Below are 55,494 nucleotides of genomic sequence, written 5' to 3'. Positions count from 1 at the left end.
TGCCGGTGCTCGGTTGGGCCGGCGCGGGGCTCGGGATGGGGCTGCTCTACCCGTCGCTGTCGGCGCTCACGCTGGAGCTGTCCGCCCCGGGCGAGCAGGGCCGCAACAGCTCGTCCCTGCAACTGGGCGATTCGCTCTTCGCGGCGACCGTGCTGGCCCTGACCGGGGCGGTGCTCGCCGCGGGCGCCGCGCCCGGCCCGGGCAGCTTCGCCGGCACGCTGGCGGTCGCCGCCGGGCTGGCGCTGGTCGGTGCCCTGCTGGCCCGGCGCGTGGTGCCGTCGCCCTGATCCGCTGATCCGGCCCGGTGACGGGTTCCCGCGGCGAGGATGGCGGGGGATGGACTTCGTCGGCACGTTCCCGCTGGCGGTCGTGATGGTCGCCGGGACCCCTCTGGTCGCGGCGGTGTTCCTCGCGTCCGCCGACCGGCCCCGTGCCGCATCGGTGGGGTACCTCGGCGGGGCGGCCCTCGTGGTGGCCGGCGGGACGACGTTGAGCTGGCTGGTCACCCGCACGGTGAAGGTCAACCTGACCGCGGGTGGCCAAGCGGGGCGGCGCACCGTGGAGACCGGGATCGACTGGTTCGTGCTGGCCGTGCTGGTCGTCCTAGCGGTGGTGGTGTTCCGGCGCCGGCGGTCGGGACCCCCGTCCTGGCTGGGGAGGCTGCAGCGGGCCGGCCCGGCGTACGCGGCCCGGCTGGCGGCGCTGCTGCTGGGGGCCATGCCCACCGACGACCTCACCATGCTGAGCGTGGGCGCGAGCACCGCCCGGCATGACCTGCCGTGGTGGCACCTGCTGCCGTTCGTGCTGGTCACCGTGCTGCTGCTCGCGCTGCCGCTGCTGGCGCTGCTCCTGCTCGGGTCGCGGGCCGCCGCGGTCCTGCCCCGGATGCGGGACTGGGCCGACCGGCACTCGTGGGTGATCAGCGAGGCGGTGATCGCGTTGTTCCTGCTGCTGACCGTGCTCGACCTGCGGCGGTGACCTGGGTCTCGTCGCGTCACGGACGCCCGGGCGGCACCGTCGGTCGGGCATGGCGCATTCGAAGGAGGACGGCATGCGGGTCCTGGTGACCGGAGCGGGCGGACGGCTCGGGCGCGTGGTGGTGCCCCGGCTGCTCGACGAGGGGTGGACGGTGCGCGCCACGAGCCGGCACGCGCGCCACGAGCCACCGGTGGAGTGGGTGACGGCGGACCTGGCGACCGGCGACGGGCTGGCCGAGGCGGTCGCCGGCGTCGACGCGGTCCTGCACCTGGCGTCGCAGCCGAAGGGCCGGCAGACCTACCAGGTCGACGTGCTCGGCACCCGCCGGCTGGTCGTCGCCGCCGGACCGGCGGGCGTACGGCACCTGGTCCACGTCTCGATCGTCGGGGTGGACCGGGTGCCCATCCCGTACTACCGGCACAAGCTCGCCGCCGAGCAGGTGGTGGCCGCCGGTCCGGTGCCGTGGACGGTGCTGCGCGCCACCCAGTTCGGTGGGTTCCTTGACGAGTTGCTGCATGGCGCGAGCCGCCTCGGCCCCGTGATCGGGGACCCGGCGATCGTCGCCCAGCCGGTCGACCCGCGCGACGTCGCGGAGCGGCTGGTGCACAGGCTCACCGCCGGCCCGCTGCGCGGCATCGAGGAGTACGGCGGGCCGCAGGTGCTCCGCTTCGACGAGGCGGTGCGGGCGTGGAACACGGCCCGGGGAACCCGGCGGCGGCTGCTGCCGGTACGCGTACCGGGGCGGCTGGGCCGGGAACTGCGCGCCGGCGGGCTGGTCACCGACGCCGGCCCGCACGGGCTGCGCACCTGGTCGGAGTACCTGAGCGACACGTACGGGGGAAACCGCGCAAAGTGAACGTTCCACCGGTTCACGTCCGACCTACGGTGACGCCATGTTCACCCTGGTCACCACCGTGATTCTGTACGTCGGAGGCTTCGTCTTCCTCTACGGCGTGATCCGCCTCGCGATCCGGCACGCCCTGGAGGAGATGGAGGTGCGCCGGATCCAGGCCGAGCGAGCCGAGGAACTGGCCGCCCACCGCGACCGGACCCTGCTTCGCGAGAACGGCTTCCTCACCGGCAGCTGAGGTGCAAGGAAGGGCCCCTTGTTAACGCCTCCGGTAGAGGAAGGGTCCCTTGTTAACGCCTCGGGCAACGCCACCCACCGCCGGGTGCGAGGATCGCAACCGTGATGGGGACGCTGAAGACCGAACCGGCCCGTAGCCGGCCGGACCTGCTCGCCGCGCCGGTGGCCGCCGCCCTCGGGCAGTGGCCCGCCGAAGCGCCGGTTGACGTCGACGACGTGCTGGTGGCACCGATCGACGCCGACCTGGCCGACACGGCGGCGTTCTGCGCGGCGTACGAGGTGCGCCTCGACGAGTCGGCCAACTGTGTGGTGGTCGCCGGCAAACGCGAGGGCGTCGTCCGGTACGCGGCCTGCGTCGTGCTCGCCACCACCCGTGCCGACGTCAACGGCGTGGTCCGGCGGATGCTCGACGTACGCAAGGCGAGTTTCGCGCCGATGGCCGACGCGGTCGAGCTGACCGGCATGGAGTACGGCGGCATTACGCCCGTCGGCCTGCCGGCGCAGTGGCCGATCCTGGTCGACGCCCGGGTGGTCGCCACCCCGCACGTGATCATCGGTTCCGGCGTACGGCACAGCAAGATCGCGTTGCCCGGCCCGGCGGTCGGGGCGTTGCCGCACGCCGTCGTGCTGGAGGGCCTGGCGGTCTGACGGCGCAGCTATCGGAATCGATCTGGTTGCACGTGAAACATCGCCTCAGGCGGCCGCTTCGCGTTGCTCGACCTCGGTGAGCGCGCCGAGCAGGGTTTCCGGCTCCTGGGCGCCGACCACGGCGTACCGTCCAGCCAGCACGAACGTCGGGACGCTCGTGACGCCGAGCTGCCGCGCGGCGGCCAACGCGGCGCGGACGTCGGCGGCCCGCTCGTCGGAGTCGAGGAACGCGCGCGCCTCGGCGGCGTCCAGGCCGACCGCACCGGCGAGCGTGGCCAGTGCCGCGCGGGAACCGACGTCGACGCCGTCGCTGAAGTGCGCCCGGTACAGCGCCTCGACCGTCTCGCCGGCGCGTCCCCGTGCGGTCGCCCAGGCTACGAGCCGGTGTGCGTCGAAGGTGTTTGCGGCGATGGCGCGGTGGAAGTCGAGCTTGAGACCCGCCCCGGCGGCGACCTGGGTGACGTGCTCGGCCATCTGCGTCGCGCGCTCCCGGCCGCCGAACTTCGCGGCGAGGGCGTCGAGCAGCGGGAGCGGCTCGGGCGCCGGCGACGGGTCGAGCTGGAACGGCCGGTAGTGCACGGTCACGTCACCGTCGTACGACTCGAGTGCCTGCTCCAGCCGGCGTTTGCCGACGTAGCACCAGGGGCAGACGACGTCGGCGTAGATCTCGATCTCCATGCCTCGGGACAACTCCCCGGTCAACTGGTCTGTTCCCGGACCTGGCGCTTGAGCCGCGCCAGGATCGCGGTGCCGCCGCGTACGCGCAGTGGGCTGATCGCCTGGGCCAGCCCCATCCGCTGGTAGAGGTCGTCCGGCACGGCCAGCACCTGCTCCGGGGTCGCGCCGGCGAGCCCTTCGGCCAGGATGCCCGCGAACGCCCTCGTGGTGGGTGCCTCGGGCGGGCAGTCGAACAGCGTCTCGACGGTCTTCTCCGGGGTGACCCGCGCCCGCAGGAAGAACGCCGTCTGGCACTCCGGAACCTGCTCCATGCCCTCGCGGTCGGCGTGCTCGGGCGGCAGGGGCGGGATGACGTCGGCGTACTCCAGCATCATCTCCAGCACGACGTCGCGCGGCGCCGCGGCGAACTCGTCGACGATCTCGGCAAGCCGGGTGGGCATCTCGGGCATCCCGCCAGGCTACCGCCGCCGCCAAGCCGGGATCGGAGGTGTTAAGAAGGGGCCCCTCCTCTACCGGAGGCGTTAACAAGGGGCCCCTCCTTTCACACGGTCGGGGCTTGTTCGCTGATCTGGCTCAGCGCCGACTGCGGGTCCAGTTGCATGGCGAGGTCGCCCAGGGAGACGATGCCGACCAGCTTCCGGTCGCTGTCGCAGACCAGCACCCGCCGTACGCCCCGCTCCCGCATCAGCGCCGCCGCCTCGCCCGCAGTGCAGTTCTGCTCGATCATCACCACCTCGCGGGTGATGACGGACCCGATGGTCGTGGTGGCCGGGTCGCTGCGCTCGGCGACCGCCCGGATGACGATGTCGCGGTCGGTGAGCATTCCGGCGAGCGTGGCGCCCTCGGTGACGACGACGTCGCCGATGTCCGCCTCCTTCATCACCTTCGCCGCCTCGTCCAGGGTGGTTTCCGCCGGCAGGTAGATGACCTGCTTCGTCATCACGTCGCCGACCTTGTAACCGGTCATGAGAGCCCTCCAGACACGTTTCCACCCGATCGGAATGCGGTACCCCGTGCCACCCTGACTACACCCCACGCACGTCGGTGACCAGACGTTCGACGAGACCGTCCAGCGGCAGTTCGGCGCGCTCGCCGGTGGACCGGTCGCGCAGCTCGGCGTACCCCTCGACCAGACGGCGCCCGACCACGACGGTGCGCGGGATGCCGACCAGCTCAGCGTCGGTGAACTTCACCCCGGCGGAGACGTGCGTCCGGTCGTCCACCAGTACCCGCAGGCCGGCGGCGGCGAGGCGTTCGCCGAGGTGCAGCGCCGCCTCCAGCTGCGGCCCCTTGCCGGCCGCCACCAGATGTACGTCGCCCGGCGCGACTGCCGTCGGCCAGACCAGACCCCGCTCGTCGTGGTGCTGCTCGGCGATCGCCGCGACCGCCCGGGACACGCCGATGCCGTAGCAGCCCATCGTCGGGCGGACCGGCTTGCCCGCCGGACCGAGCACGTCGAGCGCGAACGCGTCCGTGTAGCGGCGGCCGAGCTGGAAGATGTGGCCGATCTCGATGCCCCGGCGCAGCGTCAGCTCGCCTGTCTCGCAGCGCGGGCAGGGGTCGCCCGGCCGGACCTCGGCGGCCTCGACCGTGCCGTCGGGTACGAAGTCCCGGCCGCACACGACGTTTGTGGCGTGCCGGCCGGGTTCGTTGGCACCGGTCAGCCACGTGGTGCCCGGCACCACCCGGGGGTCGACCAGGTACCGGAGCCCGAGCTTCGCCAGCACCTGCGGCCCGAGGTAGCCGCGTACCAGCTCCGGGTGCTCGTCCCAGGCGTCGAAGACCGCGACGGTGGCCGGGGCGAGCGCCGCGTCGACCCGTTTCAAGTCCACCTCCCGGTCGCCGGGCACCCCGATCACGAGCAGGTCCGTCCCGTCGACGCCCGGCCGGCGCACCGTGAGCACGACGTTCTTCAGGGTGTCGGCGGCCGTCCAGTCGGTCCGGCCGGCGAGCCGGCGGTCGTTGGCCAACTCGACCAGGCTCGCGATGGTCGGCGTCTCCGGCGTGTCGTGCACCTCCGACGCCGGCTGCGCCTCCGGGTCGCCCGCGGGCGGCGCGGGCGTGGTGACCGCCTCGGTGTTCGCGGCGTAGTCGCAGGTTGTGCAGCCGACGTAGGTGTCCTCGCCGACCTCGGCCGTCGCCAGGAACTCCTCTGACGCGGAGCCGCCCATCGCCCCCGACATCGCGTGCACGACCGTGTAGTCCAGGCCGAGCCGGTCGAAGATCCGCCGGTACGCGGCCCGGTGCCGCTCGTACGCCGCCCGCAGGCCCGCCTCGTCGAGGTCGAACGAGTACGCGTCCTTCATCAGGAACTCGCGCCCGCGCAGCAGGCCGGCGCGGGGCCGGGCCTCGTCCCGGAACTTCGTCTGCACCTGGAAGACCGTCACCGGGAAGTCCCGGTACGAGGTGAACAGGTCCTTGACCAGCAGCGTCGCCAGCTCCTCGTGGGTCGGGGCGAGCAGGTGCCCGGCACCCCGCCGGTCGGCGAGCGTGAAGATGTCGTCGCCGTACTCCGTCCACCGCCCGCTGACCTGGTACGGCTCCGCCGGCAACAGGGCCGGGAAGTGCACCTCCTGGTCGCCGATGGCCAGCATTTCCGCCCGGATCACCTCGGTGACCCGGTCGAGCACGAGCTTGCCCAGCGGCAGCCAGGTGTACCCACCCGGGGCGGCGCGGCGGATGTAGCCGGCCCGCAGCAGGAGCCGATGGCTCGGCACCTCCGCGTCCGCCGGGTCCTCGCGCAGGGTCCGGAGCAGCAGGGTGGACATCCGTAGCAGCATTGCCGCAGCGTACGACCGAGCCGCCGGGGGCGGCGATCCGATTCCGCCGGCCGGCGTCGGATCAGCCCGGTGGGGCGCCGGGGTCGCTCAGCCCGGCCCGGTGCGCGATGACGGCAAGCGCGGTGCGGTCGCGGGCGTCGAGTTTCGTCAGCAGCCGGCTCACATAGGTGCGTGCCGTCGCGGGGCTGATGAACAGTGCCCGCCCGATCTCGTCGTTCGTCTCGCCCATCCCGACGCGGGCCAGGACGGCTCGCTCCCGCTCGGTGAGCTGCGCCAGCCGTGGGTCCGGCCGGGGCCGGTGACCGGTGGCGGCGAGGTGCTCCATGACCCGGCGTGCGACCGTCGGGGAGAGCAGATTCCCGCCCGCGGCGGCGGTGTGCACGGCGCGGCGCAGGTCGTCCGACGGGGTGTCCTTCAGCAGGTACCCGGCGGCGCCCAGGGTGACCGCCTCGATGATGTCGTCATCGTCGTCGAAGGTGGTGAGGATCAGCACCCGGCACCCCGCGAGGGCGGGATCGGCGCGGATCGCCGCGGTTGCCCGCAGGCCGTCCATCCCGGGCATGCGCACATCCATGAGTACGACGTCCGGCCGGAACTCCCGGGCCAGGCGGACCGCCTCGTGCCCGTCGATCGCCTCGCCGACCACGGTGATCTCCGGGTCGGCCCGCAGCAGCGTACGGATGCCGGCCCGGACCAGGTCCTGGTCGTCGACGACCAGCACGCTGATCACGACTGGACCGCCAGGGGCAGGGCGGCCCGAACGACGAACCCGGGGTCCCGGTGCCCGGCGTTGAACGTGCCGCCCAGCGCCTCGGCCCGCTCCCGCATGCCGGCGATACCGTGCCCGGCCCGGGCGGCGGTGCCGTCACCGGTGCCGTCGTCGGCGACGGCGAGCGTCAGGTGGTCGGCGTCCTGCCGTACCTGGATCTGCACGCGGCTGCCGGTCGAGTGCTTGACGACGTTGGTGACCGCCTCCTGCACGATCCGGAAGGCGGCGGCCTCCACCGGGGACGGCAGGTCGGTGTCGACGCGTACCTCGACGTCCACGTCGAAGCCGGCGGCGGTGGCCGCCTCCGTCACCGTCTCCAGGTTCGACAGCGACACCACGGTCCGGCGCGCGTCCTCCCGGGAGCGCAGCAGCGCCACGGTCCGGCGCAGGTCGGCCATGCTGCTGGTGGCGGTGGACCGGATCAGGTCCAGAGCCGACCGTACGGCCGCGTCGTCGCGGCCGAGGGCCTCCCGGGCGACGTCGGCGTGCAGGGCGATGACCGAGGTGGTGTGGCCGAGGGAGTCGTGCAGGTCCCGGGCGATCGCCATCCGCTCGGACTGGAGGCGGGCGTCCGCCTCGTGCCGGTACCGCTCGGCGGTGAGTTCGGCGATCCGCCGAGCGTCCGCCTGCGCGGCCCGCCGGGCCCGCACACTGTCCCCGAGCGCGATCGCCGCACCCATCAGCAGGACGTGCCCGGCCAGCTCGTACCCGACGACGAGCGAGAAGTCCTGCCCCTCGGCCAGGCGGAAGACGACCGACACCACGGTCACCACGACGGCGGCGACGGTCGCGGCGGCGAGCCGGCCGAGTTCGGCGGCGGAGAACAGGGCGGCGGCCACCGGTACGGCCAGGCCGACCGCCGGGTACCCGGCGGCGTAGTAGGCGAAAAGTCCCAGCACGCTGACGGCGAGCACGATCACCGGGTAGCGGCGGCGGGCGAGCATCAGCGCGCCCAGCCCGACCGCCCACAGGTAGGCGACCGGGTCCGGCTCCTGTCGGCCGCCCTGATTGGCGGTGATCACGACGGACACGGTGACCGCGACGCCGGCGCCGATCAGGACATCGATGATCCAGGGGCGGATCCCGCGTCGTCCCTCCCGCTCGCTGCGCTGGCCAACCACCAGGTCAGCGTACGGCGCTGCGGGGCCGTGCCGGAGTCGTCGAGAGGCGATGCCGGTGTCGCTCTCCGACGTACCGACGACGCGATCGCAGGCCGATGTCACCCGGCTCGCCCGTTCTTAGCTTTGTCGTCATGACCTCACCGAACGTGACTTCACCGTCCCGCCCGACCCTCGGGCTGCCGTTGCTCACCCTGCTCGGGCTCGCGTTGCTCGGCCTGCCCCGGGTGGTGCTCCACGACCTGGGCGTCGTGCACGAGCGCACCTTCGTGAACCTGCTGCTGGTCGTCGTACCCCCGGTGGTGTGGATCGCGGTCGTCCTGGCCCGGCGGGTGCCCAACCCGTTCCTGACCCTGCTCGTCGTCGGCCTGTTCTACGGAGTCCTGCTGGGGGTGACCCACCAGCTGCTGTGGGACGTCGCCTTCGGCGACGAGCCGCCCCGCCTCGGCGGCAACCTGACCGATCTCGCCCCGGGCGCGCAGGAGACGATCCTCCGGGCGGGTGCCGCCATCAGCAGCCTCTTCACCGGGGTGATCGTGGGCGCGGTCGCCGGCCTGATCGCCTGGGGGCTCACCAGGATCTCGCCGCCCCGGTCCTGACGCCGCCAGTCACCGGGCATCCGGTGCCGTCGTTTGGTGGCACCGGCTTTCCGGCGTAACGGCAACTCCTTGCCTGCCCGGAGAAGTCCCGGATCGGAGCCGTCGCGTCACCGAGCGCAACGGCTCCGAGTGTGATGGCACCGCCACTGTCTGGGTGCGTCAGGTCCGCTGAAAGAGTTTTGCCGGGCCGGTGCGTGCGATAATGAGAACCGACGTGGGCGGAAAAGGTGAGCGCTGATGACGAGCAACGCTGAGCGGATGTCCGAGTGGCCGAGCCCCGAACACGTACCGGCGGAAGAGTTGGCCCGCCGGCAGGGTGTTCGACCGGTGACCTCCATCGACGAGCTCGCCCGGCCCGACCTGTTCGAGTCTGACGACGAGTTGGACGACTTTCTCGCCGACCTGTGCGCCTCCCGCCGGGCCAGCGCCGCGTGAGTCTGGTCGTCCTGGACACCGACGTCGCGTCCGCAATCCTACGGGGCCGGCTGCCCGACCGCTTCGTGCCCGACTGGCTGGTAAGACCCTGTGCATCACGTTCGTCACGCTTGGTGAGTTGACCAAGTGACCGCATTGCGAAGTTGGGGACCGCGCAAATTGGCTGATCTCGCGCAGTGGCGGTCGGGCGTGGTGCTGCTTCCCTTTGACGAAGCGGTGGCTACGGCCTGGGGCCAACTTCAGGCGCGGGCGCAGCATCGTGGGCGGCCCCGTCCAGCGAACGACTCGTGGATCGCGGCCTGCTGTCTGGTTGACCGGCTGCCGCTGGCGACCTTCAACGGCAAGGACTATGCCGATTTCGCCGAGTACGACGGCTTGCGTCTCTTCGACGTCTCGTAGACATCGGCAGTCGACCCGCTCCGAGCCTGACGACGGCGGTCAGCGGTGCTTGGCGTGGGCGATGAAGGCGCGCCAGGTGTGCGGGGTGAAGGTGAGGACCGGGCCCGCCGGGTCTTTGCTGTCGCGTACGCCGACGACGCCGGGCAGGTTGTCGGCCACCTCGACGCACTCGCTGTTGCCACTGCGGGTGGCCGTGCGCCAGATCGCGCCGGTCAGCTCCATGACAGCATCACTTCCTTCATCAGCTCGACCGACTGCCGGTGGGGCAGCGCCTCGCTGCGGACTTCCTCCCACCTCGCGTGAAGAGTAGCCAAGTCCTCATCTTTGTCGACCGGGGTGCCGTCGAGTTGGTTCTCCAGATAGCCGGCCCAGCCGCCGTCGGCACCTCGGGCGAGGGTGAACGGACCGGAGAGCCCAACGTGGATGCTGATCTCCGCCGGGATGAGGTGCACCCCGATGTGCGGCTGCTCGGCGCGGTCGACGAGGTGAGCTATCTGCTGGACCATCAGGCCCCGGAAACTCTCATCGGCCCGGCGCAGCACGTTCTCCTCGAGCACCGCGATGAGCTGGGGCGGCTCCGGCCGGTCGAGGATGGCCTGCCGATCCATCCGGATCGCCAGTCGCCTCTCCACCTCGCCGTCGCTCAGCATGCCGTCCGCCCGGATGACGGCCCGGCCGTAGTTCTCGGTCTGAAGCAGACCGGGAACCAGCGTCGGGTGGTAGCAGCGGAGTTGCCGGGCGTCGCGCTCGGCCTCCAGCCACGGGCGGAACCAACTCGGTTGGCCGGCCCGCTCCACCATCTTGAGAAGTGACGTCAGCAGGCCATCCGTGTTCAGCACCTCGTCGGCGCGCTTGAGGAACAGCCGGTCCAGCGGGCGCTGACCCAACTCGACCGCCGACACCTGTGAGCCGGAGTAGTGGACCAGCTTCCCGAACTCCTCCTGACTCAGCCCGGCGTTCATCCGCGCCCGGCGTAGCTGTGCCCGGATCAGCTCCGAGGTGGGCTCACCTTCCACAGTTCCTCCACAGTCGTCGGGAAACGTCAGCGGGCGTCGGCCGCGCGGCGCACCCGCTCCCCGAGCCGCGCCACGGCCACCGTCGATGCCTTCCGACCGTAGTCCTGTCCTCACCAGACTGTCACGCAGCGGTCCCGCTCCAGCCGACCCGAGGGGACGGGGCGGGACCGACGCGGGGCCGCCCGCGCACGTTCCGGGCGGCCCCGTTTCACGTCGTCGAGGAGGCCGCGATGCGAAACCCGTTCCGCCGGTGGCGAGCCGGGCGACCGGCGTACCGGTGCCCGGTGTCGGTGCCACCACCCCCGCTGCCGCGCCGAGCCCGTGGCGCCAACCTGCCCGACTGGATGCGCGAACCGACCCGGGTCCTCCCGACCATGGGTCCCGGCCGTCCCGGACGACTCACCCGGGCCCAGGAGTGGCGGGCGAACGGGGGCCGGTGGTGATCGGCGGCGGTCTCCCCGTACCCCGGCTGGGGCCGCACCCGGACCGGCCCCGCGCCTATCCCGCGGACCGGCCGCCGCACCTGCCGCTGCGCCCGCTGTGGGTGTGCCGGGCGTGCGGCGGGCCGTGGCCGTGCGCGGAGGCCCGGCTGCTGCTCAAGATCGAGTACGCGGACCGCCCGGTGGATCTCGCCATATACCTGTCGGGGCTCTACCACGAGGCGACGCACGACCTGTTCCGGCTGAACCCGCACGACGGGCCCACGCCGCGTGAGCTGTTCGAGCGCTTCGTGGCCTGGGGACCGTACCGCCGGCCGGCGGTCGACGGCCCGCGATGACCTCCGCCACGTTCCGGCACCGGCGGGCACCGCGCGCGGCGGGTGCGGTGCGAAACTACCGCTGTTAAGAAGGGGCCCTTCCTCTACCGGAGGCGTTAATAGGGGGCCCTTCCTTAGGAGGTTTTCAGTGAGCTGGCGCAGTTACGTCGCGGTCGGGGACAGCTTCACCGAGGGCATGGACGACGCGTACCCGGACGGGACCTACCGCGGCTGGGCCGACCTCGTCGCCACCCGGCTGGCCGCCGAGGTCGGGCCCGACTTCCGGTACGCGAACCTCGCCATCCGGGGCCGGCTCTTCCCTCGGGTGGTGGACGAGCAGGTGCCCGCCGCCGTAGGCATGAAGCCCGACCTGATCAGCTTCGCCGCCGGCGGCAACGACGTGCTGCGCCGGACCTTCGACCCGGACGCCCTGGTCGCCCGCTTCGACGACGTGGTCGGGCGACTCCGCTCCGGCGGCGCCGACGTGATCCTGTTCCGGTTCGCCGACGTGATGGCCCGGCTGCCGGGTCAGCGACTCGTCGCACCCCGGGTGCAACTGCTCAACCGGGCGGTGGGCGAGACCGCCGAGCGGCACGGCGCGATCCTGGTCGACCTGTACGCCGACGACACGTACCTCAACCCGATGCTGTGGAGCACCGACCGGCTGCACCTCTCCGCCGCCGGGCACCGGCGGGTGGCCGCCCAGGTGCTGGCCGCCCTCGGGGTGGGCTGCGACGAGGACTGGCTGTTGATCCCCGAGCGCCCGCTGCCGAAGCCGTGGCTGACCGCCCGCGCCGACGACCTCCGCTGGGCCGCCCAGCACATGGCCCCCTGGATCAAGCGCCGCCTGACCGGCCGCAGCTCCGGCGACACGGTAACCGCCAAACGCCCCACCCTGACCCCCCTCACGGACTGACCGAGCGCGAGCCGGTTCACCAACCCGTGCCTGGTGAACCGGCTCGCGCGGTGCTCAGGAGAACTCGGTCCAGGTTCGGGTCTTCAGAGAGCCGAGGATCCAGGTCGCGCCCTGGGTGAAGGTGATGGTGCCGTCGCGGGCCACCTCGACCGTGGCCGGGGTGGCGAAGCCCTCCTCCACTTCCAGCGCGTCGCTCAGCTCGGGAAGGTCGGCGTAGCGGCCGTCCCGCCACACACCCGCCCCGCCGTTCGCACCGGTGACCACGAGCTGGCCTTCGCCGGCCGCCGCCACCGAGTAGGCGTCGGCAGGCAGGGTGCCCCGCTTCTGCCAGCGGCCGTCGATCAACTGCCAGACCGGCTGGGGTGCCGTCGACCCGACCAGCCAGGCGTCGCCGCCGTCCGGCGAGAGCAGCAGGGCACCGGCTCCCTTGACCGCCGGCAGCCGCCGCCAGGACGCCGTCCCGTCGGCGCTGACCGCGGCGACGACACGATCGGAATCGACGACCGCCACCCAGACGCGCCCGTCCCCGCCCTCGAGCACATGGACCGAACCGGCGCCGTCGCCGGCGGCCAGCGGCGGTTGACCCACCTTCCCTCCGCCGACCCGTCCGATCCGGACACCCTCGCAGCTCCCGTCCGGCGACGGGCAGACCAGCCGGTACCCGCTGGCCGTGGCCCATGCCCGTTGCGCGTCGCGCGACGGCGAACGCAGCGTGCTGCTCGCGACGGAGGCGCCGCCGTCGCTGGTGGTCACGTACTCGTCGCCGGAGATGACGATCGCGGTCCGGTCGTCGGCCGCGTACAGCTGGGACGAGCTCTTCGCCGAGGGCAGCTCCCGCCCCTGCCAGGTCATCCCTCCGTCGGTCGTCCGCGCGAGCGTCCGCCGGCACCCCTGGGTCACCTGGTCGGGTCGGTCGCAGGTGTCGAACAGCGCCCAGCCGTGCCGGGCGTCCACGAACCGCAGCCGCCGCAGCCCGCCGGCCGCCTCCGCGACAGTGACCTTCTGCTCGGTCAGGGCCGGGCCGGCGGTCACGGTGGGTGCCGGCGGCACGGGCGGGACGGGAGTGGGGTCGTGATCGGCCACGGCGAGCGCCCCGGCCGGGCCGCCGACGAGCAGGGCGGTGATTCCGGCGAGCAGGCCGCGGCGGCGTCGCCGCCGATCGCGTACCCGCCGCTGAGCGGCGGCCACACCCGGCGGGCGGAAGGTGGGCACCGCCTGCGCCTCGAACCGGGCGAACATCTCGTCCAGGAACTGCTCACGCACGGTGGGCCTCCTCCCGGTCGGTGAGGTGACGGGCCAGTGCCGTCCGCCCCCGGGACAGCCAGGACTTCACGGTCCCCTCGGGTACGCCGGCCTGGTCGGCGATCTCGGCCACGGTCAGGTGGGCCAGGTGGTGCAGGACGACGGCTCTGCGCTGCGCCTCCGGAAGCTTGGCGAGCGCCGCCAGCAACACGACCCGGTCCGGCTCCGGGCCGGGCACGTGCTCCTCCCGCTGCCGGGCCAGGTGGCGTACGGCGGTGCGGATCCGGCGCAGCCGGCTGGTGGCGAGGTTCCAGGCCACCCGCCGGACGAACGCGGACGGATCGTCGTACGTGCCGATCCGCTCCCAGCGCTCCAGCGTCCGGCAAAACGCCTCCTGGGTCAGGTCCTGCGCCTCGGCGTGGTCACCGAGGTACGCGTAGAGCTGCACCGCCAGGCGGTGGAAGTGCGCCTGGTAGAAGTCGGTGAAATCAACCGGCGGTGGGGCGGGTCCCGGTCCCCGTACGGTCATGTCGGTCCTCGCTGTCGGCGGGTTTCGCCACTGTCACGTGTCACACACCGCATTCGCTGCATCCGATCTGGGATGCCGGGTCTGCGGGACCGTATCCGGCGTACCTTGGGGATCATGTCTGTGCCGAGCGATCCTGATCCCCGACTCCAGTCCTACGCGGACCCGCAGCGGCTGGTCACCACCGGGTGGCTGGCGGAGCACCTGGGCGACGAGGGCCTCGTCGTCGTCGAGTGCGACGAGGACGTGCTGCTCTACGACACCGGGCACATCCCGGGCGCCATCAAGGTGGACTGGCACACCGAGCTGAACGACCAGGTGACCCGCGACTACCTGGACGCGAAGAGCTTCGCCGAGCTGTGCGCCGCCAAGGGCATCGGCCGGGCCGACACGGTCGTCTTCTACGGCGACAACTTCAACTGGTGGGCCGCATACGCCCTCTGGGTCTTCACCCTCTTCGACCACCCGGACGTGCGGCTGCTCGACGGCGGCCGGCAGAAGTGGATCGCCGAGGGGCGGGAACTGACCCGGGACAAGCCGACCCGCCCGCGTGCCGAGTACCCGGTGCCGCACCGCGACGACGCGCCGATCCGCGCGTACCGCGAGCACGTGATGGACCACGTCGCCGCCGGCCGGCCGCTGGTGGACGTGCGGTCGCCGGGTGAGTACACGGGCGAGATGCTGCACATGCCGGACTACCCGCAGGAGGGCGCGCTGCGCGGCGGCCACATTCCGGGCGCGGTGAACAAGCCGTGGAAGTCGGCGGCGAACGACGACGGCACGTTCAAGTCGCCGGAGGAGCTGCGGTCGATCTACGCCGACCAGCTCGGGCTCAGCCCGGACGACGACATCGTGGCGTACTGCCGGATCGGGGAGCGGTCCAGCCACACCTGGTTCGTCCTGCGCCACCTGCTCGGCTACCCGAAGGTACGCAACTACGACGGCTCGTGGACCGAGTGGGGCAACCTGGTCCGCGCTCCCGTCGTGAAGGGCGACCAGCCCGGCGGCCTGGCGAGCTGAGCGGTTGTTAACAGGGGTCCCCTGTACAACGCGAGGCGTTAACAGGGGGCCCTTCCTTTCACCTGGCCGCTAGGGAGAGCTCGCCGTACAGGTCGCGGAGGACGCCGGTGACCTCGCCGGTGTCCGGGTGCCAGCGCAGCAGGCCGCCGGGGTCGTAGCGGAGCAGTATCGCGCCGTCGCGGTCCCAGCCGAGTACCTCGCAGCAGCCCTTCCAGCGGTCCCGGCCCAGGTCGAGCAGGCGCGTCACCAGGCCGGTCTCGACGTTCAGCACGGCGATCCCCTCCAGCCCGCTCATGCTGCCGGTGGTGAGCCAGCCGGCCCGGGCCACCTGGTCGCCGCGCTGCCAGCCGCGTCCGTAGAACTCGTCGACCTGGTTGCCGCTCGGGAGTGCACGGGTGTCGAGTGGCTGGCTGCCCAGCTCGGTGACGCCGCCACGCCGGGTCCACCGGCTCAGCGCCAGGCCTCCCGGCACGCCACCCACCGCCAGCAGGGCGTCCGTCCGGACGGCCGGGTCGGGCGTGACCAGATCCCACGGCGACAGCGACACCTTCTGCGCGATGCCGGTCGTCCGGTCCACCTCGTACGTGGTGTCGTCGTCGCCGACGAACAGCCGGTCGCCGGCCCACAGCGCGTGCTCCAGGTAGCCGCCGAGCGGGTAGCGGCGGACCTGCGCGGTGGTCAGGTCGACCACGATCACCTCGTCGGTCTGCGCGAAGGCGGCCAGCCGCCCGTCCGGGGACAGGCTGCCGGTCTTCAGCGGGACGGCCTCGTTCCCTTCGGCGTCGCGGGTCCGGGCCGGGGTGACCACGTCGAGGTCGCGGACGATCCCGTCGTCGCCGAGCACCCGGATGCGGCCCTCGACGCCGGTCTCCGGGTTCACCGGCTGATAGAGCGCCAGCGCCTGGCGTACCGGTCGGGCGGAGAGCTTCGCGGCCACCGGGTCACCGAGGCGGCTGAGCGGGTCACCCGGGTAGGTCAGCTGGTCCGGCGGCCGCTGCACGGGTGGTGCGCTGGGGACCGGGCTCGCCGTTGCTGGGGCGGGCGTGGCCGGGAGCAGCCGGTCGGCGGGGCCCAGGGCGAGCGCCGTACCGCCGGTGAGCAGGACCACCGCCAGCCCGGCGGCTGCGGCCGCTCGGCGGTTCCGGCGGACGCGCCGGGCCCGCTCCCAGCCCGTCAACGCCGGGTGCGCCGGCCGGACGTCCTCGGCGGCGACGGTCAGCAGCCGGTGCAGTTCGTCGTCTCTCACGGGGTCACCTCCGTCCCGCTCGTCCGGTCGCGGTCGAGCCCGGGGCCTCCCAGGTCCGGCGCCACCTCGCGGAGCCGGCGCAGCGCCGCGTGGCACTGGCTCTTGACGGTGCCGACGCTCACCCCGAGCGCCTCGGCGGTGGCCGCCTCGGTCATGTCCTCGAAGTACCGCAGCACCAGCACCGCACGCTGGCGGGGTGGCAGTTGGCCGAGCGCGCGGTGCAGTACCAGCCGCAGGTCGCCGTCACCGTCGCGGGCCACCTGCTCCGGTGGGTACGCGGCGAGCCACTCGCGCCGCCGGCGCCGCCACCAGGACACGGCGTCCCGGTAGAGGATGGTCCGCACGTACGCGGCCGGGTCGCCCTCGCGGACGCTCGACCAGCGCAGCGCCAGCTTCAGCAGCGCGTCCTGGAGCAGGTCCTCGGCCTGGTGCCGGTTGCCGCAGACCAGGTACGCGGCGCGCAGCAGGCGGTGCTGGTGGTTCTCGACGAAGGACACGTAACCCTCGCGCCCGTCGTCCGCCCGCCCGCCCATCGACCAACTCCCTCGATCCCGTCATGCGGAAGACGCAGCAGGGGCGCAAAAGGTTGGGGTCAGCCGCGCAGGTAGTGCTGGATCGTCGGCCCGACCCAGGCCACCACCTCCGCCGGGCCCATCTCGACCACCGGCGGCAGACGGACGATGTAGCGGGTGAGGGCGAGGCCGAGCATCTGGCTGGCCACCAGGCCGGCTCGGCGGGCGGTGGTGACCGGGTCGGTGCCGAACGTGGCGACGGCGGCGGTGAGCTGGTCGGTGAAGATGCGGCGGATCCGCTCGGCGGCGCCCGGGTTGGCGCTGGCGGCCCGGAGCAGCGCCGCGAGGGTGTCGTCGCCCTCCCAGCGGTCGAGGAAGTGGCGTACCAGCACCTCCCCGAGGCGGTCCGGTGCCACTTCGGTCAGGTCCGGCAGGCGCAGGTCGAATTCCGCCGCCGCGGCGAACAGGCCTTCCTTGCTGCCGTAGTAGCGCATCACCATCGACGGGTCGATGCGGGCGTCGGCGGCGATGGCCCGGATGGTCGCCCGGTCGTACCCGTCGGCGGCGAAACGTGCCCGCGCGGCCCGCAGGATGGTCGCCCGGGTGGCGTCGGAGCGGCGGGGACGGGTGGCGGACTCGGTCATGCCCACAACCGTATGCCAACGCCCGTTGACACTCAAAGGCGGTCCGTCCTATTGTTGCCAACAACAGTTGGCCAACATCTGTTGGCATAGGAGGTCCCGATGCTGCCGACCGAGACGGACGTGCTTGTGGTGGGCGCCGGGCCGACCGGCCTGACCGCCGCGCTCACGCTGGCCCGGCGCGGGGTGCCGGTGACCCTTGTCGACCGGCTGCCCCGCCCGCCGATCACCTCCCGGGCGGCGGTCGTGCACGCGTACACCCTGGAGGAGCTGGACCGGATCGGGGCCGGCGGCCCGCTCGTGGCGCGCGGGGTGCGGGCGCCGGAGTTCACCGTCCAGGACCGCGACCGGGTGCTGCTCCGCGTCCCGTTCGGTGACCTGCCGTCCCGCCACCCGTACGCGCTTATGGTCTCCCAGGCGGACACCGAGGGAGTGCTCACCGCGCAGCTCGCCGACCTGGGCGTGCGGGTGCGGCGCCCGTACGAGCTGACCGGTCTGGACCTCGGCGGGCCCGGCGCCGTCGCCACGTTCGCCGACGGCGCCACCGTCCGCGCCCGGTACGTGGTCGGCGCGGACGGGATGCGCAGCAGCGTTCGCGGGTTGGCCGGGATCGGCTTCGCCGGTCCGGCGCACGGGGTGGAGTCGTTCGTGCTCGCCGACATGCGCGCGACAAGTGCCCTGCCGCGCGACCGGGCGACCCTGTTCCTCGCCCGGGGCGGCCCGCTGATCTGGGCGCCGCTGCCCGACGGGGTGGTCCGGCTCGTCGCCTCGGTCCCCGAGGCGCCGGCCGACCCCGACGTGGCGTACCTCCAGGGACTGCTCGACGCCCGCGGGCCGGCCCGCCGCCCGGGCCGGGTCGACGAGGTGCTCTGGTCGTCCCGGTTCCGGCTGCACGAGCGGATCGCCGACACGTTCCGGGCCGGTCCGGTGCTGCTCGCCGGGGACGCCGGGCACGTGCACAGCCCCGCCGGCGGTCAGGGCATGAACCTCGGCATCGTCGACGCCGTGGACCTCGGCGCGACCCTCGCCGACGTGCTCGCCGGCGGCCCCGACACGCTGCTCGACGGGTACGCGGCGCGGCGCCGCCCGATGGCCGAGGACGTGGTCTCCTTCGCCGCCGGCCTGACCCGGCTGGCCACCCTGCCGCCCGCCGCCCGGCCGGCGCGCAACCTGCTGCTGCGCCTGCTCTCCGCGCTGCCGCCGGCCCGCCGCGGGATCGCGTTGCGCCTCTCCGGCCTCGTCCACCGCCCGCAGGCGGCCGGCTAGGCTGCGCCGATGGCGCAGGTGTGGCGGGACTGGGGTCCGGTCCTGACCGCCACCGCGGTCGGTCTGCCGCTGGTGGTGGGGTTCGTCGCCGTGCTGGTCCGCCTCCGGCGGGACGCGGCGACACCCCGCGAGGCGTGGTGGCGCAGCGCCGCCGAGGTCGGTGCCGTCGCCGGAACGCTGCCCTGGGTGTGGATGATCCTCACGCCGCGCGACGCGGCTGGCGGGGTCGACCTGGTGCCCCTGCGCGACCTGACCGAACTCTTCACCGGCACCGCGGCCACCGTCGTGGTCCAGGTGGTCGGCAACCTGCTGGTCTTCGCCGCGCTGGGCTTCTTCGCCCCGGTACGCTTCGCCGCGCTCGCCGGCCCCGGCCGGCTCTTCCTGCTCGGCGCGGTGTGTTCGGTGCTCGTCGAGTCGGCGCAGTACCTGCTCGATCTCGGGCGGGTGACCTCGGCCGACGACGTGCTGCTCAACGCGACCGGGGCGCTCCTGGCCGGGCTGCTGTCCCGGCGGTGGTGGGCGGGACGCCGGGCCGGGGCGGGGCGGCCGGTCGCAGCGCCCGCCACGCCGCGAGGGTGACCAGTGCGAAGACCCCCGCCACGGCCGCCGCCACCGGAGCCGTGCCGTACGCCGCGGCGACCAGGCCACCCAGCGCCGCGCCGAGCGGCGCGGTGAGCAGTCCGGCCATCCGCTGCGCGGCACCCACCCGGCCGAGCAGGCCGGCCGGCACCCGACGCTGCCCGTACGCGATCCAGACGCTGTTCCACACCGTGGTGCCGGCGGCGAAGACGGCCAGGGCGAACCCAGCCGGCACCGGGTGCCGGGTCAGCGCGAACCCGGCCAGCGCCACCGTCTGCGCGGCCAGCACCACCCGCAGCGAGCGGGCCGTGCCCAGCCGGTGCGCCAGCCGCCCGGCGCCGAGCGCGCCGGCCACCCCGCCGAGGACCGCGCCCGCGGCGAACAGCCCGTACCCGGCCGGCGGCACCCGCAGCACGTCGAGCGCGTAGAGCACCAGCACCGCCATGAGCGCGCTGATCGCCAGGTTGCTCGCCGCGGTCAGGGCGGTGATCCGCCACATCGTGACGTCGGCCCGTAACCATCGGACCCCCTCGGCGGCCTCGCGCCACACCGACCGACCGGGCCCGGCGGCCGGTCGCGGGTACGGCACCGCCCGGTCCGGGCGCAGAGCGAGGACGAGCAGCGCGGCGGCGACGAAGGTGCCGGCGTCGACGGCGAACGGCAGCGGTGCGGCGGCGTTGAACAGCACCCCGGCGACGGGCGCGCCGAGAAAGCCACCGGCCACCGCCGTACCGGCCTGCAGGCGGCCGTTGGCCCGCGGCAGCACGGCCGCCGGCACCACCGCCGGGAGCAGCGCGAAGGCGGCGGCGTCGAAGAGCGTGCCCAACGCGGCGAGCAGGAACGCGGCCACCAGCAGCACCGCGATCGCGGCCCGGTCGACGGCGACCGCCACGGCCAGCCCACCCACCACCGCGGCCCGCAGGCCGTCCACCGCCGCCATCGTCCGGCGGCGGTCCCACCGGTCCGCGTACACCCCGCCGAGCAGGCCGAACAGCAGCGGCGGCAGTTGACCGGCCACCGTCACCGCGGCGATCACCACCGGATCGCGGGTCAGGCTCGCGGCCAGCAGGGCGAGCGCGGGGGTGCGCAGGGCGTCCCCGAACCGGGAGGAGACGGTGGCGGTCCAGAGCAGCCGGTAGTCGCGGCCCAGGGCGGTGGCGGTCATGCCGGCGACCCTGTGACCTCGACCAGGTCGAGGGTCAAGCCGCGAGGGGGACGCGGACGCCGGTGATCATCGGTACGGTGAGCGCCGGTATCGGACCGGGGAGCACTCAGGCGTGGATCACACCTTCCAGGTCGACCTCCGTGGCGTGGTCGACCTGCTCAGTCATCACCTCTACGGCAGTCCGCGGGTCTACGTCCGGGAGCTGTTGCAGAACGCTGTCGACGCGATCACCGCGCGGCGGGCGGGCGAGCCGGACGCGCCGGCGATCGTCCGCATCGAACCGCCGGAACTGACCGGCGACGGCACCCTGCGCGTGCACGACACCGGCATCGGCCTGACCGAGGCGCAGGTGCACGAGCTGCTGGCCACCATCGGCCGCAGCTCCAAACGCGACGAACTCGGCTTCTCCCGGCACGAGTTCCTCGGCCAGTTCGGCATCGGGCTGCTCTCCTGCTTCCTCGTCGCCGACGAGATCCGGGTGTGCACGCGGCACGGCGACCATCCCACCGTGCTCTGGACCGGTCACTCCGACGGGCGGTACTCGGTCGCGCCGGCCCCGCCGGAGGCGGCCCGGCCCGAACCGGGCACCACCGTGACGCTGGTGCCGCGCCGCGACGCCGACCAGTGGTTCGCCACGCCGACCGTGGTCGACCTGGCCCGGCTGTTCGGTTCCCTCCTGCCGGTGACCGTCCGGGTCGGCGACGTGGTGACCACCGCCGGTCCGCCGCCGTGGCCGACCACGCCCGGCGAGCCCGTCGACCGGGCCGCCCTGCAGCGGTACGCCCGGGAGGCACTCGGCGTCGACCCGTTCGACGTGGTGCCGCTGGCCGTGCCGGAGGCGGGCCTGAGCGGCGTCGCGTTCATCCTGCCCACCCCGGTGAACCCGGCCGCCCGTGCGGGGCACCGGGTCTACCTCAAGCGGATGCTGCTCACCGAGCACGCCGACGGGCTACTGCCCGAGTGGGCGTTCTTCGCGCACTGCGTCGTGGACGCCAGTGAACTGCGCCCCACCGCCAGCCGCGAGGCGCTCTACGAGGACGCCCTGCTCGCCGGCGTCCGCGAGGCCCTCGGCGACCAGATCCGGGGCTGGCTGGTCCGCCTGGCCAAGCACCACCCGCGCCGGCTGGCCGAGTTCCTCCAGGTACACCACCTCGGTGTCAAGGCGCTCGCGCTGCACGACGACGAGATGCTCCGCCTGGTGGACGAGTGGTGGCCGATGGAGACCAACGTCGGCTCGGTCACCCTCGCCGACTTCCGGCAACGGCATGGCCTGATCCGGTACGCGGCGAGCCTCGACGAGTTCCGTCAGCTCGCCGCCGTCGCCGCCGCCCAGGACCTGCCGCTGGTCAACGCCGGCTACACCTACGACACCGAGCTGATCGAGCGACTGCCAAGCGTGGACCGCTCGGTGCTGATCGAGCGGCTCGAACCGAGCGACCTGACCACCCGGTTCGACAGCCTCGACCCACAGGTGGAGCTGGCGCTGCGTCCGTTCCTCACCGGCGCGCAGCGGGCCCTGGAGCGGCTCGGCTGCGAGGTGGTGGTGCGCGCATTCGACCCGATCTCGGTACCCGCGCTCTACCTGGTCAGCCGGTCGGCCGCGTTCAACGACCAGCTCGCGGCCAGCCGGGACCGCGCCGACGAGCTGTGGGGCGGCGTTCTCGACGCGCTCGCCGCGTCCGCCCCGCCGGACCGGCCGCAACTGGTGCTCAACCACCGCAACCCGTTGGTCCGGCGGGTGACCACGCTGGGCGACGCCGAGCTGGCCGGGCTCGCCGTCGAGGCGCTCTACGGGCAGGCGCTGCTCCTCGGCCACCACCCGATCCGCGCGGCCGACGCCGCGCTGCTGAACAGTTCCTTCCTCGGCCTGCTGGGCCGGGCCGTACCGGGACGGGAGTGACAGTGAGCGACGAGCAGGACCTGTGGCGGGTGCTCCGCGAGGTCAGCGGGATGCCGTACGGGGCGGGGCAGATCGCCGCGCTGGAACAGCTGCTGCGCCGGGTGGACGCCGCGGACGACCGGCAGCTCGCCTTCGTGACCCGGATGCAGGGCACCACCGCGTACGTCTACGGCGGCGAGCCGGCGAAGTCCTTCGTGACCTTCTCCTGGTGTCTCGCCGAGTTCGACCGCGATCCGCAGCCCTACCACGAGCGCCACGCCCACACCCTCCTCTGGCACTTCAAGTACATGGTCACCGGGCTGTTGAAGTTCCCGGAGGTGCCGCTGGACCGCACGTACGCGGTGCTCGACGACATGGAGCGGCGCTACCGGGAGGGCGGGCACAGCCTCCAGGCGGTGTACAAGCACCGGTTCCGGGTCGCCGACCACGTCGGTGACGCCGAGGCGGCCGAACACTGGTACCGCCGGTGGCAGACCACGCCCCGCGACGACCTCTCCGACTGCGCGGGCTGCGACCCGACCACGCAGGTCAACCACCTCGCCGGCACCGGGCGGCACGCCGAGGCGGTCGCGCTCGCCGAGCCGGTCCTCGCCGGACGGCTCACCTGCACCGAGCAGCCGCAGTCCATCCTCACCGCCCTGCTCGTGCCGTACCTGCGCACCGGCCGCCTCGACGACGCACGCAACGCGCACCGCGAGGCGTACCGGCGGGTTCGGGGCAACCTCTCCGACCTGTGGGACGTCGGCGAACACGTCGAGTTCTGCACGCTCACCGGCAACGGGCCGCGAGCGCTGGAGATCGTCGAGCGGCACCTGGACTGGCTGGACCGGGCCCCGTCACCGGCCGCCGCCATGCACTTCGCGGCGACCGCCGCGGCCGCGCTGCGGCGGGCTGGTGACGTCACCCTGCACCGGCGGCCCACCGCCGACCGGCCCGCCGGTCCGGTCGCCGCGGCGGAGCTGGCCGACGAGCTGAGCCGGACCGCCACCGAGCTGGCCGCCCGCTTCGATGCCCGGAACGGGACGAGCCACCAGGCGGCGCTGGTCGCCGAGCGGCTCGCGGCCGGGCCGAGCGGTGCGCACGTGCCGCTCTCCGCGAGCCTGCGCCGCCGTCCCGCTCCGACTCCCACCCGACCGGCGGAACCGGCTGCCGCGACCGGAGGCCCCGCTCTCCACCCGGCCCCGCCCGCCGTCCCGGTCCCGGTCGACGCCTCCGCCGACGAGCTGCTGGACTTCGCGTACGACCGGTGGCGCAGCCACGACCGCGAGACGTTCCGGGCCGCCCTGGCCGCCTGGGACGCGCGGTTCGGCGGGCAGGCGCACGGGCCGACGACCACGGCGTACCGGACCGAGCTGCGGGCCGCGGAACTCAGCGACGCCGAGGACGCAGCGGGCGCGGTGTCGGCGAACCGGGCCGCGCTCGCCGCCTGGCGGGAGGCCGGTGACGAGGTCCGCGCCCAGGTCGTCGCCGGTCGTCTCGGTGTCTGGCTCACCCGCGACGACGACGGTGCGGAGGAAGGGCTGGAGCTGGTACGGCAGGCCGCGCAACTGCTCGACCGGGAGGGCGACGCCGCACAACGGGCCGCCGCGCACGGCCGCGTGGCGCTGGCGTACATGCAGCGGGAGCGCTGGTCGGACGCCCTGACCGCGCTGGAGCGGGTGCCGGCCGACGGTGCCGGTGACCCGTACCTGGCCGCCCGGTCGGCCCTGCACCGGGCCCACGTGCTGAGCCAGCTGGACCGTGCCGGGGACGCCCACGCGGAGGCCGACCGGGCCCGCCGGATCGGCCGGGAGCTGGGCGTCGGGGACCTGATCGCGGCGGCCTGCCTGGCGTACGCCCAGTCGACCGAGGATCCGGCCGAGGCGGTGGCGGCCTGCGACGAGGCGGTGGCGGTGGCCCCGCCGGACGGGGCGCTGCCGGTCCGGGTGACCCGGGCGCGGGCGCTGATGGCGGCCGGCCGGGCCGCCGACGCGGTGGAGGACTTCGTCGAGGCGGTCACGCTGTGCGTGGAGCGGGGGCTGCCCGGCGACGCGCTGCTGCGCTGGGAACTCGCCAACGCGTACCGGGTGGCCGGGCGGCTCGGCGAGGCGGCCGAGGTCGCCGAGGAGGCGGTGTTGGGGTTGGACCGGCTCGGCGCTCAGGCCGAAGCCGACCGGTGCCGGCACCTGCTGGCGGGCATCTACCAGGGCCTGGGCGACATCGACCCGGCGCTGGCGTTGCTGGAGCAGCTCGCCGACAACCTGGACGGCCCGGACAACCTCCCGCACCGGGCGCAGGTCCTGGAGGAGGCCGGCGGGATCCTCTACGACGCCGACCGGGACGCCCTGGCGGCACAGCGCTTCGCGGCGGCGGCGGTCGCGTACCGGCAGGCCGAGCTGCCGCTCGACGAACTGCGGGCCCGCCGCCGGGAGGCCTCCGCCCGGTTCTGGTCGGGTGACGTGGCGGCGGCCGTGGCGACCGTCGAGGAGACCGACCGGCTCGCGGCGGCGTTGACCGGGCAGCCGGAGGAGCCGCCCGCCGTGACGTACGAGACGGCCCTGGCCGCGGAGGTCGGCGCCCGGGTGCTCGCCGGTGACGGCCGGGAGAGCGACGCGTACGACCGGCTGCGCGGGGTGGCCGACCGGCTCCGGTCGATCGAGGCGTTCGGCGAGGCGGCGCAGGTGGACCTGTTCGCCGGTGAGCTGCTGTTGCGGCTCGGGCAGGTCGGGGAGGCGGAGCAGCGGCTGCGCACGGTGCTGGGCGGGCTGCCGACCGGGTCCCGGCCGGCTGCGCAGGCGGCCTGGCTGCTCGCCCGCGCGCTGGATGAGCTGGGCCGACCGGACGAGGCGAGCGCACTGCGCGACGAGCACGGCCTGGAACCGGAGTGAGGGTCGCGTTCCGGGCCGGTGTGCGGTGCCCGGCCCGGAACGCAACGGCAGCGGGGGTCGATCCGGACGCGAGCGCAGGTTCCGGACCGCGTACCGGGACCGGGCCGAATGTGAGCGACCACCGGGTAACCACGGCCTCCACCGGCGGCGGCGGGCGGTCTACGCTTGCCGGGTGACGGTGGAGCAGCAGGCGCGGGCGAGGACGACCGGCGGTGCCGGTCGGCGCCGGTCCCGCAAGGACGAGATCCTGGAGATCGCGGTCGGGCTGTTCGCCGCCCGGGGCTACCACGGCGTGTCGATGGACGACATCGGCGCGGCCGCCGGGGTGACCGGTCCGGCGCTCTACCACCACTTCGCCGGCAAGGAGGCGATGCTTGTCGCCGCGCTGATCCCGGTCAGCGAGGGGCTGCTCGCCGGTGGCCGCGAGCGGGCCGCGGCGCACCCCGGCGACCCGCGCGCCGCGCTGGAGTCGCTTATCGACTTCCACGTCGAGTTCGCCCTGGCCAACCCGGCGGTGATCGCCCTGCACCTGCACGAGCTGGACCGGCTGCCGGACGAGCCGCGCCGGCGCATCCGCCGGCTGCAGCGCCTCTACGTCGAGGAGTGGGTGACCGTGCTCACCGGGCTGCACCCGGGGATGCCGGACGGGGAGGCGCGAGTGCTCGCCCACGCGGCGTTCGGCCTGATGAACTCCACGCCGTTCCTCGGTGGCGAGGTCGACCGGCAGCGCCGTGCCGAACTGCTGCGCGCGACGACCCTGGCCGCCCTGCTCGCCCCCGTCCGGTCCTGAGCAGCCCAGATGTTAAGAAGGGGCCCTTCCACTACCGGAAGCGTTAACAAGGGGCCCTTCCTTCGCCGCTGACTCGTCAGTAACCCGGGCGGCGTGGTTCCCTAGCTTCCGTTCGACCCCCGGACGTGGAGGAAACACATGATCGAGTCGCTGCTGGTCGCCAATCGGGGCGAGATCGCCCGCCGGATCATCCGTACCGCCAAGCGGCTCGGCATCCGTGCGATCGCGGTGCACTCGGAGGCCGACACCGGCCTGCCGTTCGTGACCGAGGCCGACGAGGCGGTCTGCGTGGGCCCGGCGAACCCGGCCCAGAGCTACCGGAACGTCGAGGCCGTCCTCGCCGCCGCCAAGTCCACCGGGGCCCAGGCCATCCACCCCGGCTACGGCTTCCTGTCGGAGAACGCGGACTTCGCGCGTACCGTCGAGGCCGGCGGCCTGATCTGGGTCGGACCCGGCGCGGACGCGATCGCCGCGATGGGCGACAAGATCAACGCGCGGAACCTCATGGCGGCGGCCGGCGTGCCGGTCGCGCCGGGCACCACCGAGCCGGCGGCCGATCTGGCCGCGGCGGTGACCGCGGCGGCCGAGATCGGCTACCCGGTGATGGTCAAGGCCGCCGCCGGCGGTGGCGGCATGGGCATGGGTGTCGCGCTGGACGAGGCCGCGCTGCGCACCGAGTACGACAAGGTGCGCGCGTTCGCCGAGCGGATGTTCGGGGACGGCTCGGTGCTGATCGAGCGGTACTTCCCCCGGGTACGCCACGTCGAGGTACAGATCCTCGGCCTGGCCGACGGCCGGGTGGTGGCCCTCGGGGAGCGCGAGTGCTCGGTGCAGCGGCGCAACCAGAAGCTGGTCGAGGAGTCGCCGTCCCCGGCGGTCACGCCGGAGCTGCGGTCACGCCTCCTCGCGGCGGCCGTGCGCGCCGGTGCGGCGGTCGGCTACCGCAACGCCGGCACCGTCGAGTGCCTGCTCGATCCGGCGACCGGTGAGTTCTTCTTCCTGGAGATGAACACCCGCCTCCAGGTGGAGCACCCGGTGACCGAGCTGGTCTACGGGGTCGACCTGGTCGAGGAGCAGCTGCGGGTGGCCGCCGGGCTGGCGCCGACGTTCGACCCGGACGCGCTGGCGCCGCGCGGGCACGCGATCGAACTGCGGATCAACGCCGAGGACCCGAAGCGCTTCCTGCCCGGCCCCGGCGCGATCTCCGCGTGGGTCGAGCCGACCGGCGAGGGCGTACGCGTCGACGCCGGCTACGTCGCCGGCAACACGGTCACCCCGTTCTACGACAGCCTGATGGCCAAGCTGATCGTGAGCGGCGCCACCCGGGCCGAGGCGGTCGCCCGCGCTCGCGTGGCGGTCGAGCAGTTCGAGGTCGCGGGCCCGAAGAACAACCTCCCCTTCTTCGCCGAACTCCTGGACAACGAGGAGTTCCTCTCCGGCGACTACGACACCGGCATCGTCACCCGCATGCGCTGACCCACACCCGGCCCGCGCGTTGATCATGAAGTTGTAGCTGCGACACGCCGCTGTTCACGGCGACAACTTCATGATCAACAGCGTTGGACGGGCGGGTGGGATGCTGGGGTGGTCAGCACAGCAACGCGTCACAGTGGGGTGATCGCTCATGGCGGAGATGCCGGGGTTCGTGTCGATCCGGGAGGTCGGGCCGCGGGACGGGCTCCAGAACGAGGAACCCATCCCGACCGACGCGAAGGTCCGACTGCTCGATGGCCTCTCCCGCACCGGGGTGCAGCGGATCGAGGCGGTGTCCTTCGTGCACCCGAAGGCGATCCCGCAGATGGCCGACGCGGACGAGGTCTGGCAGCGGGCGGAGAAGGTCGACGGGGTGCGCTACTCGGCGCTGGTCCCGAACACCCGGGGTGCGCAGCGGGCCCTGGCCGCCGGCTTCACCGAGATCGAGGTGGTGGTGTCGGCGAGCGACACGCACAACCGGCGCAACGTGAACCGTTCCACCGACGAGTCGCTGGACGACATCGCCGAGCTGATCGACCTGCTGCACGGCGCCGGCGCCCGGGCCGAGGTCATCGTCGCCACCAGCTTCGGCTGCCCGTACGAGGGTGACGTCGACCCCGCTCGCGTCGCCGGGATCGTGGACCGGGTGGTGCGCGACGGCGCCGACCGGGTGGCGTTCGGCGACACGACCGGCATGGGTACGCCGCGCCGGGTCCGCGAGCTGCTGACGGCGGTACGCGACCGCAACGCCCACGTCCCGGTGCTGCTGCACTTCCACAACACCCGGGGCACCGCGCTGGCGAACCTGCTGACCGCCATCGAGCTGGGCGTGACCGAGTTCGACGCGAGCGTGGGTGGCCTGGGCGGCTGCCCGTACGCGCCGGGGGCCAGCGGCAACCTCGCCACCGAGGAGGCCGTGCACATGCTGCACGACATGGGCATCGACACCGGCATCGACCTGGACGCCCTGATCGAGGTCGCCGAGCTGGCCGAGGAGCTGACCGGAAAGCGCCTCCCGAGCGGCGTCCTCCGAGCCGGCCCGCGAACCCGCCTGACCCCCCTCCCCACCTGACCCCACCCCTCCCCGCCGCGATCTTGCACTTTGTGCCCCGGCAAATCGGGCGTAAACCGCGAACCAGGGGCCAGAAGTGCAAGATCGCGGAGGTGTGGCGGGGCGGGGTCAGGCGGGGTGCGGGGAGGGCTGCCGGTGCGCTAACCTAACGATCGTTCAGGTCGGTTGGTCCGCTCACGAGGCGGGCCGACAAACAGGGCGGCGGCAAACAGGGAGTCGGCGTGACGCTCGACGGTGAGGCACTGGAGCAGCTTCGCAAGCGCGCCAGGGCCGGCGGTGCGGACAAGTACCACGCGGCGAACGCCGCGAAGGGCAAGCTCTTCGCGCGGGAACGGGTCGCGCTCCTGGTCGACGAGGGCTCGTTCGTCGAGGACGGCCTCTACGCCAACGCGCTGGCCGAGGGCCTGCCCGCCGACGGCGTCGTCACCGGCACCGCCACGATCGACGGCCGGCCGGTCTGCCTGATGGCCAACGACTCCACGGTCAAGGCGGGCAGCTGGGGTGCCCGCACCGTCGAGAAGATCATTCGCATCATCGAGCGGGCGTACACGACCGGCGTCCCGATGGTCTACCTGGTCGACTCCGCCGGTGCCCGGATCACCGACCAGGTCGAGCTGTTCCCCGGCCGGCGCGGTGCCGGCAGGATCTTCTGGAACCAGGTCCGCGCGTCCGGCTCGATCCCCCAGGTCTGCGCGCTGTTCGGGCCGAGCGCGGCCGGCGGGGCGTACATCCCGGCGTTCTGTGACGTGGTCGCGATGGTCGACGGCAACGCCAGCATGTACCTCGGCTCGGACCGGATGGTCGAGATGGTCACCGGCGAGAAGACGACGCTGGAGGCGATGGGCGGCGCGAAGGTGCACTGCGCCGAGTCCGGCGTCGGGCATTTCCTCTGCAAGACCGAAGCCGAGGCGCTCGACGTGGTGAAGCGCTACCTGTCGTACCTGCCCGGGAACTGGACCCAGACGCCGCCGAAGGCCGAACCCTCCGAGGCGCCGGGGAAGACCGACCTCGCGGCGCTGGTGCCGGCGAGCGAGCGGCAGGCGTTCGACATGCGCCGGTACGCGAAGGGCCTGCTCGACGAGGGCAGCTTCTTCGAGATCCAGGCGCTGTGGGCCAAGGAGCTGACCATCGGCTTCGGCCGGTTGAACGGCGAGGTCGTCGGCGTGGTCGGCAACAACTCGATGTTCAAGGGCGGCGTGCTCTTCGTCGACTCGGCCGACAAGGCCACCCGGTTCGTGCAGCTCTGCGACGCGTTCAACGTGCCGCTGCTGTTCCTCTCCGACGTGCCCGGCTTCATGGTCGGCAGTGCGGTGGAGAAGCAGGGCATCATCCGCCACGGCGCCAAGATGATCACCGCGATCTCCGAGGCGACCGTGCCGAAGATCTGCGTGGTGGTGCGCAAGGCCTACGGTGCCGGCCTCTACGCGATGGCCGGTCCCGGCTTCGAGCCGGACGCCACGATCGCCCTGCCCACGGCGAAGATCGCGGTGATGGGCGCGGAGGCGGCGGTCAACGCCGTCTACGCGAACAAGATCGCCGCGATCGAGGACGAGGCCGAGCGGGCCGCGTTCGTCACGGCGAAGCGCGAGGAGTACGAGCGGGACATCGACATCGTCCGGCTCGCCAGCGAGCTGGTGGTCGACGCGATCGTCGAGCCGCACGAGCTGCGCTCCGAGCTGATCCGCCGCCTCGCCGCCGCCCGTGGCAAGGACCGCCACTTCTCGAAGCGCCGGCACGGCGTCACCCCGGTCTGACCACCCTCCCGCCCCGGCGTCACGAGCGCCCGGCGGACCTTCCACACCAGGAGGAACCATGGACTTCCGGCTCTCCGAGGAGCACGAGGCGCTGCGGGCGAGCGTGCGGGAATTCGCCCGCGAGGTGGTCGCCCCGGTCATCGCCGAGCACTACGAGCAGCACACCTTCCCGTACGACGTGATCCGCCAGATGGGGAAGATGGGTCTGTTCGGCCTGCCCTTCCCCGAGGAGCACGGCGGCATGGGCGGCGACTACTTCGCACTCTGCCTGGTGCTGGAGGAGCTGGCCCGGGTCGACTCCAGCGTGGCGATCACCCTGGAGGCGGCGGTCTCCCTCGGCGCGATGCCCATCCACCGCTTCGGCACGGACGAGCAGAAGGCGCAGTGGCTGCCGAAGCTGTGCAGCGGCGAGGCGCTGGCCGCCTTCGGCCTGACCGAGCCGGGTTTCGGCTCGGACGCCGGCGGCACCCAGACGAGGGCGGTCCTGGACGGCGACGAGTGGGTGATCAACGGCTCGAAGGCGTTCATCACCAACTCCGGCACCGACATCACGGCGCTGGTCACGGTCACCGCGGTGACCGGCACCAACCCGGACGGCTCGAAGGAGCTGTCCACGATCATCGTGCCCACCGGAACCCCGGGCTTCGCGGTGGCGCCCGGCTACTCGAAGGTCGGGTGGACCGCCTCGGACACCCATGAGCTGACCTTCGACGACTGCCGGGTGCCGGCGGCGTACCTGCTCGGCGAGCGGGGCCGCGGTTTCGCCCAGTTCCTGCGGATCCTGGACGAGGGGCGGATCGCCATCGCGGCCCTCGCCGTCGGTCTCGCACAGGGCTGTGTGGACGAGTCGATCAAGTACGCGAAGGAGCGGCACGCCTTCGGTCGGCCGATCGGCGCCAACCAGGCGATCCAGTTCAAGATCGCCGACATGGAGTTGAAGGCGCACACCGCCCGGCTCGCCTACTACGACGCCGCCGCTCGGATGCTCGCCGGGGAGCCGTTCAAGCGTCAGGCCGCGATCGCCAAGCTGCACGCGAGCACCATCGCGGTCGACAACGCCCGGGAGGCGACCCAGATCCACGGCGGCTACGGCTTCATGAACGAGTACCCGGTGGCCCGCTTCTGGCGGGACTCGAAGATCCTGGAGATCGGCGAGGGGACGTCCGAGGTTCAGCGCATGATCATCGCGCGTGACCTCGGGCTCTGACGAGGGTCCGACCAACCGGCGCTGTCGGATATCCGCAGCGGGGCGTCGGCAGGACGACGATGGCCTGTCGATGGTCGGACGGCGTCCGTACCCTTCCTGCCCATGACCCCGGAGCATGATCGATCGCGGAGACCGGGCGGCCCCGGCGGGCTGCCCGACCTGCTCCGCGGGCACCGGCTCGCCGCCGGCCTGACGCAGGCCGAGCTGGCGTCCCGGGCCGGCATCGGCATCCGGACCGTCCGCGACCTCGAGCGGGGCCGCTCGCTGCGCCCGCAGCGGACGACCGTCGACCTGCTCGCGGACGCGTTGGGGCTGACCGAGCCGGCGCGGTCGGCGTTCGTGGCCGCCGCCCGGCCCCTGCCGGCGCCCCGCGCTCCGGAGCCGGAGGCGTCCGCGTACGACGCGGCGGTGGCACCGGTCGCGCTGCCGCCCGCCGCCGACCTGATCGGCCGGGAACGGGACGTGGCCGAGTTGGTGGGGATGCTCGGCGACGATCCGGCCCCCCGGCTGGTGAGCCTGGTCGGGCTGGCCGGCGTCGGCAAGACCGCGCTTGCCCTGGCGGTCGCCCACGCGGTGGCCGGGCACCACCCGGGCGGCGTGGCCGGCGTCCTGATCGGCGAGGGGTCGGACGCGCCCGACGTGCTCGCCGCCTCGGTCGCCGTGTTCGGGGTGGCCCGCCTCCCGGACCTCGCCGCCCACCTCGCCGGCCGGCCGGCCCTGCTCATCATGGACGCGGTGGAGCGGGCCCCCGATCCGGTCGCGGAGACCGTGAGTCGGCTGGCGGCCGGCGTGCCGTCGCTCCGGGTGCTGGTCACCGGCCGGCACCCGGTCGGGCTGCGCGGGGAGCGGGTCCGCCCGGTCGCCCCGCTCGACGTGCCACCGCCGGGCAGCGACCACGCCGGTCCGGCGGTCCTCACCGGTTATCCGGCGGTTGCGCTGTTCGCGGCCCGCCTCGCACAGGTACGCCACGACCCGCCGACCCCGGCCGAGCTGCCGGCGCTGGCCCGTCTGGTCCGCCGCCTCGGCGGCCTGCCCCTGGCGATCGAGCTGATGGCGGCGCGGGGCCGGATCCTCGACCTCAACGAGCTGCTGGACCGGTACGGCGACCGGGTCCTCGACCTCGCCACCTCGTCCGGCGCGGCCGAGCGGCCGGGGTGGGACGCCGCCGACCCGGGCCGGGGTGAGGCGACCCGCCCGGCGGTGGCGGAGACGCTGCGGGACGCCGTCGCGACCAGCTACCTGCTCCTCGCGCCGGACGAGCAGGCCGCGCTGCGGCGGCTCGCCGTCTTCGGCAACCGCTGGTCGATCGAGCTGGCCGAGGAGATGCTCGCCGACGACAACGATCCGGCCGAAGCCGTGGCGGTCGACCCGGTGCCGCTGCTGGACCGGCTGCTCCAGCTGGGGCTGTTGAGTGTGCGCGGGACCGGACCGTTCCGGTTCCGGCTGCTCGACGCAGTCCGTGACTTCGCCGCCGAGCAGGCCGCCGGCGCCGGGGAACTCGCCTTCGTACGGCGGCGGCACGCCCGTGCCATGGCCCGGCTGGTGACCCGGACGGCACCCGATCTGGTCGGAGTCCACCTGACCGCGGCGGTGCACCGGTTGGACGACGTGAGTGGCGACATCAGCACGGCGCTGGCGCATGCCGCCGTCGACGACCCGGTGACGGCGCTGCGCCTGGCCGCCGGGCTCACCCGGTGGTGGCGCTTCCGGGGGCGGGACGTCGCCGGCCGGCAGTGGCTGCGCCGCCTGCTGGCCGACCCGCGTACCGCCGACGCCGATCCGGTGCTGCGGGCGTGGGCGTCCCTGGGGGTCGCGCGGCTGGCCGCCGAGCACGGCGCGGGTGCCGAGGAGGTGCCGGCCGCCCGTACGGCACTGGCCGCGTTCCACGAGGCCGGCGACGTCACCGGCGAGCTGGAGGCCCGGACGGTGCTGTGCGCGCTGCTGATCGGCACGGGTGCCCCCGACGAGGCGCGGGAGCAGGCCGAGGCGGTGCTGGAACTGGCCACCCGGCACGGGCGGACCCGCGACATGGCGGTGGCGCAGAACAACCTCGCCTGGCACGGCATCCGGGTGGGTGACCTGGCCGCCGCCCGGCGCCGGCTGGCGGCCGTGGACCGGCTCGCGACGCAGTGCGGGGATCAGCGGCTCCGAGCGCTCGCCCAGGCCAACCTCGCCGAGGTGGCTCGTCTCGAGGGTCGGTACGCCGACGCCGTGGAGCGGGGGCGGCGGACGCTGGCGGCGTTGGCGGGCCTGGGTGACCCGGGGCACCGACGCCGTGTGCTGGGCACGGTCGGGTTGGCGCTGGCGCAGGGCGGCCGGGCGGCGGAGGCCGCCGAGGTGCTGGCGGAACTGCGACCGGTCGAGTCGGGGCGCGGCCCGGGACAGCCGGGGAACGGGTGGGTCGCCGGGCCGGGCTCGGCGGCCGGGTCGGTGGTGGACCGGGTCGCGGGGCCGGCGGACGGGATCTGCGCGCTGATCGAGGGCAACCTGGCGCTGCACCGTGGCGAGCGGGACCTGGCGGCCGAGTGGTTCGCCGCCGCGGCGGAGGCGGGCGGCGGCAGCCAGGACCGGCGTGATCTGGTGGAGGCGCTGGTGGGGCTGGCCGCGAGCACGGGGGACCCGGACGTGCTCGACCGGCTGGACGCGGTCTGCCGGGAGAGCGGCATCCGCCTGCTGCCGCACGAGGCGGAGCTGCTGTACGCCCTGGCGGCGATCCGCCGCCCGTGACCACCGCGTCGGCCCTCGGGCGGTGCGGCCGGGACGGGGCCGGGGGTGGCGCGAGCGACGAAGCCCCCTCTTACTACCCCTTGCTCATCGCTCGCGCCGTTCCCCCCGGTGCGTCCCCGCTGCACGAAGATTAGTCAGCCCGGGCGGTCCCGCCTGCCCGGTTTGATCGCCTATCGCCCGGGTGTACGGCAGTTCTGCCGGTCTTTCTGCCGGTGACTCCGGCCGCACCGCCGGAGGACGGTCAGGGCCGGCCGGCCGGTTCGGTGCGATCGACCGGGAGCGGGTCGGTGCTGCCGGCGGTGGCGCCGGGATGGACGGCGTCGCGCACCCGGCGCAGCCCGTCGAGGAGGGCCTTCAGCGAATCCGGGTCCAGTTGCCCGGTGAACCACTCCTCGATGATGCGCAGATGGCCGGGGAGCACCTCGTCCAGTCGCTTCAGGCCGCTGGCGGTGACCACCGCGTACGAGCTGCGGCGGTCGGAGGCGCAGGCGCGGCGGGTGAGCAGCCCGTCGCGTTCCATCCGGTCGACCACGCGGGTGACGCCGCTGGTGGACAGGGAGGTCTGCGCCGCGAGGTCGGTCATCCGCAGCTGGTTGCCCGGGGAGCGGGCGAGCCGGGTGAGCACCTCGAACTCCACCGGCGAGAGGCCGTGCTCCTCGAACTGGGCGGCGAACCGGGCCGACAGCCCGGCGTGCGCCTCGACGAGCAGGCCGACGGCGGTGATCCGGGGGTCGTCGAACACGTTCTGGTTCACGGGGCCATCCTAGCAGTCCTTGACATACGGAATATTGCTGCCGCTATAGTTGCTGAGACAGTCGTTGGGCTACTCAACAATCTTCCCCGGAGGGCAGTTACTCATGACCAGCAGCACCGAGTCGGTTACCCGCGACTGGGACGGCCTCACGATCCCCGCGACCGGCACCTACCTGCTCGACGTCGCCCACAAGCGCGTGGGCTTCGTCGCCCGACACATGATGGTCAGCAAGGTACGCGGTGAGTTCACCGACGCCAGCGCCACCATCACCGTCGGCGAGGACCCGATGCAGTCCTCGGTCACGGCCACGATCCAGGCCGCCAGCATCGACACCGCCCAGGCCGACCGGGACGCGCACCTGCGCAGCCCGGAGTTCCTGGACGTGGAGAAGTTCCCGACCCTGGAGTTCCGCAGCACCGGGGTGAAGTCCCGCGACGGCAACGAGTTCGTCCTCACCGGGGAGCTGACCATCAAGGGCGTCACCCGCACCGTCGACCTGGAGGTCGAGTTCGAGGGCGTCGGCCGCAGCCCGTTCGGCCAGGACATCTTCGGCTTCTCGGCGAGCACCGAGATCGACCGCGAGGACTTCGGCCTGACCTGGAACGTCGCCCTGGAGACCGGCGGCGTGCTGGTGGGCAAGAAGGTCAAGATCGAGATCGAGGGTGAGGCCATCCGTCAGGCCTGACGCTCACGTCGTACCCGAAAGGCCCGTGCCGCACGGCGCGGGCCTTTCGCGTCGGCGTGCAATTTGTCACCACATGTTCTTCGGCTGCGGCGATGCTCGTGAGTCGCGGCAGGGTAGGGATGCTGCCAGGCGCACCTATGGTGCCGTGCCGTGGCCGCCCGGCGACCGACAGTCGGGTGCGACCACTGGCCGGTGCCGCTGAGCGCTCCTACCGTAAATGGTTCACAATGCGCTGCGGAACGGCATCGTTCCGTCGCGTCGGGCGCCGGGAGGGCACATGGGCAGGGACGTCGCGCAGGGTGCCTTCTCCCGGGAGGACCGGGTCCGCTACCGGCAGAAGGTCCGTCGTTGCCTCGACGTCTTCGCGCTGATGCTTGACGACTTCGGTTTCGACGCCGACCGGCCGATGACCGGCCTGGAGATCGAGCTGAATCTGGTCGACTCCGCCGCCGAGCCGGCGATGCGCAACGAGGAGATCCTCGCCGACATCGCCGATCCGCTCTTCCAGACCGAACTCGGCCAGTTCAACCTCGAGCTGAACGCGCTGCCCCGGTTGATCGAGGGACCCGGCTTCGCGGACTACGAGCACGATCTCCGCAGCAGCCTCGCCCGGGCCGACGAGCGGGCCGCCAAGTCCGACGCCAAGATCGTCCTGGTCGGGATCCTGCCCACGCTCACCGAGCGGCACCTCGTCGCCGACAACCTCTCCACGAACGAGCGGTACCGGGTGCTCAACGACCAGATCGTCGGCGCCCGCGGCGAGGACATCGAACTCGACATCCGGGGCGTCGAGCGGCTGCAGACCCACACCGACTCCATCGCGCCCGAGGCGGCCTGCACCAGCCTCCAGTTCCACCTCCAGGTCGCGCCGGACAGCTTCGCCGACTACTGGAACGCCTCGCAGGCCATCGCCGCCGCGCAGGTCGCTGTCGGCGCCAACTCCCCGTACCTCTACGGCCGGCAACTGTGGGCGGAGACCCGGATCGCACTGTTCCAGCAGGCGACCGACACCCGGCCGGACGAACTGAAGGCCCAGGGCGTCCGCCCCCGGGTCTGGTTCGGTGAGCGCTGGATCACCTCGATCTTCGACCTCTTCGAGGAGAACGTCCGCTACTTCCCGCCGCTGCTGCCGATCTGCGAGGACGAGGACCCGGTGGAGGTGCTGCACGCCGGCGGCGTTCCGCAGCTCGGCGAACTGCGCCTGCACAACGGGACGGTCTACCGCTGGAACCGGCCGGTGTACGACATCATGAACGGCCGCCCGCACCTCCGGGTGGAGAACCGGGTCCTGCCGGCCGGCCCGACCGTGGTGGACATGCTGGCCAACGCCGCCTTCTACTTCGGGCTGGCCCGCGGCCTCGCGGAGGCCGACCGTCCGATCTGGAGCCAGTTGACGTTCAGCTCGGCCGAGGAGAACTTCCACGCCGCCGCCCGCCGGGGCATGGACGCCGTGGTGCACTGGCCCCGGCTCGGTGAGGTTCCGGTGGCCAGACTCGTCCTCGACGTGCTGCTGCCGACGGCAGCGACCGGGCTGGACCGGTTCGGCGTGGCTCCGGCGGAGCGGGACCGGCTGCTCGGCGTGATCGAGCAGCGCTGCCGGACCGGGCGCAACGGTGCCGTCTGGCAGACCGAGACGGTGTGGTCGGCTGAACGGCACCGGAACATGGACCGGGAGGCGGCCCTGCACCACATGGTCAAGCGGTACGCCGAGCTGCAGCGGAGCAACGAACCCGTGCACACCTGGCCGGTGGACTGACCGGCCGGCGTCGGTTCCCGCAACATCGTGCTCGATCGTCGAAGTAGTGGCCTCGACGGTTCGGGGAGGCCACTACTTCGGCGCTTCAGCGCGATCTTCGCGGGGTTGCAACCGGTCGCCGGCCGTCACCGGGTGCGCCGCGGCGGACGGGCCCGGCGACCGCCCGCGTCAGACTCCTCCGTCGACTCGGTCTCGTGGGTGCGCTGAGCCGGCACCCGGCTGGTGGCGTCCCCGCCCGTCGAGGTCGTCCGGCGGCCCCGGCCGGCGCCGGCAGGTTCGTCGGCTCCGCCCGCCCCACCGGCGTCGGTGGCACCAGCGGCGGAATTCGCGCCACCTCCGTCGGTCGGGCCACCAGCCCCGGTGCCACCGGAGTCGCCCGTGCTGCCGGAGCTGGTGGAACTGGCGGCCGGCTCGGCGGCGCGGAGGGAACTGGCGGCCGGGTCAGCGGCGCCACCCGCTCGCGAGGGGTCGGTCGTCTTCCGCCGGCCGAACCGGCGCGGTCCGGCGGCGGGGGTCTCGGCGGCGTCCCGGCGCGGCCCAGCGGCGGGGGTCTCGGCGGCGGTGTCCCCGCCATCGGTGGCCTCGGCCGGCTGGCCGGCGCGCTGTCCGGGCACTCGGACGGCGGTAGGGCGGTCGGCCCGTTGGCCCCGCGTGGCGACCAGCGCCGAGCCACCCAGCCCGACGATGACGGCATACGGGGCGATGAGGTGCGCGGAAACCTGCTCCGGGTCGATCGCCGCCAGCCCCGGCACGGCGAGCAGGTAGGCGACCGCGACGAGGAGCGGGCCGGCCGCGCCGGAGGCGGTCGCACCCACCCGGCGGTCGGCGTACCGGGCCGCGTTGCGGGCCGCCAGCGCACCGATGACCAGGGCGGAGCCGAGCGACAGCACTGCGGCCGGCCAGTAGAACCAGTCGCGGATCCACAACTCCGGGCCGCCCCCGCTGAGCTGCCAGATGCCCAGTTGGGCGCTGGTGAGGCCCCGGCCGGCGAGGACGCCGTCGACCACGGCCACCGCGGCGAGCAGCCAGAGCCAGCCGAGCGTGGCGATCACGTTGGTGGCGGCGGCGCGGGAGTGCAGTGCCCAGACGGCGATGGCGACCCCGACCAGCACCCCCAGCGCGGCGTACACCGCGGCGACGTTCCGGGGCGCCTCGACGTCGGGCACCACGGCCACCCGTGCCGGAACGGCGACCAGCAGCACCGTGACCAGCGCGCCGATGCCGGCGGCCACGGCAAGGGCGATCCAGCCCAGCGTCCCGCCACCGGCGGCCGCGGTGCCGCCTCTGCCCGGACCGGCGGCGTCGACCTCCGGCGCGGTGGATTCCGCGGTACCCGATCCGGCGCCGTCGCCGCCGGCCGCGGCGGTGGTGTCGGACGGGTCGGCGCCACCAGTCGTTCCGGCCGGCTCGGCCGAGCCGCGGTGCCGCAGGCGCTGCGCGAAGACCGCGCCGAGCACGGTCGACGTGGCGGCGATCCAGGTGGCCCAGATCAGGCTGGCCGTCCAGGCGGCGGTGGCACCGTCCCCGTCGGGCGGCGGCGCCCAGTTGATGATGCCCAGCCCGTAGCCGAAGCCCAGCTGCGCGGCACCCGCACCGGCGGCGGCGCCGAGCGCGGTGGTGATCGATCCTCCCCAGCCCCGTCTCGCCATGCCGGGGAGCGTAACGTCCCGTGGTCGGCGCGGCGAGTGGTGAGCGCGGACCGTCACGCAGCGCGGTTGGGACCGACGGGTACGGTCGCCGGTGACGGAGGCGGTGAACGATGACGGACGGGAACACGGGTCACGGCACGGGGTCGGACCGGATGACCCTGGTGCTCGGCGGCGGGCTGGCGACCGTGCTTCTCGCGGCCGTGGGCGCGACGGCCGGCTGGGTCCTGGCCGGAGCGAACGACGACCGGGTGGACCCGGTGGCCACGGGCAGCGCCACACCGAGCGCGCCATCGGTCACCTCCGGCCCGGTTCGCCGGACCACGGCGCCGGCCACCCCGTCGCGCTCGTCGCCCGCGGGGGTCACCGTGCCGGTTCTCGTCGGCCGGGACTACGACGACGCGCAGAAGGAGCTGGTGAAGCGCGGGCTGCGCTGGCGCCTGGTCTTCGGCCGTGGCACCGGGCGCGAGGTGGAGCGGAGCTACCCGGCGGCCGGCGCGACGGTGAACCCGGGCCGGACGGTCACGCTGTACGTGAGCGGCCCGCCGCCGGTCGTGCGGGTGCCGGACGTCACCGGTGACGACTGCGCCGAGGCGGCCGAGGAACTCGCCGACGAGGGCCTCAAGGTCGTGTACACGTTGCGCCGCAGCGGATCGGTGCTCAAGCAGGAGCCGACCGGCGGCGGTCAGGCACCCTGGGGCGACCCGGTCGCCCTGTGGTGCGGTGACGCCGCCGACGGCGCCGACCCGCCGACGGCGAACCCGTGACGCGCTGATCCCGGCCCGTTCCGCGCGGTACCGCTAGGTTGACGGCAGGCCGTGAGGAGGACGTGGGATGAGCGACGACCGCCAGGAGCCACCCGCCGGAGGACCGGACGAGAGCACCCGCTCCTGGTCCGATCCGGGCGACGCGACGGAACCCGCGGACCGTACCCAGCGACTGCCGCACCCGGAGGACCGGCCGGCGGGGGACGAGACCCGCGCGTTGCCGGCCGACCGGACCGCGCCCCTGGACAGCACCGCGCCGCTTCCCCCGGCCGGTGGGCCGCCGGCGTGGTCGGGGCGCGCGGGGGTGCCGCCGCCGCGCCCGTCGGAGTACCGGGAGACGACCGATTGGTACGCGGAGGACCAGGGCGGGCGGCGCTGGTGGTCGCCGATCCTGTGGGGCGTGGTGATCCTGCTCCTGCTCGGAGCGCTCGGTACCGGCCTCTGGTTGGCGCTGAACGCCGGCGATGACGAGCCGACCGGGCCGGAGCCCTCGCCGTCGGCCCCGGTCACCCGGGCGTCCCCCACGACGGGCGCGGCGACGACCTCGGCCGCACCGACGAGCGCCTCCCCCTCCGCCTCGCCGACCGAGGAGCCGGGCGGCGTGCCGATGCCGCCGGTGGTCAACCTGCCACTGGCGACGGCACGGGCCATCCTCGACCGGGCCGGCCTGGACTACCGCGTCGAGTACCGGGCCTCCGACCGGCCGGCCGGGACGGTGATCGACACCGAGCCGGACGTGGGTGAGCTGGTGCCCGAGGGCGCGGAGGTGACGCTGACGGTGTCCCGCCCCGAGACGTCGCCGGACGGGCCGGAGGCCACGCCGAGCCCGGAGCCGACTCCCACCCCCTGAACCGGGCGGTCACCACATCCGACGTCTCGTGCCGACCAGGCCGAGCCCGGCCAGCGAGATCGCCAGTCCGAAGATCCCGGACCAGAACAGCGAGCGCTGGACGTCCGTGGCCGGGTTCGCGGCGGCCTGGGCGGCGCCCGCGCCGGCCGCCGGCGCATCGTCCGCCGACAGGGCCTCGGCGGGTACGCCGAAGTCGTCGTCGCCGACGTACGGGTCCGGCCCGATGTCGTCCCAGTACGCCGGCTCCTCCTCGACGACCGTGATCTCCGGCGCGGGCACCGGTGCGGACAGTTGGGTGGAGGAGAGAGCGGGGTCGCGCACCACGACCACGAGGGTGGTGGCGGCGCCGACGAGTGCCAGGAGTCCGAAGGCGTAGGCGATGCGGGAGCTGTGCCGCCGCGCGGCGGGCTGATAGACCATGGCCATCCCAGGTTCGGGGTCCTGGAGGCGCGGGGTGGAACTGCCGGGGTGGGCGTACCACCGATTCTATGGCGCTGGCACGCCCCCCGGCGGCGGATCGCGGCAGGTCAGCCCACGCGGACCGGGGTCCGGGTGACCGGCCGGCGCGGCGCCCGCACGGTGTGCGGACGGTGCTGTGGCGCGGCCTGCACCTGGTGCAGGCCGTCCCGTTGGACGAAGATCGACCGCCGGCTGACCGCGTCCCCCGAAGCGTTCAACTCGTAGCCGTCAAGCCAGAGCCAACCGTCGTAGGTCGGCCAGTCGAGGACCCGGATCACCCGGAAGGTGATGGGCCGGAGGAATTGAACACTCGCCGCGCGAGTCACGTGCAGTACGTCACCGGAGCGGGGAAGCACATGGGCTCCTGGGAGGGAGGGCCGGCGACGGAGCCGGCGGGAGCTGTCTGGGGGACGTCTGGTGGGCCCGGCCTCGGGGTCGTGCCTCGTGGAACCGGTGTTCCTGGTGGTGCTGGTGGTGGTCGGGCCGTACCCGCTGGTGGCTGGGCCGCCACCCGACCAACACCCGGCTGCTCCGGACCGCTCCCGCCGCCGCAGCCATCGGGCGTGCAGCGGTGGGGTCCTCACTCCGGCGCAGGTCTGGTTGTCGTCGCACGGGTGCACTCGCCGCCTCGCGTCCAAGTGGTCGTGGGATCACCACGGCGGGGGAGCGGACGGAGACGGTGAGTGACCCGCGCCATACGGACAGAGTGCATCAGTGTCGTGCGACTTGCAAGTTGCACGTCGACTTTTGCCGATACGCGAGCGATTCGCGCGATGCAATGCTTGAAGCTGTTCGCATTCGGACGGCACACTGAGGACCGGTTTCGCCCGTCGCGGCCGGTCGACGACCGGCATCACCCACCGCCGCGAACGCCCGACCACCGGCGCGTCCCCGGACGCGTCGGGCCGGGTGGGGGCGGCTGTCGAGGCGGAGGGGACGGGTGCACCGTGACGGCGAGGAGTGAACCCGGGGTGGCACCGTGAGCGAGCGGCGGAGCCCGACGATCCGCCGCCGCCGGCTGGGCGCGGAGCTGCGCCGGCAGCGCGAGGCGGCGGGCATCACCATCGAGGCGGTCGCGGAGCAGCTGGAGTGCTCCGCCTCGAAGATCTCGCGCATCGAGACCGGCCACACCAGCGCGACCCCGCGCGACGTCCGGGACATGCTCCGGATCTACGGCGTGGTCGGCGCGGAGAGCGACGAGCTGGTGCAGATCGCCCGGGAGGCCCGGCAGAAGGGCTGGTGGCACCCGTACAGCACGGTGCTGGTCGGGGCGTACGTCGGCTTGGAGGCCGCCGCCAGCTCGATCCGGGCGTACGAGCAGCAGGTCGTGCCGGGCCTGCTGGAGACCGAGGAGTACGCGAGCGCGATGATCCGCGCCGCCCGACCCGATTTCTCGCCGGAACAGGTCGCACAACGTGTCCGTGTCCGGCTGGGCCGTCAGTCGTTGCTGACTCAGGATGATCCGGTCGATCTGTGGGTGGTGCTCGATGAGGCGGTGGTGAGCCGGCCGGTGGGCGGGGATGCAGTGATGCGTGACCAGCTCAGGCGGTTGGTGGAAGTGGCCGAACTGCCGAACGTGACGTTGCAGATCCTCCCCTTCGAGGTGGGTGCGCACGCCGGCATGGACGGGACCTTCACCATCCTGAGCTTCCCCGAGCCCGGTGATCCGGATGTCGTGTACGCAGAGAACGCCACGGGTGGGCTCTTCCTGGAGAAGAGCGACGAACTACAGAAGTACAGCTTCATCTTCGATCACATCCGCGCAGCCGCCATTCGTCCCGACGAGTCCGTCGCACACATCGCGAAACTGGCAGAGGAGCCGTTGTGGAAATGGCGACCAAGGAGTTCCCCGTGGACCTGACGCAGGCCACCTGGTTCAAGAGCTCGAAGAGCGGGCCGAACTGCGACAACTGCGTGGAGGTGGCCTACGTGACGGGGGCGGTCGGCGTGCGGGACTCGAAGGACCGGTCGGGTCCGGCCCTGACCTTCAGCCCGGGTGGGTGGCGAGCCTTCGTCACCGGCGCCCGCGGCGGCACCTTCGGCCGGGACTGAACGACGACCGTCGGCCCCGGTCCGGCCCCGGCCGGACGGGGGCGTCGGCGTGTCCCGGGTCGGCCGGCCCGCCCCGCCGGGCACGAGCGGCGCGCGTCCCCGTCGCCACATCGGTCCCGTCTCGTTGAACCGGTCGGTACGGCGCTGGTCGACATCGCCGCACGGATCGGTAACCGAGCGAGGCAGGCGAGACGGATGACGACGATCGGGTCAGACAACCTCACCAACGGGCCGGGCAAACCGGAGCGGTTCGGTGGCAAGTACCGCGGGGCGCGCCGGGACACCGTGCTCACCGAGGTCGTGTCGTCGGACGCCGAGGTCGCCGAGCGGGAGGGGGCGTCCGCGCCGGAACAGGGTGGTCCGCTCACCCTGCCCTCTCTCGACCCGAACCCGCTGACCGAGCCCTCGTACGCGTCCGGCGGCTGGTCGGCCGAGCAGACCGAGTCGCTGGTCGACCACCCGCTGCTGCGTGGCCTGCTGATGGAGTTGCCGCCGAAGGGCAGCGTCCCCCCGCCCGGTTGGCTGGACCGTTGGTTCGAGGCGACCCGGGCGATCCTCGAGCTGCTATACGTGCAGGGCTCCGGCCGTTCTCGCTGACGTTGGCGCGGGCGGCGCGGCCCGCTCCACGAGCCGGCTGTGCCGCAGCGCGTGGCGTACCCCGATCACCGCGACGCCGAGCGCGCCGACGGTGATCGCCGGGCCGGCCGCGCCGGTGGGCAGGTCGGGCGCGAGCGAGCCGATCACCGCCGGCAGCATCGCCAAGCCGGTGACCTGCGGTGGGAGCCCGACCAGCGGATGGGCCGCGGCGGCGCGCAGGCCGTGCGGGGCGGGCGTGAGCGGCGCCGCCGCGAACGCGCCGGCTCCCGCCCGGAGCCGGCGTACGCGGCGGACCGTGCAGGCCGACACCACGAGTGCCGGGCCCACCGCGAGGCCCAGCCCGGCGGTGGCCCGGTCGATCGTCGTCGGTCCGGTGCCGGCGAGCCCGACGGCCAGCACGGCGGCGGTGACGACGAGACCGGTCGCCGTCAGGGCGAGCACGTGGCCGGTGCGTCGGCGCAGCTCGCGGGCCTGTTCGGCGGCGGGCAGCCGGTCCGCGAGCCAGCCGGCGGCCAGCCACACCGCGGCGAGCGGGAGCAGGACGACGAGATGACTCTCCATGGTGCACAGCCTCGCCCGGCGCGGTGCGAAGCGAATCCGGGCCGGTCCCCGGTTCACCCCGTAACCGGTCCCCGTAGGGGTCATCGCGCAGTGTTATGGGCAACTCGACATGTTCATTTCCCGGCTCGCCGCGATCTACCCTCAGCTCGATCGGCGGCCATCGATTCACTCGCCACGAACGAATGGACGGTCGGCCGCCGTTCGGAGGGAGGTAGGAGATGGGAATTCCACGCAGGTCGGTCCTGGTCGGGGTGGCGACCCTGGCCATGGTGGCCACGGCGACGCCGGCCCTGGCCGCCGAGCCGGTCGGCACGATCCGCATGGCGGGTGGCGCAACCGCCGTCGCGGACAGCTACATCGTCGTCCTCAAGGACGGCGCGGTCAGTCGGGCGAGCGTCGGATCGTCGCTGAACCGGCTGCTCAGCAAGCACGGCGGCACCGTGGCCCGGACGTACAGCGCGGCCGTACGCGGTGGTGAGGTGCGGGTCGGCGCGGCGGCGGCGGCACGGATCGCGGCGGACCCGGCGGTGGCGTACGTCGAGCAGAACCACACCGTCTCGATCGCCGGCACCCAGACGAACCCCCCGTCGTGGGGCCTGGACCGGATCGACCAGCGGAACCTGCCGCTGAACAACTCGTACACGTACCCGAACACGGCGAGCAACGTGACGTCGTACGTCATCGACACCGGCATCCGGACCACGCACTCGGACTTCGGCGGCCGGGCCACCTGGGGCACCAACACGGTCGACTCCAACAACACCGACTGCAACGGACACGGCACCCACGTCGCCGGCACCGTCGGCGGCTCGGCGTACGGCGTGGCCAAGGCCACCCGGTTGGTGGCGGTCAAGGTGTTGAACTGCTCCGGCAGCGGCACCAACGCCGGCGTCATCGCCGGCGTCGACTGGGTCACCGCCAACGCGGTCAAGCCGGCCACGGCCAACATGAGCCTCGGCGGTGGGGCGAGCAGCGCGGTCGACAACGCGGTCACCAACTCGATCAACTCCGGCGTCACGTACGCGCTCGCGGCGGGCAACAGCAACGCCAACGCCTGCAACTCCTCGCCGGCCCGTACGCCCGCGGCGATCACCGTGGGCGCGACGACCAGCTCCGACGCCCGCGCGTCGTACTCCAACTACGGCACCTGCCTGGACATCTTCGCGCCGGGCTCGTCGATCACCTCGGCCTGGTCGACCAGCGACACCTCCACCAACACCATCAGCGGCACCTCGATGGCCTCGCCGCACGTGGCCGGCGCCGCCGCGCTGGTGCTGGGCGCCAACCCGTCGTGGACCCCGCAGCAGGTGCGGGACTACCTGGTGAACAACGCCACCAACAACGTGGTGGGCAGCCCCGGCAGCGGCTCCCCGAACAAGCTGCTCTACGTCGTCAACGGCAGCACCCCGCCCCCGACCAACGACTTCTCGGTCGCGGTGTCGCCGACCTCCGGCTCCACCGCGCCGGGCGGCTCGGTGACCGCCACCGTGTCCACCGCGACCACCAACGGTTCCGCCCAGTCGGTGAGCCTCTCGGCCAGCGGCCTGCCGTCCGGTGCGACCGCCTCCTTCAGCCCGGCCACGGTCACCTCGGGCGGTTCGTCGACGCTGACCATCAGCACCTCGGCGAGCACCCCGGCGGGTACCTACACCGTGACGGTGACCGGCACCGCGGCGTCCGGCTCGAAGACCGCCACCTACTCGCTGACCGTGACCGGCAGCGGTGGCGGCGGCTGCTCGGGCACCAACGGCACCGACGTCGCCATCCCGGACAACACCACGGTGAGCAGCTCCATCACCATCTCGGGCTGCAACCGGAACGCCTCGTCGTCGTCGACGGTCGCGGTGAACATCGTCCACACCTACCGCGGTGACCTCGTCATCGACCTGATCGCCCCGGACGGCTCGGCCTACCGGCTGAAGAACAGCAGCTTCTGGGACGGCGCCGACAACGTCAACACGACGTACACGGTGAACCTGTCCAGCGAGGCGGCGAACGGCACCTGGCGGCTCCAGGTGCGCGACGTCTACTCCGGTGACACCGGCTACATCAACACTTGGACCCTGACCCTCTGAGACCTTGTTCCCACGGGCCGAGGCCCCTTCCGGACCAACCGGGAGGGGCCTCGTGCCGTCCGGGGACGGGCGTCAGACCGCGAAACCGGCCGGGCGCTCGGTGGCGGGGGCCGGCGGATCCGCCTTCCACAGGCCGGTCTTCTGCGCGGCCAGCCGGGCCAGATAGGCCGGGTTGAGGATCACGTACCGCCGCCAGAGACGCCTCGGCTCCAGACCGAGCCGCCAGAACCACTCCAGGCCCGCCCGCTGCATCCACGACGGCGGCTGCTTCAGCAGGCCGGCGTGGTAGTCGAAGGCCGCGCCGACCGCCATCATCGGCATGTCGAGCAGCGGCCGCATGGCGTACGTGAAGACCTCCTGGCGGGGACAGCCCAGCCCGACCAGGACGAGGCGGGCACCGCTGGCCCGGATCCGGTCGGCGATCTCCGCGTCCTCACCGGGCTGCACCGCCCGGAACTTCGACGGCTCCACCCCGGCGATCTTCAGGGCGGGGAACATCCGCTCCAGCGCCGGGACCAGCTTCGCGAGCGTCCCCTCGGTGGACCCGTACAGGTAGACCGGGAGCCCCTCGTCGGCGAAGCGGGCGAGCACGTGAAGGGTGAGCGTCGGGCCGTACACCCGGTCGGTGAGGCCGGCGCCGTGCAGCAGGTTGAGCGCCCAGCGCACCGGCTGCCCGTCCGGCGTGACCACGTCGAAGGAGTTCAGCCGGGCGTTGTGCGCGCGGTCCAGCACCCCGGTCATCACGCCGTGCACGGCGAGGGCGGTGAGCGCCAGCGGTCGCCGCTCGTGCGCCGCCGCCACGACCGCCTCGGTGGCGGACGCGTAGTCGGTCGCGTCGACCAGGACGCCGAGCACGTTCTGCTTGGTCATGGCTGCGGCACCCACTTGTCCACGTTGGCCTCGTGGATCTCCCGCATGATCATGGGTACGTCGTAGACCTGCTTCCAGTCCGGATAGTCGGCCTGGAAGGCCTCGTTCGAGCCGATCCACCACTTGTGGTCGCCGATCCGGTTCGCCTCGACGTACTCGGAAATCATCTCCTGGCCGGTGATCTGCTCGGCCAGGGCGAACGCCTCGCGCATCGAGGTGTTGGAGTGCCGGCCGCCGCCGAGGTTGTAGACCGCGGCGGACCGCGGACCACGGAAGAACGCCTCGAACGCGGAGACCACGTCCGAACTGTGGATGGCGTCCCGGACCTGCTTGCCCTGGTATCCGAAGATCTTGTATTTCCGCCGCTCCATGTTGGCCCGCATCAGGTAGCCGAGGAAGCCGTGCAGCTCGGTGGCCGAGTGGGCCGGGCCGGTCAGCGTCCCGCCCCGGAAGCAGGCCGTCTTCATGTCGAAGTAGCGGCCGTACTCCTGCACCATCACGTCCGCGGCCACCTTGGAGGCGCCGAAGATCGAGTGCAGGCAGCCGTCGATCGACATGTCCTCGCGGATGCCCTGCTCGTACGGGTGCCCCGCCTCGATCTCCCAGCGGGTCTCCAGCTCGACCAGGGGCAGGCTGTTCGGCCGGTCCCCGTACACCTTGTTGGTGGAGCAGTGGATCACCGGTGCCTCGATGCAGTGCTCGCGCACGTTCTGCAGCACGTTGAGGGTGCCGGCGGCGTTGACGTCGAAGTCGGTGAACGGATCGCGGACGGCCCAGTCGTGCGACGGCTGCGCGGCGGTGTGGATCACCACCGCGGTGTCCCGGCCGTACCGCCGGAAGAGCTTCGCGAGCGCGTCCCGGTCCCGGATGTCGATGCTGTGGTGCGAGTAGGCGGACCCGAGCTCGTCGGTGAGCCGCCGCACGTTCCAGGCGGTCGAGGCCTCCTCGCCGAAGAACTCCTGCCGCATGTCGTTGTCGATGCCGACGACGTCGAGACCGAGGCCGGCGAAGTGCCGGACCGCCTCGGAGCCGATCAGACCGCCCGACCCGGTCACGAATGCGACACTCACATGACACCCCTGGTCCGTCGGAGTCAAGAACCATCGGAGCATAGCGTGACGTACGACATGCCCCGGAAACACCGCGAGGGCCCCGCGAACGCGGAGCCCTCGTCACTGTGGGGAAGGGGGGAGTTGAACCCCCACGCCCTTTCGGGCACACGGACCTGAACCGTGCGCGTCTGCCATTCCGCCACTTCCCCGTGGCTGCGACCCGGAACACTGTAGTGGGTGCCGACCCGACTGTCTCCAGCGGGCCCGGACATCCTACGGGGCTCCCGGTGCTTGTCACGAACGGTTACCTTCGTGGGGCGGTTACCGTTCGTGGCGGACGAAAGAGTAGCACGGCGGGGTCGGCCCGACCGAACGGGCCGCCACCAGTGCGGCCGAGCGGCGTGTGAGCTGCGCGCGCCCCGGCCGGATACCATCATGTCCTCGGGACCCGAGGAGGAGCCGGTGAGCGTGCTGCAACGCTTCGAGAAGCGTCTGGAAGGCCTGGTCGAAGGGGCCTTTGCCAAGGTCTTCAAAGGGGTGGTCCACCCCGTGGAGATCCTCAACGCCATGCAGCGGGAGGCCGAGGCGCACAAGGCGATCCTGGCCGGTGGGCGCACGTTGGTGCCCAACCGCTACGTGATCGATCTCTCGCCGTACGACCACAGCCGTCTGGCGCCGTACGCCGCCGCACTGGCCCAGGAGCTGGCCCAGTCGCAGGCGGAGTTCATCGGTGAGCAGGCGTGGACGGTCTACGGCGACGTGATCGTCGAGATCGAACGGGGAGAGGGCCTCGACACCGGCATGTTCCGGGTCACCGCCGAGGTCTACACCGGCGGCGAGGTCGCGCCGGTGTCCGCGCCGGGCTACGACGCCGGCCCGCCGGCCTACCCCGCGTACGACCAGGGGGGCGGCTACGGCCCGCCGCCCGGCCACGGCGGCGGTCGCAACGTGCGGCTGGTCTCCGGCGACGGTCGCACCTACCCTCTCCAGATGGGCTCGACGGTGATCGGTCGCGGCGACCAGGCCAACCTGCGCCTGCCCGACGTCGGCATCTCCCGTCGGCACGCCCGGCTGGACTTCGACGGCGGCCAGGTCGTGCTGACCGACCTCGGGTCGACAAACGGCACGATGGTCAACGGCCAGCGGGTCTCCGCCGTCGCACTCAACCCCGGCGACATGATCCAGCTCGGCACCACGACGCTGACCTTCCGCGTGGACGGCTGATCCGCCTTGCCGGAACTCGTCATCACCGTCGCCCGGTTCGGGTTCCTGATCCTGCTGTGGATCTTCGTGTTCACGGTGGTCGGAGTGATCCGTCGCGACCTGTTCGCGGGCGCCCGGTCCGGCCGGCTGGTGGCGGCGCCCCGTGCGGTCGGCGCCTCCCTCGGGCAGGCGGGCAAGCCGGCCAAGGCGAAGCGTGGACGGGCGGCGCACCAGCTGGTGGTGACGGCCGGTCAACTGGCCGGCACCCGTATCACGCTCGGTGAAGCGCAGATCACCATCGGTCGCGCGGAGGACTCCACCCTCGTCATCACCGACGACTACGCCTCCGCGCGACACGCCCGGCTGGTGCCCCGCGACGGGCAGTGGTTCGTCGAGGACCTCGGTTCGACTAACGGCACCTACCTGGATCGCGCTAAGGTCACCGGACCGACCCCCGTCCCCCTCGGCGTGCCGATCCGCATCGGCCGCACCTCACTCGAATTACGGCCATGACTCTGACCCTGCGCTATGCGGCCCACAGCGACCGCGGTCTGATCCGAGACGGTAACCAGGACTCCGTCTACGCCGGGCCGCGGCTGCTCGCCGTCGCCGACGGCATGGGCGGCATGGCCGCCGGTGACGTCGCGAGCAACATCGTCATCGGTGCCATGGCGCCGCTGGACGAGGACGTCCCCGGCGACGCCCTCGTGGACGCGCTCCGCTCGGCCGTCAACAACGCCACCCAGCAGCTGCGCGAGACCGTCGACGCCAACCCCCAGCTGGAGGGGATGGGTACGACGCTTACCGCGATCCTCTTCTCCGGCAGCAAGCTGGGCATGGTGCACATCGGCGACTCCCGTGCGTACCTGGTGCGCGGCGGCGAGTTCGCGCAGATCACCAAGGACGACACGTACGTCCAGATGCTCGTCGACGAGGGCCGGATCAGCGCCGAGGAGGCGAGCAGCCACCCGCAGCGGTCGCTGCTGACCCGGGCGCTCGACGGCCGCGACATCGACGCCGAGTACTCCGTGCGGCAGGTCCTCGCCGGCGACCGCTACCTGATCTGCAGCGACGGCCTGTCGGGCGTGGTCAGCGCGGACACCATCGCGGAGACCATGCGCGAGTACGCCGACCCGCAGCAGTGCGTCGAGCGGCTGGTGCAGCTCGCCCTGCGTGGCGGCGGCCCGGACAACATCACCGTGATCATCGCCGACGCGACCGACCAGGACATCGTCGAGGCGACCCCGATCGTCGGCGGTGCGGCCTCCCGGGACCGGGGCATGGCCACCTCCGCCGATGTCTCCACCCCGGCGGCCCGGGCCTCCGCCCTCTCCGCGCCGCGGCCGGCCGTGCCCGAGGAGCCGACTGGGAGCGCCGACGACGATCCGGAGCACCGCCGGCACCGTCCGGTCCGGGCGGCCGCGACGACCCTCGCGCTGCTCGTCCTGCTGGGCGGTGCGGTGTTCGGCGGGTGGAGCTACACCCAGCGGCAGTTCTACGTCGGTGCCACCGAGGACGGCCGGGTCGCCGTGTTCCGCGGTATCCAGGGCCAGATCGCCGGTATGGACCTGTCGACCGTGCACTCGCGCAGCCCTGCGGAGCTGGACGACCTCACGCTCGCCGCGCAGGAGCAGGTCAAGCAGGGCATCCCGGCCAAGAGCGAGCCGGACGCGGAGCGCCGGCTGGCCGAGCTGACCGCCGACACCCCGACCAACCCGAATCTCAAGCCGACCTGCCCGCCGAGCCCGATCCCGAGCCCGAGCGCTACCGCGCTCGCCGGGACGCCCACCCCGACCGTCGCGGCCGGGTCGCCCGTACCCACCGGCAGCGCCGCGGGCACGCCGACCGCCAGTGCCCTGCCGGTCGCCCCGACGACCTCGCCCGACGCCCTGCCCACCGACCCGGTCACTCCCGTCGTCGACCCGGCCGCCTGCCGGTCGCCCGAGTGAGCGCCCGCGCGATCCGTCAGGACGATCCGTGACCGCAGCGGCCAACCCCGCGTCCCCGCCCGCCACCACGGGCGGGCAGCCCGGTGTACGTCTGGCCCGGTCGCGGCGCAACGCGGAACTGTCGCTGCTGCTGCTCGCGATGGTGCTGGTGGCGGCGTACGCGGCGATGGTCGAGGCGAACGTCCTCGAAACGGTCACCCCGGACTTCTGGGTGCCGGCCGCCGCGCTCACCGCGGTCTTCCTCGGCCTGCACGTGGCGATCCGGTTCCTGGCCCCGTTCGCCGATCCGGCCCTGCTGCCGGCGGTGGCACTGCTCAACGGCCTCGGCGTCGGCTTCCTGCGCCGGCTGGACCTGGCCCGGGCCACGCCGGCCGAGCGCGCCGACCTGGCGATCTTCGCCGGCACCGGTGGCCGGCAGCTCGCCTGGACGCTGATCTCGGTGGTCCTCGCCGCCGGGCTGCTCGCGGTGGTTCGCGACCACCGCTCGATCTCCCGGTACGCGTACACCCTGGGGCTCGCCGGCATCGTGCTGGTGATGATCCCGGCGGTGCTGCCCGCAAGCATCTCCGAGATCAACGGTGCGAAGCTCTGGGTGCGGGTCGGTGGCTTCTCCATCCAGCCCGGCGAGTTCGCCAAGCTCGCCCTGCTCGCCTTCTTCGCGTACTACCTGGTCCGCAAGCGGGAGGTCCTCTCGCTGGCCAGTCGCCGCATCCTCGGCATCGACTTCCCGCGCGGCCGGGACCTCGGGCCGGTCGTGGTGGTCTGGTTGATCAGCCTCCTGGTCCTCGTCTTCGAGAAGGACCTGGGCACCTCGCTGCTCTACTTCGGCATGTTCGTAGTGACGCTGTACATCGCCACCGAGCGGGTCAGTTGGCTGCTCATCGGTCTGGTGCTCTTCTTCGGCGGCGCCTACCTGGCGTACGTCCTGGGCAGCACGGTCGGCGGGCCGTTCGCCAACTTCTACCTGCGGGCCGAGATCTGGCTCGACCCCTTCGCCGACCCGTACGAGGACGGCTACCAGCTGGTGCAGGGGCTGCTCGCCCTGGGTACCGGCGGCCTGTTCGGGGCCGGACCCGGTGGCGGGCAGCCGCTCAAGCTGCCCGAGGTGCAGAACGACTTCATCTTCGCCGGCCTCGGTGAGGAGATCGGCCTCTTCGGCCTCTCCGCCCTGCTGGTGATCTACCTGTTGGTCGTGGAGCGCGGGCTGCGCGCCGCGCTTGCGGTGCGCGACTCGTTCGGCAAGCTGCTCGCCGGCGGTCTGGCGTTCACCCTCGGCCTCCAGGTCTTCGTGATCGTCGGCGGGATCAGCAAGCTGATCCCGCTGACCGGTCAGACCACGCCGTTCCTCTCCGCGGGTGGCTCGTCGCTGATGGCGAACTGGCTGCTCATCGCGGTCCTGCTGCGGGTCTCCGACGGGGCGCGCCGGCCCGCTACCGGTGGCGGTGTGGTGAACCGGCCGTCGGGCGGCCCACCGGAGCAGTTGCACGGTGCCCCCACGGAGGTGATCAAACCGTGAACGCACCACTGCGCCGGGTCGGCGTCGTCGTGATGGTCCTGTTCGGTCTGCTCTTCGCCAACTTGAACTGGGTCCAGTTCCAGAAGGCGGACGAGTACCGCAACAGCGACTACAACGGGCGGGTCCAGGTCGCCGAGTACAAGCGCAAGCGCGGCAACATCGAGGCCGGTGGCACCGCGCTCGCGGTGAGCAAGGAGACCAGCGGCGAGCTGACCTACCTGCGCACCTACCCGGGCGGGGCCAAGTACGCCCACGTCCTCGGGTACAAGCCGGTCAACCTCGCCGATACCGGCATCGAGCGGGCCGAGAACGACTTCCTCGCCGGCACCAGCGACCAGCTCATCGTCAACCGGGTCAAGGACATGTTCACCGGCGACCAGACCGCCGGTGGGAATGTGCTGCTCACCCTGTCGAAGCGGGCGCAGGACGTCGCGTACGAGCAGTTGCTGGAGAACCGCAACGGCGTCAAGAAGGGCGCGGCCGTCGCCATCGACCCGCGCACCGGTGCGATCCAGGCGCTGGTCTCCATGCCGAGCTACAACCCGAACCCGCTGGCGAGCCACGACACCGACGAGGCCACGGCGGCGTACAACCAGCTGGAGCAGGCACCGAACGGGCCGCTGAAGAACCGCGCGCTCGGCGAGGTGCTGCCCCCCGGGTCCACCTTCAAGATCGTGGTGGCCGCCGCCGCCCTGGAGAACGGGGTCACCCAGGAGACGCGGATCCCCGCCGGCTCCAGCTACACCCCGCCCACCTCCGGCGCCCCGATCGGCAACGCCGCCCCCTCCATCTGCCCCGAGGCGCAGGTCACCCTGATGAACGCGGTGACCGAGTCGTGCAACACCGGCTTCGCCCAGCTCGGCGTCCGGCTCGGCGCCGACACCCTCAAGGAGAAGGCCCGGCAGTTCGGCTTCGAGCAGGACGACCTGACCGTCGGGCGGCTCGGTCACGGTGGGCACCGGGTGGCGGCGAGCCGCACCGGCGACATGCAGAACCCGGACGGGAGCACCGACCCGGCCGCCCTGGCCCAGTCCTCCATCGGACAGAACAACGTGCGGATGACGCCGCTGCAGGGGGCGCTGATCGCGGCCACCGTCGCCCACGGCGGCAGCCAGATGCGGCCCTACCTGGTCCGTCAGCTTCTCGGTCCGGACCGCACCACCAACTACTACACGGCGGACCCCCGCGAGCTGCGCCGGCCGATCAGCGGCCAGGTCGCCGCCGACCTGCGCGAGATGATGGAGAGCGTGGTCCAGAACGGCACCGGCCGCAACGCCCGGATCCCCGGCTACACGGTCGGTGGCAAGACCGGCACCGCGCAGTCCGGCCCGGGCACCCCCGACCACGGCTGGTTCATCGGCTTCGCCCTGGACAAGGACGGCAACGCGGTCTCCGCGGTCTGCGTACTGCTGGAGGAGGCGGGCAGCGGGGGCAGTGCCGAGGCGGCCCGGATCGGCGGCGAGATCATGCAGGCGGCGATCGCCTCACCGGGGGGCCGCTGAGATGCTCAGCCCGGGAGTCAAGCTCGGCAACCGCTACCGCCTGGACGAGCGGATCGCCAGCGGCGGAATGGGCGACGTCTGGCGCGGCACCGACCAGGTGCTCGGCCGGACGGTCGCGGTGAAGAGCCTGCTCCCGGCACTGCTCGACGACCCGGACTTCGCCGAGCGGTTCCGCGGCGAGGCCCGCACGATGGCCACCATCAACCACCCCGGTGTGGTCGACGTCTACGACTTCGGCAGCGACCAGCAGATCGCCTTCCTGGTGATGGAGTACGTCGAGGGCGACGCGCTGTCGGCCACGCTGAGCCGGGTCGGTCGGCTCACTCCGGCCCGCACGATGGCCCTGGTCGCCCAGGCCGCCGACGCGCTGCACGCCGCCCACGTGAAGGGGATCGTGCACCGGGACGTGAAGCCCGGGAACCTGCTCGTCCGGCCCAACGGCACCCTGGTGCTCACCGACTTCGGTATCGCCCGGTCCGACCTGGTGGCCCAGCTCACCGCCGCCGGCTCGGTGCTCGGCACCGCCTCGTACATCTCGCCCGAGCAGGCCACCGGCGGAGTCGCCACCCCCGCCTCGGACGTCTACGCCCTCGGCGTGGTCGCGTACCAGTGCCTCGCCGGCCGGCGGCCCTTCGAGGGTGACAATCCCCTCGAGATCGCCATGCGGCATGTCCGGGAGGCGCCCCGGCCGCTGCCCGCCGACATCCCGCCGCAGGTCCGTGCCGTGGTCGAGCGCGCCATGGCGAAGGACCCGGCAGCCCGCTGGCCCAGCGCCGCGGCGCTGGCCGGGGTGGCCCGCCAGTTGAAGGTGCAGCTCTCCCAGGCCGCCCGGGCGTCCGGCCGGGCCAACCCGGTCTCCGCGGCGCCCGCGTCGCCGGCGCCGGGCCGGGCCCAGGTGCCCCCGCCCGCGGCGGCCCGCCCGCCGGTGGCCCACCGCCAGACGTCCCGACGACCTGGGCTGGCTGCGCACGGTGTGCGGCCCACCGGAAGGGTTGACCTCCGTTGAACGCGTTTGATGAGCCTGACGGCAGTT

55 protein-coding genes, 1 tRNA gene and 1 pseudogene (1 of these 57 only partly in view) are annotated in these 55,494 nt (G+C 73.0%); 35 read left to right on the top strand and 22 right to left on the bottom strand.

Annotation, left to right across the window (positions count from 1 at the left end; translation table 11 throughout):
* The 5 genes from ABTW87_RS26220 to ABTW87_RS26200 form a co-directional block, all read left to right on the top strand.
* On the top strand, positions 1-287 hold the 3' portion of the coding sequence (locus ABTW87_RS26220) for an MFS transporter (RefSeq protein ID WP_350653666.1). It extends 1,090 nt beyond the left edge of the window; 287 of the gene's 1,377 nt are visible here — the last part of the coding sequence; the start codon falls outside the window, past its left edge; it ends in the stop codon at positions 285-287.
* Between the two features lie 49 nt (positions 288-336).
* A complete protein-coding gene (locus ABTW87_RS26215) occupies positions 337-978 on the top strand; it encodes a GAP family protein (protein ID WP_350653664.1) in 642 nt (213 codons plus the stop codon).
* A 49-nt stretch (positions 979-1,027) separates the two neighbouring features.
* Complete coding sequence (locus ABTW87_RS26210; protein ID WP_350653663.1) at positions 1,028-1,834, top strand: SDR family oxidoreductase; 807 nt, start codon at positions 1,028-1,030, stop codon at positions 1,832-1,834.
* A 37-nt stretch (positions 1,835-1,871) separates the two neighbouring features.
* Entirely contained in the window at positions 1,872-2,066 is a 195-nt protein-coding gene (locus ABTW87_RS26205) for a hypothetical protein (RefSeq protein ID WP_130321024.1), read from the top strand.
* A gap of 104 nt (positions 2,067-2,170) precedes the next feature.
* Positions 2,171-2,713, top strand: coding sequence for a YbaK/EbsC family protein (locus ABTW87_RS26200; RefSeq protein ID WP_350653680.1), 543 nt, complete (start codon positions 2,171-2,173; stop codon positions 2,711-2,713).
* A gap of 45 nt (positions 2,714-2,758) precedes the next feature.
* On the opposite strand, the gene ABTW87_RS26195 is transcribed toward ABTW87_RS26200, so the two are convergent.
* The 6 genes from ABTW87_RS26195 to ABTW87_RS26170 form a co-directional block, all read right to left on the bottom strand.
* A complete protein-coding gene (locus tag ABTW87_RS26195) occupies positions 2,759-3,403 on the bottom strand; it encodes a DsbA family oxidoreductase (protein ID WP_350653679.1) in 645 nt (214 codons plus the stop codon).
* Between the two features lie 8 nt (positions 3,404-3,411).
* Positions 3,412-3,840, bottom strand: coding sequence for a SufE family protein (locus tag ABTW87_RS26190; RefSeq protein WP_350653661.1), 429 nt, complete (start codon positions 3,838-3,840; stop codon positions 3,412-3,414).
* 92 nt (positions 3,841-3,932) lie between these two features.
* A complete protein-coding gene (locus ABTW87_RS26185) occupies positions 3,933-4,358 on the bottom strand; it encodes a CBS domain-containing protein (protein WP_350653659.1) in 426 nt (141 codons plus the stop codon).
* Positions 4,359-4,416: 58 nt separating this feature from the next.
* The gene (locus ABTW87_RS26180) at positions 4,417-6,171 is read right to left on the bottom strand and encodes a proline--tRNA ligase (RefSeq protein ID WP_350653657.1); all 1,755 of its coding nucleotides are present in this window, start codon (positions 6,169-6,171) and stop codon (positions 4,417-4,419) included.
* Between the two features lie 61 nt (positions 6,172-6,232).
* Positions 6,233-6,901, bottom strand: a complete 669-nt coding sequence (locus ABTW87_RS26175; RefSeq protein WP_350653655.1) for a response regulator — start codon at positions 6,899-6,901, stop codon at positions 6,233-6,235.
* On the bottom strand, positions 6,898-8,061 hold the full coding sequence (locus ABTW87_RS26170) for a sensor histidine kinase (protein WP_350653653.1): 1,164 nt from the start codon (positions 8,059-8,061) through the stop codon (positions 6,898-6,900). Before ABTW87_RS26170 ends, ABTW87_RS26175 begins: the two co-directional genes overlap by 4 nt.
* 131 nt (positions 8,062-8,192) lie before the next feature.
* On the opposite strand from ABTW87_RS26170, the gene ABTW87_RS26165 reads away from it, so the two are divergent.
* From ABTW87_RS26165 to ABTW87_RS26155, 3 genes are all read left to right on the top strand, one after another.
* A complete protein-coding gene (locus tag ABTW87_RS26165) occupies positions 8,193-8,657 on the top strand; it encodes a hypothetical protein (RefSeq protein ID WP_350653651.1) in 465 nt (154 codons plus the stop codon).
* A 237-nt stretch (positions 8,658-8,894) separates the two neighbouring features.
* Positions 8,895-9,092 (top strand): hypothetical protein, encoded by a 198-nt coding sequence (locus tag ABTW87_RS26160; RefSeq protein ID WP_350653649.1) that lies wholly within the window; start codon positions 8,895-8,897, stop codon positions 9,090-9,092.
* Between the two features lie 159 nt (positions 9,093-9,251).
* Positions 9,252-9,491: a PIN domain-containing protein gene (locus tag ABTW87_RS26155; RefSeq protein WP_350653647.1), complete on the top strand. Its 240-nt coding sequence runs from the start codon at positions 9,252-9,254 to the stop codon at positions 9,489-9,491.
* Between the two features lie 39 nt (positions 9,492-9,530).
* Here ABTW87_RS26155 and ABTW87_RS26150 read toward each other — a convergent pair whose 3' ends face one another.
* Together ABTW87_RS26150 and ABTW87_RS26145 are read right to left on the bottom strand one after the other, a co-directional pair.
* Positions 9,531-9,713, bottom strand: coding sequence for a DUF397 domain-containing protein (locus tag ABTW87_RS26150; protein ID WP_350653646.1), 183 nt, complete (start codon positions 9,711-9,713; stop codon positions 9,531-9,533).
* The gene (locus ABTW87_RS26145) at positions 9,704-10,507 is read right to left on the bottom strand and encodes a helix-turn-helix domain-containing protein (RefSeq protein ID WP_350653645.1); all 804 of its coding nucleotides are present in this window, start codon (positions 10,505-10,507) and stop codon (positions 9,704-9,706) included. The genes ABTW87_RS26150 and ABTW87_RS26145 overlap by 10 nt, the downstream gene beginning before the upstream one ends.
* 415 nt (positions 10,508-10,922) lie before the next feature.
* On the opposite strand from ABTW87_RS26145, the gene ABTW87_RS26140 reads away from it, so the two are divergent.
* Entirely contained in the window at positions 10,923-11,285 is a 363-nt protein-coding gene (locus ABTW87_RS26140; protein WP_350653644.1) for a hypothetical protein, read from the top strand.
* A gap of 127 nt (positions 11,286-11,412) precedes the next feature.
* Positions 11,413-12,180, top strand: coding sequence for an SGNH/GDSL hydrolase family protein (locus tag ABTW87_RS26135; protein ID WP_350653643.1), 768 nt, complete (start codon positions 11,413-11,415; stop codon positions 12,178-12,180).
* Positions 12,181-12,234: 54 nt separating this feature from the next.
* Here the strand turns inward: ABTW87_RS26135 and ABTW87_RS26130 are convergent, their stop codons facing one another.
* Complete coding sequence (locus ABTW87_RS26130) at positions 12,235-13,443, bottom strand: beta propeller repeat protein (protein WP_350653642.1); 1,209 nt, start codon at positions 13,441-13,443, stop codon at positions 12,235-12,237.
* On the bottom strand, positions 13,436-13,951 hold the full coding sequence (locus ABTW87_RS26125) for an RNA polymerase sigma factor (RefSeq protein ID WP_350653640.1): 516 nt from the start codon (positions 13,949-13,951) through the stop codon (positions 13,436-13,438). The genes ABTW87_RS26130 and ABTW87_RS26125 overlap by 8 nt, the downstream gene beginning before the upstream one ends.
* A gap of 114 nt (positions 13,952-14,065) precedes the next feature.
* Here ABTW87_RS26125 and ABTW87_RS26120 point away from each other — a divergent pair, with 114 nt between their 5' ends.
* Positions 14,066-14,968 (top strand): sulfurtransferase, encoded by a 903-nt coding sequence (locus ABTW87_RS26120; protein WP_350653639.1) that lies wholly within the window; start codon positions 14,066-14,068, stop codon positions 14,966-14,968.
* A 58-nt stretch (positions 14,969-15,026) separates the two neighbouring features.
* On the opposite strand, the gene ABTW87_RS26115 is transcribed toward ABTW87_RS26120, so the two are convergent.
* From ABTW87_RS26115 to ABTW87_RS26105, 3 genes are read right to left on the bottom strand one after another with little or no spacing between them, the layout of a single operon-like run.
* Positions 15,027-16,214 carry a hypothetical protein gene (locus ABTW87_RS26115; RefSeq protein ID WP_350653637.1) on the bottom strand — a complete coding sequence of 396 codons (1,188 nt, stop codon included), beginning with the start codon at positions 16,212-16,214 and terminating at the stop codon, positions 15,027-15,029.
* On the bottom strand, positions 16,211-16,747 hold the full coding sequence (locus ABTW87_RS26110) for a SigE family RNA polymerase sigma factor (RefSeq protein WP_350653635.1): 537 nt from the start codon (positions 16,745-16,747) through the stop codon (positions 16,211-16,213). Before ABTW87_RS26110 ends, ABTW87_RS26115 begins: the two co-directional genes overlap by 4 nt.
* Positions 16,748-16,806: 59 nt before the next feature.
* Positions 16,807-17,370: a TetR/AcrR family transcriptional regulator gene (locus ABTW87_RS26105; protein ID WP_350653634.1), complete on the bottom strand. Its 564-nt coding sequence runs from the start codon at positions 17,368-17,370 to the stop codon at positions 16,807-16,809.
* A gap of 99 nt (positions 17,371-17,469) precedes the next feature.
* Here ABTW87_RS26105 and ABTW87_RS26100 point away from each other — a divergent pair, with 99 nt between their 5' ends.
* Both ABTW87_RS26100 and ABTW87_RS26095 read left to right on the top strand, forming a co-directional pair.
* Positions 17,470-18,633, top strand: coding sequence for an FAD-dependent oxidoreductase (locus ABTW87_RS26100; protein WP_350653632.1), 1,164 nt, complete (start codon positions 17,470-17,472; stop codon positions 18,631-18,633).
* 9 nt (positions 18,634-18,642) lie between these two features.
* Complete coding sequence (locus ABTW87_RS26095; protein ID WP_350653631.1) at positions 18,643-19,212, top strand: VanZ family protein; 570 nt, start codon at positions 18,643-18,645, stop codon at positions 19,210-19,212.
* Here the strand turns inward: ABTW87_RS26095 and ABTW87_RS26090 are convergent.
* Positions 19,103-20,377 carry an MFS transporter gene (locus tag ABTW87_RS26090; protein WP_350653630.1) on the bottom strand — a complete coding sequence of 425 codons (1,275 nt, stop codon included), beginning with the start codon at positions 20,375-20,377 and terminating at the stop codon, positions 19,103-19,105. The genes ABTW87_RS26095 and ABTW87_RS26090 overlap by 110 nt on opposite strands.
* A gap of 112 nt (positions 20,378-20,489) precedes the next feature.
* On the opposite strand from ABTW87_RS26090, the gene ABTW87_RS26085 reads away from it, so the two are divergent.
* From ABTW87_RS26085 to ABTW87_RS26050, 8 genes are all read left to right on the top strand, one after another.
* Positions 20,490-22,277: an HSP90 family protein gene (locus ABTW87_RS26085; protein WP_350653629.1), complete on the top strand. Its 1,788-nt coding sequence runs from the start codon at positions 20,490-20,492 to the stop codon at positions 22,275-22,277.
* 2 nt (positions 22,278-22,279) lie between these two features.
* Positions 22,280-25,144, top strand: a complete 2,865-nt coding sequence (locus ABTW87_RS26080; protein WP_350653628.1) for a hypothetical protein — start codon at positions 22,280-22,282, stop codon at positions 25,142-25,144.
* Between the two features lie 172 nt (positions 25,145-25,316).
* Complete coding sequence (locus ABTW87_RS26075; protein ID WP_350653627.1) at positions 25,317-25,934, top strand: TetR/AcrR family transcriptional regulator; 618 nt, start codon at positions 25,317-25,319, stop codon at positions 25,932-25,934.
* A 138-nt stretch (positions 25,935-26,072) separates the two neighbouring features.
* On the top strand, positions 26,073-27,410 hold the full coding sequence (locus tag ABTW87_RS26070) for an acetyl-CoA carboxylase biotin carboxylase subunit (protein WP_350653626.1): 1,338 nt from the start codon (positions 26,073-26,075) through the stop codon (positions 27,408-27,410).
* A 157-nt stretch (positions 27,411-27,567) separates the two neighbouring features.
* Positions 27,568-28,479 (top strand): hydroxymethylglutaryl-CoA lyase, encoded by a 912-nt coding sequence (locus ABTW87_RS26065; protein ID WP_350653678.1) that lies wholly within the window; start codon positions 27,568-27,570, stop codon positions 28,477-28,479.
* A gap of 221 nt (positions 28,480-28,700) precedes the next feature.
* Positions 28,701-30,233: an acyl-CoA carboxylase subunit beta gene (locus tag ABTW87_RS26060; RefSeq protein WP_350653624.1), complete on the top strand. Its 1,533-nt coding sequence runs from the start codon at positions 28,701-28,703 to the stop codon at positions 30,231-30,233.
* 58 nt (positions 30,234-30,291) lie between these two features.
* Entirely contained in the window at positions 30,292-31,440 is a 1,149-nt protein-coding gene (locus ABTW87_RS26055) for an acyl-CoA dehydrogenase family protein (RefSeq protein ID WP_350653623.1), read from the top strand.
* Positions 31,441-31,542: 102 nt separating this feature from the next.
* Complete coding sequence (locus ABTW87_RS26050; protein ID WP_350653621.1) at positions 31,543-34,167, top strand: ATP-binding protein; 2,625 nt, start codon at positions 31,543-31,545, stop codon at positions 34,165-34,167.
* Positions 34,168-34,408: 241 nt separating this feature from the next.
* Here the strand turns inward: ABTW87_RS26050 and ABTW87_RS26045 are convergent, their stop codons facing one another.
* The gene (locus ABTW87_RS26045) at positions 34,409-34,921 is read right to left on the bottom strand and encodes a MarR family winged helix-turn-helix transcriptional regulator (RefSeq protein ID WP_350653619.1); all 513 of its coding nucleotides are present in this window, start codon (positions 34,919-34,921) and stop codon (positions 34,409-34,411) included.
* Positions 34,922-35,024: 103 nt separating this feature from the next.
* On the opposite strand from ABTW87_RS26045, the gene ABTW87_RS26040 reads away from it, so the two are divergent.
* Both ABTW87_RS26040 and ABTW87_RS26035 read left to right on the top strand, forming a co-directional pair.
* Entirely contained in the window at positions 35,025-35,606 is a 582-nt protein-coding gene (locus ABTW87_RS26040) for a YceI family protein (protein ID WP_350653618.1), read from the top strand.
* Between the two features lie 277 nt (positions 35,607-35,883).
* Positions 35,884-37,362: a glutamate-cysteine ligase family protein gene (locus tag ABTW87_RS26035; RefSeq protein ID WP_350653617.1), complete on the top strand. Its 1,479-nt coding sequence runs from the start codon at positions 35,884-35,886 to the stop codon at positions 37,360-37,362.
* A 125-nt stretch (positions 37,363-37,487) separates the two neighbouring features.
* Here ABTW87_RS26035 and ABTW87_RS26030 read toward each other — a convergent pair whose 3' ends face one another.
* Positions 37,488-39,011, bottom strand: a complete 1,524-nt coding sequence (locus tag ABTW87_RS26030; RefSeq protein WP_350653616.1) for a hypothetical protein — start codon at positions 39,009-39,011, stop codon at positions 37,488-37,490.
* Positions 39,012-39,121: 110 nt separating this feature from the next.
* Between ABTW87_RS26030 and ABTW87_RS26025 the strand changes: the two genes are divergently transcribed.
* Entirely contained in the window at positions 39,122-39,775 is a 654-nt protein-coding gene (locus ABTW87_RS26025) for a Stk1 family PASTA domain-containing Ser/Thr kinase (protein ID WP_350653615.1), read from the top strand.
* Between the two features lie 67 nt (positions 39,776-39,842).
* Positions 39,843-40,625, top strand: a complete 783-nt coding sequence (locus ABTW87_RS26020; protein WP_350653613.1) for a PASTA domain-containing protein — start codon at positions 39,843-39,845, stop codon at positions 40,623-40,625.
* A gap of 9 nt (positions 40,626-40,634) precedes the next feature.
* On the opposite strand, the gene ABTW87_RS26015 is transcribed toward ABTW87_RS26020, so the two are convergent.
* Both ABTW87_RS26015 and ABTW87_RS26010 read right to left on the bottom strand, forming a co-directional pair.
* Positions 40,635-41,051, bottom strand: coding sequence for a hypothetical protein (locus ABTW87_RS26015; RefSeq protein ID WP_350653612.1), 417 nt, complete (start codon positions 41,049-41,051; stop codon positions 40,635-40,637).
* 101 nt (positions 41,052-41,152) lie between these two features.
* On the bottom strand, positions 41,153-41,440 hold the full coding sequence (locus tag ABTW87_RS26010; protein WP_350653611.1) for a hypothetical protein: 288 nt from the start codon (positions 41,438-41,440) through the stop codon (positions 41,153-41,155).
* Between the two features lie 623 nt (positions 41,441-42,063).
* Here ABTW87_RS26010 and ABTW87_RS26005 point away from each other — a divergent pair.
* From ABTW87_RS26005 to ABTW87_RS25995, 3 genes are all read left to right on the top strand, one after another.
* Positions 42,064-42,945: a helix-turn-helix domain-containing protein gene (locus tag ABTW87_RS26005; RefSeq protein ID WP_350653610.1), complete on the top strand. Its 882-nt coding sequence runs from the start codon at positions 42,064-42,066 to the stop codon at positions 42,943-42,945.
* Positions 42,915-43,136: a DUF397 domain-containing protein gene (locus ABTW87_RS26000; protein ID WP_350653609.1), complete on the top strand. Its 222-nt coding sequence runs from the start codon at positions 42,915-42,917 to the stop codon at positions 43,134-43,136. The genes ABTW87_RS26005 and ABTW87_RS26000 overlap by 31 nt, the downstream gene beginning before the upstream one ends.
* Positions 43,137-43,331: 195 nt before the next feature.
* Positions 43,332-43,733 (top strand): hypothetical protein, encoded by a 402-nt coding sequence (locus ABTW87_RS25995; RefSeq protein ID WP_350653608.1) that lies wholly within the window; start codon positions 43,332-43,334, stop codon positions 43,731-43,733.
* On the opposite strand, the gene ABTW87_RS25990 is transcribed toward ABTW87_RS25995, so the two are convergent.
* Positions 43,701-44,294 carry a hypothetical protein gene (locus tag ABTW87_RS25990; RefSeq protein WP_350653607.1) on the bottom strand — a complete coding sequence of 198 codons (594 nt, stop codon included), beginning with the start codon at positions 44,292-44,294 and terminating at the stop codon, positions 43,701-43,703. The genes ABTW87_RS25995 and ABTW87_RS25990 overlap by 33 nt on opposite strands.
* A 218-nt stretch (positions 44,295-44,512) precedes the next feature.
* On the opposite strand from ABTW87_RS25990, the gene ABTW87_RS25985 reads away from it, so the two are divergent.
* Entirely contained in the window at positions 44,513-46,369 is a 1,857-nt protein-coding gene (locus ABTW87_RS25985; RefSeq protein WP_350653606.1) for a S8 family peptidase, read from the top strand.
* A gap of 72 nt (positions 46,370-46,441) precedes the next feature.
* Here ABTW87_RS25985 and ABTW87_RS25980 read toward each other — a convergent pair whose 3' ends face one another.
* The 3 genes from ABTW87_RS25980 to ABTW87_RS25970 all read right to left on the bottom strand — a co-directional run bounded on the left by ABTW87_RS25980 (position 46,442) and on the right by ABTW87_RS25970 (position 48,500).
* A complete protein-coding gene (locus ABTW87_RS25980; protein WP_502891648.1) occupies positions 46,442-47,254 on the bottom strand; it encodes a WecB/TagA/CpsF family glycosyltransferase in 813 nt (270 codons plus the stop codon).
* Positions 47,236-48,351: an NAD-dependent epimerase/dehydratase family protein gene (locus ABTW87_RS25975; RefSeq protein ID WP_502891647.1), complete on the bottom strand. Its 1,116-nt coding sequence runs from the start codon at positions 48,349-48,351 to the stop codon at positions 47,236-47,238. Before ABTW87_RS25975 ends, ABTW87_RS25980 begins: the two co-directional genes overlap by 19 nt.
* Before the next feature lie 66 nt (positions 48,352-48,417).
* A tRNA-Leu gene (locus ABTW87_RS25970) sits at positions 48,418-48,500 on the bottom strand.
* Positions 48,501-48,726: 226 nt separating this feature from the next.
* Here ABTW87_RS25970 and ABTW87_RS25965 point away from each other — a divergent pair.
* The 6 genes and pseudogenes from ABTW87_RS25965 to ABTW87_RS25940 form a co-directional block, all read left to right on the top strand.
* Complete coding sequence (locus ABTW87_RS25965; protein ID WP_088996759.1) at positions 48,727-49,515, top strand: FHA domain-containing protein; 789 nt, start codon at positions 48,727-48,729, stop codon at positions 49,513-49,515.
* A 6-nt stretch (positions 49,516-49,521) separates the two neighbouring features.
* Positions 49,522-50,007 (top strand): FHA domain-containing protein FhaB/FipA, encoded by a 486-nt coding sequence (locus ABTW87_RS25960; RefSeq protein ID WP_091100238.1) that lies wholly within the window; start codon positions 49,522-49,524, stop codon positions 50,005-50,007.
* Positions 50,004-51,443 (top strand): PP2C family protein-serine/threonine phosphatase, encoded by a 1,440-nt coding sequence (locus ABTW87_RS25955; RefSeq protein WP_350653603.1) that lies wholly within the window; start codon positions 50,004-50,006, stop codon positions 51,441-51,443. The genes ABTW87_RS25960 and ABTW87_RS25955 overlap by 4 nt, the downstream gene beginning before the upstream one ends.
* A 28-nt stretch (positions 51,444-51,471) precedes the next feature.
* Complete coding sequence (locus ABTW87_RS25950) at positions 51,472-52,959, top strand: FtsW/RodA/SpoVE family cell cycle protein (protein WP_350653601.1); 1,488 nt, start codon at positions 51,472-51,474, stop codon at positions 52,957-52,959.
* A complete protein-coding gene (locus ABTW87_RS25945) occupies positions 52,956-54,461 on the top strand; it encodes a peptidoglycan D,D-transpeptidase FtsI family protein (protein WP_350653599.1) in 1,506 nt (501 codons plus the stop codon). The genes ABTW87_RS25950 and ABTW87_RS25945 overlap by 4 nt, the downstream gene beginning before the upstream one ends.
* Before the next feature lies 1 nt (position 54,462).
* Positions 54,463-55,446 (top strand): annotated as a pseudogene (locus tag ABTW87_RS25940) (serine/threonine-protein kinase); the annotation flags it as partial.
* Positions 55,447-55,494 lie beyond the last annotated feature (48 nt).

Origin of the sequence: Micromonospora sp. NPDC126480 (assembly GCF_040302465.1) — a bacterium.
Classification (GTDB): domain Bacteria; phylum Actinomycetota; class Actinomycetes; order Mycobacteriales; family Micromonosporaceae; genus Micromonospora.
Note: the sequence above shows the minus strand (reverse complement) of the source record. Positions and strands in the feature narration are given on the sequence as shown.

Bases quoted from the DNA above. Each gene is read 5' to 3' on its own strand.
- ABTW87_RS25995 (WP_350653608.1), top strand. From the start codon at position 43,332: ATGACGACGATCGGGTCAGACAACCTCACCAACGGGCCGGGCAAACCG.
- ABTW87_RS26180 (WP_350653657.1), bottom strand. From the start codon at position 6,171: ATGCTGCTACGGATGTCCACCCTGCTGCTCCGGACCCTGCGCGAGGAC.
- ABTW87_RS26000 (WP_350653609.1), top strand. From the start codon at position 42,915: ATGGCGACCAAGGAGTTCCCCGTGGACCTGACGCAGGCCACCTGGTTC.
- ABTW87_RS26020 (WP_350653613.1), top strand. From the start codon at position 39,843: ATGAGCGACGACCGCCAGGAGCCACCCGCCGGAGGACCGGACGAGAGC.
- ABTW87_RS26205 (WP_130321024.1), top strand. From the start codon at position 1,872: ATGTTCACCCTGGTCACCACCGTGATTCTGTACGTCGGAGGCTTCGTC.
- ABTW87_RS26185 (WP_350653659.1), bottom strand. From the start codon at position 4,358: ATGACCGGTTACAAGGTCGGCGACGTGATGACGAAGCAGGTCATCTAC.
- ABTW87_RS25990 (WP_350653607.1), bottom strand. From the start codon at position 44,294: ATGGAGAGTCATCTCGTCGTCCTGCTCCCGCTCGCCGCGGTGTGGCTG.
- ABTW87_RS26190 (WP_350653661.1), bottom strand. From the start codon at position 3,840: ATGCCCGAGATGCCCACCCGGCTTGCCGAGATCGTCGACGAGTTCGCC.
- ABTW87_RS26090 (WP_350653630.1), bottom strand. From the start codon at position 20,377: ATGACCGCCACCGCCCTGGGCCGCGACTACCGGCTGCTCTGGACCGCC.
- ABTW87_RS26015 (WP_350653612.1), bottom strand. From the start codon at position 41,051: ATGGCCATGGTCTATCAGCCCGCCGCGCGGCGGCACAGCTCCCGCATC.
- ABTW87_RS26165 (WP_350653651.1), top strand. From the start codon at position 8,193: ATGACCTCACCGAACGTGACTTCACCGTCCCGCCCGACCCTCGGGCTG.
- ABTW87_RS25985 (WP_350653606.1), top strand. From the start codon at position 44,513: ATGGGAATTCCACGCAGGTCGGTCCTGGTCGGGGTGGCGACCCTGGCC.
- ABTW87_RS26110 (WP_350653635.1), bottom strand. From the start codon at position 16,747: ATGGGCGGGCGGGCGGACGACGGGCGCGAGGGTTACGTGTCCTTCGTC.
- ABTW87_RS26100 (WP_350653632.1), top strand. From the start codon at position 17,470: ATGCTGCCGACCGAGACGGACGTGCTTGTGGTGGGCGCCGGGCCGACC.
- ABTW87_RS26215 (WP_350653664.1), top strand. From the start codon at position 337: ATGGACTTCGTCGGCACGTTCCCGCTGGCGGTCGTGATGGTCGCCGGG.
- ABTW87_RS26035 (WP_350653617.1), top strand. From the start codon at position 35,884: ATGGGCAGGGACGTCGCGCAGGGTGCCTTCTCCCGGGAGGACCGGGTC.
- ABTW87_RS26040 (WP_350653618.1), top strand. From the start codon at position 35,025: ATGACCAGCAGCACCGAGTCGGTTACCCGCGACTGGGACGGCCTCACG.
- ABTW87_RS26065 (WP_350653678.1), top strand. From the start codon at position 27,568: ATGCCGGGGTTCGTGTCGATCCGGGAGGTCGGGCCGCGGGACGGGCTC.
- ABTW87_RS26070 (WP_350653626.1), top strand. From the start codon at position 26,073: ATGATCGAGTCGCTGCTGGTCGCCAATCGGGGCGAGATCGCCCGCCGG.
- ABTW87_RS26120 (WP_350653639.1), top strand. From the start codon at position 14,066: ATGTCTGTGCCGAGCGATCCTGATCCCCGACTCCAGTCCTACGCGGAC.
- ABTW87_RS25965 (WP_088996759.1), top strand. From the start codon at position 48,727: ATGTCCTCGGGACCCGAGGAGGAGCCGGTGAGCGTGCTGCAACGCTTC.
- ABTW87_RS26150 (WP_350653646.1), bottom strand. From the start codon at position 9,713: ATGGAGCTGACCGGCGCGATCTGGCGCACGGCCACCCGCAGTGGCAAC.
- ABTW87_RS26210 (WP_350653663.1), top strand. From the start codon at position 1,028: ATGGCGCATTCGAAGGAGGACGGCATGCGGGTCCTGGTGACCGGAGCG.
- ABTW87_RS26050 (WP_350653621.1), top strand. From the start codon at position 31,543: ATGACCCCGGAGCATGATCGATCGCGGAGACCGGGCGGCCCCGGCGGG.
- ABTW87_RS26095 (WP_350653631.1), top strand. From the start codon at position 18,643: ATGGCGCAGGTGTGGCGGGACTGGGGTCCGGTCCTGACCGCCACCGCG.
- ABTW87_RS26125 (WP_350653640.1), bottom strand. From the start codon at position 13,951: ATGACCGTACGGGGACCGGGACCCGCCCCACCGCCGGTTGATTTCACC.
- ABTW87_RS26160 (WP_350653649.1), top strand. From the start codon at position 8,895: ATGACGAGCAACGCTGAGCGGATGTCCGAGTGGCCGAGCCCCGAACAC.
- ABTW87_RS25975 (WP_502891647.1), bottom strand. From the start codon at position 48,351: ATGCTCCGATGGTTCTTGACTCCGACGGACCAGGGGTGTCATGTGAGT.
- ABTW87_RS26105 (WP_350653634.1), bottom strand. From the start codon at position 17,370: ATGACCGAGTCCGCCACCCGTCCCCGCCGCTCCGACGCCACCCGGGCG.
- ABTW87_RS25955 (WP_350653603.1), top strand. From the start codon at position 50,004: ATGACTCTGACCCTGCGCTATGCGGCCCACAGCGACCGCGGTCTGATC.
- ABTW87_RS26055 (WP_350653623.1), top strand. From the start codon at position 30,292: ATGGACTTCCGGCTCTCCGAGGAGCACGAGGCGCTGCGGGCGAGCGTG.
- ABTW87_RS26030 (WP_350653616.1), bottom strand. From the start codon at position 39,011: ATGGCGAGACGGGGCTGGGGAGGATCGATCACCACCGCGCTCGGCGCC.
- ABTW87_RS26200 (WP_350653680.1), top strand. From the start codon at position 2,171: ATGGGGACGCTGAAGACCGAACCGGCCCGTAGCCGGCCGGACCTGCTC.
- ABTW87_RS26025 (WP_350653615.1), top strand. From the start codon at position 39,122: ATGACGGACGGGAACACGGGTCACGGCACGGGGTCGGACCGGATGACC.